The 56,174-nt window shown below is 72.9% G+C and carries 55 protein-coding genes and 1 pseudogene (2 of these 56 running past the window's edge); 35 read left to right on the top strand and 21 right to left on the bottom strand.

The genetic code is table 11. From position 1 onward, the window contains the following. The 6 genes in view from SMD20_RS14390 to SMD20_RS14365 are tightly spaced (at most 10 nt apart) and all read right to left on the bottom strand, a layout consistent with a single transcriptional unit that may run on beyond the window. On the bottom strand, nucleotides 1-1,389 hold the 5' portion of the coding sequence (locus SMD20_RS14390; protein WP_329580414.1) for a serine/threonine-protein kinase. It extends 90 nt beyond the left edge of the window; only the first 1,389 of its 1,479 coding nucleotides appear in the window; it begins with the start codon at nucleotides 1,387-1,389; its stop codon lies beyond the left edge, outside the window. A gap of 9 nt (nucleotides 1,390-1,398) precedes the next feature. After that, nucleotides 1,399-1,710 (bottom strand): AzlD domain-containing protein, encoded by a 312-nt coding sequence (locus SMD20_RS14385; protein WP_329580411.1) that lies wholly within the window; start codon nucleotides 1,708-1,710, stop codon nucleotides 1,399-1,401. Nucleotides 1,711-1,717: 7 nt separating this feature from the next. Then, nucleotides 1,718-2,383 carry an AzlC family ABC transporter permease gene (locus SMD20_RS14380; protein ID WP_329580408.1) on the bottom strand — a complete coding sequence of 222 codons (666 nt, stop codon included), beginning with the start codon at nucleotides 2,381-2,383 and terminating at the stop codon, nucleotides 1,718-1,720. 10 nt (nucleotides 2,384-2,393) lie between these two features. After that, nucleotides 2,394-3,236 carry an AraC family transcriptional regulator gene (locus SMD20_RS14375; RefSeq protein ID WP_329580405.1) on the bottom strand — a complete coding sequence of 281 codons (843 nt, stop codon included), beginning with the start codon at nucleotides 3,234-3,236 and terminating at the stop codon, nucleotides 2,394-2,396. Then, entirely contained in the window at nucleotides 3,233-5,155 is a 1,923-nt protein-coding gene (locus SMD20_RS14370; RefSeq protein ID WP_329580402.1) for a serine/threonine protein kinase, read from the bottom strand. The genes SMD20_RS14375 and SMD20_RS14370 overlap by 4 nt, the downstream gene beginning before the upstream one ends. A gap of 10 nt (nucleotides 5,156-5,165) precedes the next feature. Beyond that, a complete protein-coding gene (locus SMD20_RS14365; RefSeq protein WP_329580399.1) occupies nucleotides 5,166-6,980 on the bottom strand; it encodes a protein kinase domain-containing protein in 1,815 nt (604 codons plus the stop codon). Between the two features lie 303 nt (nucleotides 6,981-7,283). On the opposite strand from SMD20_RS14365, the pseudogene SMD20_RS14360 reads away from it, so the two are divergent. Together SMD20_RS14360 and SMD20_RS14355 are read left to right on the top strand one after the other, a co-directional pair. After that, nucleotides 7,284-7,715: pseudogene (locus SMD20_RS14360) on the top strand (chorismate mutase); the annotation flags it as partial. Between the two features lie 303 nt (nucleotides 7,716-8,018). After that, nucleotides 8,019-8,318, top strand: coding sequence for a chorismate mutase (locus SMD20_RS14355; protein ID WP_329592547.1), 300 nt, complete (start codon nucleotides 8,019-8,021; stop codon nucleotides 8,316-8,318). 6 nt (nucleotides 8,319-8,324) lie between these two features. Here SMD20_RS14355 and SMD20_RS14350 read toward each other — a convergent pair whose 3' ends face one another. Both SMD20_RS14350 and SMD20_RS14345 read right to left on the bottom strand, forming a co-directional pair. After that, nucleotides 8,325-9,350, bottom strand: coding sequence for an SGNH/GDSL hydrolase family protein (locus tag SMD20_RS14350; RefSeq protein WP_329580397.1), 1,026 nt, complete (start codon nucleotides 9,348-9,350; stop codon nucleotides 8,325-8,327). 231 nt (nucleotides 9,351-9,581) lie between these two features. Continuing rightward, the gene (locus SMD20_RS14345; RefSeq protein WP_329580394.1) at nucleotides 9,582-10,967 is read right to left on the bottom strand and encodes an amino acid permease; all 1,386 of its coding nucleotides are present in this window, start codon (nucleotides 10,965-10,967) and stop codon (nucleotides 9,582-9,584) included. A 208-nt stretch (nucleotides 10,968-11,175) separates the two neighbouring features. Between SMD20_RS14345 and dnaE the strand changes: the two genes are divergently transcribed. Then, complete coding sequence (dnaE, locus tag SMD20_RS14340) at nucleotides 11,176-14,703, top strand: DNA polymerase III subunit alpha (RefSeq protein WP_329580391.1); 3,528 nt, start codon at nucleotides 11,176-11,178, stop codon at nucleotides 14,701-14,703. Between the two features lie 117 nt (nucleotides 14,704-14,820). Then, entirely contained in the window at nucleotides 14,821-16,191 is a 1,371-nt protein-coding gene (locus SMD20_RS14335) for an amidase (protein ID WP_329580388.1), read from the top strand. 28 nt (nucleotides 16,192-16,219) lie between these two features. Here SMD20_RS14335 and SMD20_RS14330 read toward each other — a convergent pair whose 3' ends face one another. Continuing rightward, nucleotides 16,220-16,582 carry a hypothetical protein gene (locus tag SMD20_RS14330; protein ID WP_329580385.1) on the bottom strand — a complete coding sequence of 121 codons (363 nt, stop codon included), beginning with the start codon at nucleotides 16,580-16,582 and terminating at the stop codon, nucleotides 16,220-16,222. Between the two features lie 101 nt (nucleotides 16,583-16,683). On the opposite strand from SMD20_RS14330, the gene sigJ reads away from it, so the two are divergent. Continuing rightward, on the top strand, nucleotides 16,684-17,583 hold the full coding sequence (gene sigJ, locus SMD20_RS14325) for an RNA polymerase sigma factor SigJ (protein ID WP_329580382.1): 900 nt from the start codon (nucleotides 16,684-16,686) through the stop codon (nucleotides 17,581-17,583). Nucleotides 17,584-17,662: 79 nt separating this feature from the next. On the opposite strand, the gene SMD20_RS14320 is transcribed toward sigJ, so the two are convergent. Further along, nucleotides 17,663-18,253: a hypothetical protein gene (locus SMD20_RS14320; protein ID WP_329580379.1), complete on the bottom strand. Its 591-nt coding sequence runs from the start codon at nucleotides 18,251-18,253 to the stop codon at nucleotides 17,663-17,665. Nucleotides 18,254-18,315: 62 nt separating this feature from the next. On the opposite strand from SMD20_RS14320, the gene murA reads away from it, so the two are divergent. After that, on the top strand, nucleotides 18,316-19,626 hold the full coding sequence (gene murA / locus SMD20_RS14315) for a UDP-N-acetylglucosamine 1-carboxyvinyltransferase (RefSeq protein WP_329580376.1): 1,311 nt from the start codon (nucleotides 18,316-18,318) through the stop codon (nucleotides 19,624-19,626). A 52-nt stretch (nucleotides 19,627-19,678) separates the two neighbouring features. Then, a complete protein-coding gene (locus SMD20_RS14310) occupies nucleotides 19,679-21,937 on the top strand; it encodes a transglycosylase domain-containing protein (protein WP_329580373.1) in 2,259 nt (752 codons plus the stop codon). Here SMD20_RS14310 and ybaK read toward each other — a convergent pair whose 3' ends face one another. Then, complete coding sequence (ybaK, locus tag SMD20_RS14305) at nucleotides 21,938-22,393, bottom strand: Cys-tRNA(Pro) deacylase (protein ID WP_329592545.1); 456 nt, start codon at nucleotides 22,391-22,393, stop codon at nucleotides 21,938-21,940. A gap of 59 nt (nucleotides 22,394-22,452) precedes the next feature. Beyond that, a complete protein-coding gene (locus SMD20_RS14300) occupies nucleotides 22,453-23,193 on the bottom strand; it encodes an AraC family transcriptional regulator (RefSeq protein ID WP_329580369.1) in 741 nt (246 codons plus the stop codon). A 55-nt stretch (nucleotides 23,194-23,248) separates the two neighbouring features. Between SMD20_RS14300 and SMD20_RS14295 the strand changes: the two genes are divergently transcribed. Continuing rightward, nucleotides 23,249-24,373 carry an MFS transporter gene (locus tag SMD20_RS14295; protein ID WP_329580365.1) on the top strand — a complete coding sequence of 375 codons (1,125 nt, stop codon included), beginning with the start codon at nucleotides 23,249-23,251 and terminating at the stop codon, nucleotides 24,371-24,373. On the opposite strand, the gene SMD20_RS14290 is transcribed toward SMD20_RS14295, so the two are convergent. The 3 genes from SMD20_RS14290 to SMD20_RS14280 form a co-directional block, all read right to left on the bottom strand. Further along, the gene (locus SMD20_RS14290) at nucleotides 24,364-25,809 is read right to left on the bottom strand and encodes a trypsin-like serine peptidase (protein ID WP_329580362.1); all 1,446 of its coding nucleotides are present in this window, start codon (nucleotides 25,807-25,809) and stop codon (nucleotides 24,364-24,366) included. The two genes, SMD20_RS14295 and SMD20_RS14290, sit on opposite strands and share 10 nt — an antisense overlap. A gap of 104 nt (nucleotides 25,810-25,913) precedes the next feature. Then, entirely contained in the window at nucleotides 25,914-26,918 is a 1,005-nt protein-coding gene (ligD, locus tag SMD20_RS14285) for a non-homologous end-joining DNA ligase (RefSeq protein WP_329580358.1), read from the bottom strand. Between the two features lie 30 nt (nucleotides 26,919-26,948). Next, on the bottom strand, nucleotides 26,949-27,161 hold the full coding sequence (locus SMD20_RS14280) for a hypothetical protein (protein WP_329580355.1): 213 nt from the start codon (nucleotides 27,159-27,161) through the stop codon (nucleotides 26,949-26,951). Nucleotides 27,162-27,568: 407 nt separating this feature from the next. Here SMD20_RS14280 and hisD point away from each other — a divergent pair, with 407 nt between their 5' ends. From hisD to hisF, 9 genes are read left to right on the top strand one after another with little or no spacing between them, the layout of a single operon-like run. Next, nucleotides 27,569-28,927, top strand: a complete 1,359-nt coding sequence (hisD, locus tag SMD20_RS14275; protein ID WP_329580352.1) for a histidinol dehydrogenase — start codon at nucleotides 27,569-27,571, stop codon at nucleotides 28,925-28,927. Further along, nucleotides 28,924-30,021, top strand: a complete 1,098-nt coding sequence (locus tag SMD20_RS14270; RefSeq protein WP_329580350.1) for a histidinol-phosphate transaminase — start codon at nucleotides 28,924-28,926, stop codon at nucleotides 30,019-30,021. Before hisD ends, SMD20_RS14270 begins: the two co-directional genes overlap by 4 nt. Continuing rightward, nucleotides 30,018-30,611 (top strand): imidazoleglycerol-phosphate dehydratase HisB, encoded by a 594-nt coding sequence (hisB, locus tag SMD20_RS14265; protein ID WP_329580346.1) that lies wholly within the window; start codon nucleotides 30,018-30,020, stop codon nucleotides 30,609-30,611. Before SMD20_RS14270 ends, hisB begins: the two co-directional genes overlap by 4 nt. Further along, nucleotides 30,608-30,763, top strand: coding sequence for a hypothetical protein (locus SMD20_RS14260; RefSeq protein ID WP_177240453.1), 156 nt, complete (start codon nucleotides 30,608-30,610; stop codon nucleotides 30,761-30,763). The genes hisB and SMD20_RS14260 overlap by 4 nt, the downstream gene beginning before the upstream one ends. Beyond that, nucleotides 30,760-31,395, top strand: a complete 636-nt coding sequence (gene hisH, locus SMD20_RS14255) for an imidazole glycerol phosphate synthase subunit HisH (RefSeq protein WP_329580343.1) — start codon at nucleotides 30,760-30,762, stop codon at nucleotides 31,393-31,395. The genes SMD20_RS14260 and hisH overlap by 4 nt, the downstream gene beginning before the upstream one ends. A 27-nt stretch (nucleotides 31,396-31,422) precedes the next feature. After that, nucleotides 31,423-31,752: a hypothetical protein gene (locus SMD20_RS14250; RefSeq protein WP_329580340.1), complete on the top strand. Its 330-nt coding sequence runs from the start codon at nucleotides 31,423-31,425 to the stop codon at nucleotides 31,750-31,752. Between the two features lie 4 nt (nucleotides 31,753-31,756). Next, nucleotides 31,757-32,479, top strand: a complete 723-nt coding sequence (gene priA / locus SMD20_RS14245) for a bifunctional 1-(5-phosphoribosyl)-5-((5-phosphoribosylamino)methylideneamino)imidazole-4-carboxamide isomerase/phosphoribosylanthranilate isomerase PriA (RefSeq protein ID WP_329580337.1) — start codon at nucleotides 31,757-31,759, stop codon at nucleotides 32,477-32,479. Nucleotides 32,480-32,499: 20 nt separating this feature from the next. After that, nucleotides 32,500-32,910, top strand: coding sequence for a Rid family hydrolase (locus SMD20_RS14240; RefSeq protein ID WP_329580334.1), 411 nt, complete (start codon nucleotides 32,500-32,502; stop codon nucleotides 32,908-32,910). After that, entirely contained in the window at nucleotides 32,907-33,668 is a 762-nt protein-coding gene (gene hisF, locus SMD20_RS14235) for an imidazole glycerol phosphate synthase subunit HisF (protein ID WP_329580331.1), read from the top strand. The genes SMD20_RS14240 and hisF overlap by 4 nt, the downstream gene beginning before the upstream one ends. Nucleotides 33,669-33,693: 25 nt before the next feature. Here the strand turns inward: hisF and SMD20_RS14230 are convergent, their stop codons facing one another. From SMD20_RS14230 to SMD20_RS14220, 3 genes are all read right to left on the bottom strand, one after another. Next, nucleotides 33,694-35,055 carry a glutamine synthetase family protein gene (locus SMD20_RS14230; RefSeq protein WP_329580329.1) on the bottom strand — a complete coding sequence of 454 codons (1,362 nt, stop codon included), beginning with the start codon at nucleotides 35,053-35,055 and terminating at the stop codon, nucleotides 33,694-33,696. Between the two features lie 61 nt (nucleotides 35,056-35,116). After that, a complete protein-coding gene (locus SMD20_RS14225) occupies nucleotides 35,117-35,278 on the bottom strand; it encodes a hypothetical protein (RefSeq protein WP_020543816.1) in 162 nt (53 codons plus the stop codon). Nucleotides 35,279-35,452: 174 nt separating this feature from the next. Further along, complete coding sequence (locus tag SMD20_RS14220) at nucleotides 35,453-36,082, bottom strand: TIGR03085 family metal-binding protein (RefSeq protein WP_329580324.1); 630 nt, start codon at nucleotides 36,080-36,082, stop codon at nucleotides 35,453-35,455. Nucleotides 36,083-36,199: 117 nt separating this feature from the next. Between SMD20_RS14220 and SMD20_RS14215 the strand changes: the two genes are divergently transcribed. After that, a complete protein-coding gene (locus SMD20_RS14215; RefSeq protein WP_329592543.1) occupies nucleotides 36,200-38,038 on the top strand; it encodes an ABC transporter ATP-binding protein in 1,839 nt (612 codons plus the stop codon). Continuing rightward, complete coding sequence (locus SMD20_RS14210; protein ID WP_329580321.1) at nucleotides 38,035-39,816, top strand: ABC transporter ATP-binding protein; 1,782 nt, start codon at nucleotides 38,035-38,037, stop codon at nucleotides 39,814-39,816. The genes SMD20_RS14215 and SMD20_RS14210 overlap by 4 nt, the downstream gene beginning before the upstream one ends. On the opposite strand, the gene SMD20_RS14205 is transcribed toward SMD20_RS14210, so the two are convergent. After that, nucleotides 39,817-40,185, bottom strand: coding sequence for an ATP-binding protein (locus tag SMD20_RS14205; protein ID WP_329580318.1), 369 nt, complete (start codon nucleotides 40,183-40,185; stop codon nucleotides 39,817-39,819). 170 nt (nucleotides 40,186-40,355) lie between these two features. On the opposite strand from SMD20_RS14205, the gene SMD20_RS14200 reads away from it, so the two are divergent. The 9 genes from SMD20_RS14200 (at nucleotide 40,356) to trpA (ending at nucleotide 46,686) form a co-directional block, all read left to right on the top strand. Continuing rightward, entirely contained in the window at nucleotides 40,356-40,718 is a 363-nt protein-coding gene (locus SMD20_RS14200; RefSeq protein ID WP_329580315.1) for an STAS domain-containing protein, read from the top strand. Nucleotides 40,719-40,757: 39 nt separating this feature from the next. After that, complete coding sequence (gene hisI / locus SMD20_RS14195; RefSeq protein WP_329580313.1) at nucleotides 40,758-41,102, top strand: phosphoribosyl-AMP cyclohydrolase; 345 nt, start codon at nucleotides 40,758-40,760, stop codon at nucleotides 41,100-41,102. Between the two features lie 4 nt (nucleotides 41,103-41,106). Further along, nucleotides 41,107-41,694, top strand: a complete 588-nt coding sequence (locus tag SMD20_RS14190; RefSeq protein WP_329580310.1) for a Trp biosynthesis-associated membrane protein — start codon at nucleotides 41,107-41,109, stop codon at nucleotides 41,692-41,694. A 105-nt stretch (nucleotides 41,695-41,799) separates the two neighbouring features. Beyond that, nucleotides 41,800-42,444, top strand: a complete 645-nt coding sequence (locus SMD20_RS14185) for a DUF4190 domain-containing protein (protein WP_329580307.1) — start codon at nucleotides 41,800-41,802, stop codon at nucleotides 42,442-42,444. A 137-nt stretch (nucleotides 42,445-42,581) separates the two neighbouring features. After that, nucleotides 42,582-43,130 carry a CD225/dispanin family protein gene (locus SMD20_RS14180; protein WP_329580304.1) on the top strand — a complete coding sequence of 183 codons (549 nt, stop codon included), beginning with the start codon at nucleotides 42,582-42,584 and terminating at the stop codon, nucleotides 43,128-43,130. A 44-nt stretch (nucleotides 43,131-43,174) separates the two neighbouring features. Continuing rightward, nucleotides 43,175-43,606, top strand: coding sequence for a DUF2752 domain-containing protein (locus SMD20_RS14175; RefSeq protein ID WP_329580301.1), 432 nt, complete (start codon nucleotides 43,175-43,177; stop codon nucleotides 43,604-43,606). A gap of 130 nt (nucleotides 43,607-43,736) precedes the next feature. Continuing rightward, the gene (gene trpC, locus SMD20_RS14170; RefSeq protein WP_329580298.1) at nucleotides 43,737-44,576 is read left to right on the top strand and encodes an indole-3-glycerol phosphate synthase TrpC; all 840 of its coding nucleotides are present in this window, start codon (nucleotides 43,737-43,739) and stop codon (nucleotides 44,574-44,576) included. 20 nt (nucleotides 44,577-44,596) lie between these two features. Next, the gene (trpB, locus tag SMD20_RS14165; RefSeq protein ID WP_442942596.1) at nucleotides 44,597-45,820 is read left to right on the top strand and encodes a tryptophan synthase subunit beta; all 1,224 of its coding nucleotides are present in this window, start codon (nucleotides 44,597-44,599) and stop codon (nucleotides 45,818-45,820) included. 71 nt (nucleotides 45,821-45,891) lie between these two features. After that, nucleotides 45,892-46,686, top strand: coding sequence for a tryptophan synthase subunit alpha (gene trpA, locus SMD20_RS14160; protein WP_329580295.1), 795 nt, complete (start codon nucleotides 45,892-45,894; stop codon nucleotides 46,684-46,686). A gap of 61 nt (nucleotides 46,687-46,747) precedes the next feature. Here the strand turns inward: trpA and SMD20_RS14155 are convergent, their stop codons facing one another. After that, the gene (locus SMD20_RS14155; protein WP_329580292.1) at nucleotides 46,748-47,404 is read right to left on the bottom strand and encodes a VC0807 family protein; all 657 of its coding nucleotides are present in this window, start codon (nucleotides 47,402-47,404) and stop codon (nucleotides 46,748-46,750) included. Between the two features lie 196 nt (nucleotides 47,405-47,600). Here SMD20_RS14155 and SMD20_RS14150 point away from each other — a divergent pair, with 196 nt between their 5' ends. The 6 genes from SMD20_RS14150 (at nucleotide 47,601) to SMD20_RS14125 (ending at nucleotide 53,831) form a co-directional block, all read left to right on the top strand. Next, nucleotides 47,601-48,077, top strand: a complete 477-nt coding sequence (locus SMD20_RS14150) for a MauE/DoxX family redox-associated membrane protein (RefSeq protein WP_329580290.1) — start codon at nucleotides 47,601-47,603, stop codon at nucleotides 48,075-48,077. Between the two features lie 23 nt (nucleotides 48,078-48,100). Beyond that, entirely contained in the window at nucleotides 48,101-48,838 is a 738-nt protein-coding gene (locus SMD20_RS14145; RefSeq protein ID WP_329580287.1) for a DsbA family protein, read from the top strand. A 26-nt stretch (nucleotides 48,839-48,864) separates the two neighbouring features. Beyond that, a complete protein-coding gene (lgt, locus tag SMD20_RS14140) occupies nucleotides 48,865-50,199 on the top strand; it encodes a prolipoprotein diacylglyceryl transferase (RefSeq protein WP_329580284.1) in 1,335 nt (444 codons plus the stop codon). Beyond that, nucleotides 50,196-50,900 carry a VIT1/CCC1 transporter family protein gene (locus SMD20_RS14135; protein WP_329580282.1) on the top strand — a complete coding sequence of 235 codons (705 nt, stop codon included), beginning with the start codon at nucleotides 50,196-50,198 and terminating at the stop codon, nucleotides 50,898-50,900. Before lgt ends, SMD20_RS14135 begins: the two co-directional genes overlap by 4 nt. 1,226 nt (nucleotides 50,901-52,126) lie before the next feature. Next, nucleotides 52,127-53,194: a hypothetical protein gene (locus SMD20_RS14130; RefSeq protein ID WP_329580279.1), complete on the top strand. Its 1,068-nt coding sequence runs from the start codon at nucleotides 52,127-52,129 to the stop codon at nucleotides 53,192-53,194. Between the two features lie 49 nt (nucleotides 53,195-53,243). Continuing rightward, a complete protein-coding gene (locus SMD20_RS14125) occupies nucleotides 53,244-53,831 on the top strand; it encodes a hypothetical protein (protein ID WP_329580277.1) in 588 nt (195 codons plus the stop codon). A gap of 22 nt (nucleotides 53,832-53,853) precedes the next feature. On the opposite strand, the gene SMD20_RS14120 is transcribed toward SMD20_RS14125, so the two are convergent. Beyond that, nucleotides 53,854-55,524: a bis-aminopropyl spermidine synthase family protein gene (locus SMD20_RS14120; RefSeq protein ID WP_329580274.1), complete on the bottom strand. Its 1,671-nt coding sequence runs from the start codon at nucleotides 55,522-55,524 to the stop codon at nucleotides 53,854-53,856. Nucleotides 55,525-55,867: 343 nt separating this feature from the next. Between SMD20_RS14120 and gltB the strand changes: the two genes are divergently transcribed. Continuing rightward, nucleotides 55,868-56,174 carry the 5' end (the start) of a glutamate synthase large subunit gene (gene gltB, locus SMD20_RS14115; protein ID WP_329580272.1) on the top strand. Its footprint extends 4,199 nt past the window's final position, so 307 of the gene's 4,506 nt are visible here — the first part of the coding sequence; its start codon is at nucleotides 55,868-55,870; its stop codon lies off the right edge, out of view.

Raw genomic sequence — 56,174 nt, 5'->3', positions numbered from 1 at the left:
GTCGCCTTTGTCGTCGCCACCGTTCTCGCCCTTGTCGCGCTTGTCGTCCTTCTTGTCGTCCTTGTCGTCCGCGGGGGCCGAGGTCCTGTCGGTGGTCTTCTTCTGGGTCGGGCGATCGCCGGTGGGGGAGGGCGTGGCGTCCGGTGACCGCTGGGGCACCGGCGCCTCGCCGCTCGGCCGGGACTGCGGCTCGGTGTCCGCCGGGCGGGACTCCTCCTTCTCGGCGGAGGGCCGTGCGGAGGACTCGGTGACGACGGCCGGCTGGGTGGACGACGGGCGTTCCGCGTCGGACGCGCGGCTCGACCACCAGGCCGCCCCGCCGGTGACGGCGGCCACCAGGACCACGCCTCCGGCGAGCGCCGCCAGCGCGAACCCGCGCCGCCGCCCCGGGCCACCGGCCGCCCCGCCCGCTGCTTCGACGCCCCCGTGGGCGGCCTGGGCGTCGGCGCCCGCCGCTCGCGTCTCCCCGGCCGTGCCGGCGTCCGCCGCGCCGCCGGCCAGACCGGCCGGGACCGTCCCCGCCACGGGGGCGGGCATGACCCTGGTGGCCGGCGCCGGGTCGGGGGAGGCGCCCATGACGATCGCGGTGAGCCGCCGTTCGGCGTCGTCCAGCGTCATGCGTTCGCCCGGGTTCTTGCGCAGCAGCCCGTCCAGCACCGGGGCGAGCGCGCCCGCGTGGGTCGCCGGCTCCGGCTCGGCGTGCATGACCGCGCCCAGCGTGGTCAGGGGGTTGGTGCGCTGGAAGGGGGAGTGGCCCTCGACGGCCTGGTAGAGCGTGACGCCTAACGACCACAGGTCCGACGCGGGCGAGGCACGCCCGCCCGCCGCCCGCTCGGGCGCGATGAAGGCGGGCGTCCCGATGAGGACGCCCGTACGGGTGACGGTGCTGTCGTCCTCGGTGGTGGCGATGCCGAAGTCGGTCAGCACGGCACGGCCGTCCTCGGCGAGCAGCACGTTGTCCGGTTTGACGTCGCGGTGCAGCACCCCGGCGGCGTGGGCGGCGCGCAGCGCCTGGAGCAGCTGCACGCCGATCTGCGCGGCGTCGTACGGGGACAGCGGCCCGTCCTCCCTGATCGCCTCGCCGAGCGTGCGGGAGCGTACGAGCTGCATGACGATCCAGGGGTGCCCGTTCTCCTCCAGGACGTCGTACACGGTGGCCACGCCCGGATGCGCCACCCGGCCGGCCGCCCTGGCCTCGCGGAAGGTGCGCCGGGAGAACACCTCGCGCTCCGGGCCGGTCAGGTCGGGCGGGGGCAGGACCTCCTTGACCGCCACGTCCCGGCCCAGCACCTCGTCATGCGCCTGCCAGACCTTCCCCATGCCGCCCTTGCCGATCGCCTTGAGCAGCCGATATCTCCCGCCGACCGTCACCGCCGCTGAATCGGACATGCATCGCGACTACCCCAGAAGCAGCCGGGCAAGCGCGGTCACCGCCGCCGCCGCGAACAGCACGGCGAGGAACGGCGCCCGCAGCAGCAGCGCGACCACCGCCGCGGCGAGCCCCGCCGTACGGGCCGGGTCGACGTGCAGCTCGCCCGCCTCGGTGAACGTCTGCACCGCGACCAGCGCGGCCAGCAGCGCCACCGGCACCAGCTCGGCGAACCTGCGTACCACGGGATGGTCCAGCACCCACCGCGGCGCGGCCAGCCCCGAGAGCTTCAGCGCGTAGCAGCCCGCGCACAGGGCGGCGATCGCCCACCACAAGGTCATCGCCGCCTCACCTCCGGATCAGGGCCGGCAGGACGGCCGCGGCCGACAGCAGCACCGGGACGCCCGGCGGCAGGAACGGCGTGGCGCACAGCGCGAGCGCCGCCGCGCCCGCCGCGAGCGCGCGCAGCTCGCGGCTCGCGCTCAGCCGGGGCCAGAGGATGGCGAGGAACGCGGCCGGGCCCACCACGTCCAGCCCGAACGCGCCGGGGTCGCCTAGGAACGCGGTGCCGTACGCGCCGGCGAGCGTCGTCAGGTTCCAGGCGATGTAGAGGCTGGCGAAGGTGACCGTGAAGCCCGTCCGCGCCGACTCCCTGTCGGGCTGGGCGAGCGCCACGGCCGCGGTCTCGTCGATCACGCCGTGCGCGGCCAGCAGCCGCCGGGGGCCGCGTACCCGGAGCAGGTCGGCGAGGCGCAGGCCGTACAGGGTGTTGCGGCCGCCGAGCAGCAGCGCGCCGGCGACGGCGGCCAGGGGGTCGCCGCCCGCGCCGACGGCCCCGGTCAGCGCGAACTGGGAGGCGCCCGTGAACGTCAGCAGGCTCAGCACGCACGCCTGCGGCACGCTCAGCCCCGCGGTGACGGCCGCGGCCCCGAAGGCGAGCCCGGACAGCCCCACGGCCAGGCCCACGCCCAGACCGTCCCGCACGGCGGCGGGACGATGTGTCGTTCCATCCATGGCCAGGAGGTTAGGTGCTGGGCGTTTCGTCCGTCTTGTACGTTCCTGCGGCACGTTGATAGGCGGCCGGCGGAACCCCCACGATGCGGCGGAAGTGCCGGGTGAGATGCGCCTGATCGGTGAACCCCACCTCGGCGGCCACCTGCGCCGGCCGTACGCCGTCCTCCAGCAGGCGGCGCGCGGTGCGTACGCGGAGCGAGGTCAGGTACGCGTGCGGCGGCAGCCCCGTCGCCTCCTTGAACGCCCGCAGCAGCCCGAACGGCCGCGCCCCCACCGCCGCGGCCAGCTCCTCCAGCGCGGGCGGGTCCACCAGGCTCTCGTGCAGCAGCTCCAGGGCCTCCCGCACGGCCCGGCCGCCCGCGGGCGACAGCGGCCGCACCGGGCGGGGCGCGGCGTGACGGGTCAGCAGCCGGGCGAACATCGTCCGGCTCAGCGTGGAGGCGGCCAGCGCGTCGCCCCGCTCGGCCGCCTGGTGAGCCCGGGCCAGCAGCGCCGCCACCGCCTCGTCCCGTACCACCTGGCGCGGGAAGTGCGGCGTCGCGTAGGGGGCGCGCAGCTCGGCCGCGATCGTGGTCAGCGCCTCGATCGACGGGTACAACATCCGGTACGACCAGCCCTCCGGCGTGCCCGCCTGGCCGGTGTGCACCGACTCGGGGTTGACCAGCACCAGCTCGCCCGCGCCCGCCCGGTGGGTGGTGCCCCGGTAGTCGAACTCCTCAACGCCCCTGACGATCACGCCGATGGCGTAGCCGTCGTGGACGTGGCGGGAGAAGCGGTGGGTGACGTAGCGGGCCTTGAGCAGGTCTGTCCCCGGCACCGCGGGGTGCCGCCAGAAATGGGCTAGCTCTTTCACGCCTGGTCTCTGCTCACGGGGGTCCGGGCCTTCACCGGGGACGGAAGGTCCTCACGAAGGCGTCGAAGTAGTGACGGTCGCGGGCCCAGCGGGAGTCGAGGGTCTCCCAGTAGAGGGCGAACGGGCGGCCGTCGGCGGTGTGGAAGCCGCGGTTGACGACGTGGATGAGGCTCCCGGAGCGGGTCCGGGTGAACTCCCAGTCGGCGGCCTCCCGTCCAAGGTACCTGACACCGGTGATGCCGATGCGGGTGTAGTCGCGGAACTCGCCCTTGGCGCGGATCTCCCGTTCGAGGCCCAGCCAGTGGGCCTTCGGGTCCTGCCACGGGATGTCGGGGACGGTCCACTCGACGATCAGGGCGCCGGGGGTGTCGGGGCCGGTGAGGCGGACGCTGTCCCTGTCGGGGTTCTTCTCGGCCCGCCAGCCCTTGGGGAGGCCGATGGTGAAGCCGCCCGCCGTGTTGGTGAGCGTACGCCAGCCCGCGGGGAGAGGGCGGGCCGTCGGGCTGGGGGAGGAAGTGACGGACGGCGTCGGCTCCGGGGTCGCCGACGGATCGGTCCCTGCTGGGTCGGTCCCTGCTGGATCGGTCCCTGTTCGGATCGGTCCCTGTCGGGCCAGTCGTCGTCGGGCCGATGGCCGTCGGGTCGGTCGCCGGCGGGTGGGCCGCCGGGGAGGACGTCACGGGGGAGGCCGAGCGGTCGTACAGCATCCAGCCCCCCACGCCGAGTGCGCCGAGCGCCGCCAGCGCGGCCACGACGGCCGCCACGACGGCCAGCGGCCCCCGGCCGCGCCGGGGCTGCCCCTCCGGCATCGTGACGTGCGGCCGGCCCGGCTCTTGCGTCGCATGCGGCCCGCCCGAGGAGGCGGGCACCTGCCCGAAGGAGTGGGGCACCTGCCCGACCGGGCCGGGAGGCTGCCCTGGGGGGCCGGGAAGCCGCCCGGCCCGGTCGGAGAACTGACCGGCAGGACCGGAGAACTGCCCGGCAGGGCCGGGATGCGACCCGGCAGGGTCGGAGAATTGACCGGCGGGGCCGGGAAGCTGCCCGGCAGGGTCGGAGAACTGACCGGCGGGGCCGGGGAAGGGCGCCGAGGGGGCCGGGAAGGGCATCGCGGGTGTGGTGTGGGCGGTGGCGATCTCGTGCAGCAGTCGCGCCGCCTCCCCGGCCGGCAGCCGGCCGGCCGGGTCCCGGTGCAGCAGCCCCATGACGACCGGCGCCAGCGCCCCCGCCCGGCGCGGCGGCTCGGGCTGGTCGCGCAGCACCGCCGCCACGGTCGCCGCCCACGACTCGCGTTTGAACGGCGGCTCGCCCTCGACCGCCGCGTACAGCGTCGCGCCCAGCGACCACAGGTCGGACTCCGGCCGCGCGGGCTCGCCGTTCAGCCGCTCCGGCGGCATGTACGCGGGCGTGCCCACCAGCCCGCCGGTCGCCGTCAGCCCCGCCTCGGCCTCCAGCGAGGCGATGCCGAAGTCGGTCAGCACCACCCGGCCGTCGTCGGCCAGCAGCACGTTCTCCGGTTTGACGTCACGGTGCAGCACCCCGGTGGCGTGCGCGGCCCGCAGCGCGTCCAGCACCCGGCCGCCGATCATCGCCACCTGGCCGACCGGCAGCGGCCCCTGCTCGCGCACCACCTGCGCGAGCGAGCGCGAGCGTACGAGCTGCATCACGATCCACGGCCGGCCGTCCTCCTCGACCACGTCGTGGACGACCACCACCGACGGGTGGTCCAGGCGGCCCGCCGCCCTCGCCTCCCTGATCGTGCGCCGGTTGAGCTCGGCCCGCCGCTCGTCGCCGACGCCGGCGTAGCGGACCTCCTTGATCGCGACGGTCCGGTCGAGCAGCTCGTCGTAGGCCCGCCAGACCACGCCCATGCCGCCCTCGCCGAGGGGTTCGAGTAGACGGTAGCGGTTGCTGACGCGCACGGCGGGAAGCCTACTTGGCCGGTTTGAACGACGCGCAGAACCCCTCGAAGAAGCGGTAGTCGTCCTTCCAGTGGCTGTTGAGCGTGTGCCAGTAGATGGCGTACGCCCGCCCGTTGTCGGTGACGAAGCCCCGGTTGCGGACCCGCGTCTTGCCGGTGTTGGTGTTCCAGGTGAAGTCCCAGTCGGCGGCGGACTTCTGGTAGTCGACGCGCTTGATGTCGAGCTTCTTGTAGCCGCCGAAGTTGTGCTTCAGCACCGGCTCCTGCTTCTTCCAGTCCTTGTACGGGTCCTTGCCCGGCTTGGCGGCCTCCTCGACCATGACGTACGCGTTGGACGCCGCCCCCGGCCCCTTGAACTTGACCTGCAGCCCGCTGCGGTCCCACACCTCCCAGCCGGGAGGCAGGCCGATGGTGAAGCCCATCTTCTTGTCCTTGTACCACTTCCAGCCCTTGGGCAGCGCGGCCTCGGCGGCCTTCGTCTCGCTCGGTGACGCGCTCGGTGACGCGCTCGGTGACGCGCTCGGCGAGGCCGTGTCGCTCGGTGTGGCGGAGGTGCTCGGCGACGGGCCGTCGGACGGCGTGCCCTCGCTCGCCGCCGGGGAGGACGGCGGGGACGCCGCCGTGGTCACGCCCGCCGTGGAGGCGCCGGCGTCGCCGGGGTCGTCGCCGGGGCCGGAACGCAGCCCGAGGTAGCCGGCCACGCCCGCGACGAGCAGGACCGCGAGCGCCGCCGCGATCACCGGGCCGGGCCGCTTCTGCTGCGACGGCGAGGCGGCGTCCATGGTGGACTCCGCGGGCGGCTTCGGACCGGCGGTCACCGGGGTGAGCCTGGCGCCCGTCTCGGGCGGCGTGCCGGCGGCGGGCAGCAGGTCGGGATCGGTGGGGGTGTCGTCCTCGGCGGGCGGCTTGGGCTGGTAGGGCTGCCTGCGCGGCCGGGCCGGCTTCGCGGACGACCTGGGCTCGCGCGGCGCGGAGGCAGGGAACTGCGTGGTGGCTGCGGGGCTCGCCTGCGCGATCGCCTCGCGCAGCATGCGCTCGGCCTCCTCGTACGTCAGCCGCTGCACCGGCTCCTTGGCCAGCAGCCCGGCGATCACGTCGGCCAGCGGGCCCGCGTGCGTGGCGGGGTCGGGCTCGTCGGTCAGCACGGCGTGCATGGTCGCCAGCGCCATGCCGCGCTCGTGCGGCGAGCGGCCCTCCACGGCCGTGTAGAGGGTGGCGCCCAGCGACCACAGGTCGGACTCGCGCCGCGCGGGCAGCCCCTTCAGCCGCTCGGGGGCGATGAACGCCGGCGTGCCCGCCAGGCCCGTCACCGTGAGCTGCGTCTCGGTCTCCAGCGTGGCGATGCCGAAGTCGGTGAGCACCACGCGGCCGTCGTCGGCCAGCAGCACGTTCTCGGGCTTGACGTCGCGGTGCAGCACGCCCGCCTCGTGCGCCCGGTGCAGCGCGTCGAGCACGGCGATGCCGATCTCGGCCACCCGCTTGGGCGGCAGCGGCCCCTCCTGCTTGATGACCGTCCCCAGTGAGCGCGACTGCACGAGCTGCATGACGATCCAGGGACGGTCGTCCTCCTCGATCACGTCGTGCACGACGATCACGTTGGGATGCTCGAACCTGGCCGCCGCCCTCGCCTCGCGCATCGTGCGCCGGTTCAGGAGCTGCACTTCCTCGCCCAGGGCGGCCGCGTAGCGGACCTCCTTGACGGCGACGGTGCGGTCGAGCAGCTCGTCGTGGGCTCGCCAGACGATGCCCATACCGCCCCGGCCGATGATCTCCTGCAGCTGGTAGCGGCCGGCGATGCGACGTCCTGCCTGCTTACGATCCGACATCAACGGCCTCAAACCCTCCCTCTCGGCCAAGAAATACTCCCATAGCGGGGGATCATCGGCGACTCACGCGAAGGACAGTCCGCCATACGAGAAGGGCCGTCCAGCAGGTGAGAACAGGGTGTAGGCTGCTCGCATGACTTGTCGCCAGGTGTTTACCGGGCCGGCTCCGGGAGGGCCGGTCGGCAGCTAGCGACCACCTGGAGCCGGCACGAGGCAGAGACGCACCCGTCTCTGCCTTTTTGTATCCCCGCCAGCTCCTGTCCGCATGGCGTGTGGGCCGGCCTGTGCAGAGAGGGTTCGGTCATGTCGTCGACCTTGGAACGGCACGCGGTGGCCGTCGGTGAACTGCTGGTGGGCGAGGGGCCCGCCGTGGTGATCGGGGACCGGGTGAGCCTGCGGGCCCATCCGGCGGAGGCGGACGCGTACGAGGTGCTGCGGGAGGCCCGCGGGCTGCCGGGCGCGCTCGTCGAAGGCGTTCCTGAGGGCGCGACCGCCCATGAGGGGGCCGCGCCCGTGCTCGCCGAGCCGCGCACCGCCGCCGACCTGCCGGCCGTCGCCTCGCTCGCGGACGCGGTCATGGTGGGTGCGGCGTGGACGCGCGACATCCCGCTCGTGCGGGCGGCGGCGGAGCTCGGGCTGCCGGTCGTCGTCGAGCGGCGGGCGGGCGCGTCGCTGGGGGAATGGCTCGGGCTGGCGGACTACTGCGCCCTGGAGGGCGACGGGCGGGTGATCCTCTGCGAACGCGGCCCGCTCGACCTCGGGCTGCTGCGGGCGGCCCGTGCGGTGTCGGGACGGCCGGTGCTGGCCGACGTCTCGGCCGACCCCGGCCTGTCCCCGGCCGCCGTCGCCGCCGGCGCCGACGGCCTCATCGTCTACGCCCCCGCCCACCTCCGCCTCGCCCCGGCCCTCCCGTACGGGACGCCGCCCCTTCCGCGCGGTGGCGCCGTACGGCGGGGGACTGCTTCGCGCGGTGGCGCGCCGGACGCGAAGGCGGAGGCGCTGGCGGCGTGGCGGGCGGCCGAGGAGGCCGTGACCGTCGTGGGGGCGTTGCTGCGGCCCGAGTCGCCCGCGACGATCCCCGAGTGCCGGGCCGCCATCGACCGCGTGGACGCCGCCCTGGCCACCCTCCTCGAACGGCGTGCCGCCCTCGCGGGCACCGTCCAGCGCCTCAAGCCCGTCGGCGGGTTCGCCGGGCGCGACCTGGCCAGGGAACGCGCCCTGGTGGCCCGCATGGCCCTGCGCGCCCCGTCACTCGGCGAGGCCCGGCTGGCCCCCGTCATGAACGCCGTCATCGAGGCCGGACTCCACCTGGCCGAGGAACGCGGCCACCACCGCTGACCCCCGTCAGGGGCCGGCGGTGAGGCGGTAGTTGTTGAGCGGGCGGCCCGGGCCGGCGGCGATCTGTTCGGTGATCAGCTCGGCGAAGCGCCGGTAACCCTCGCCCGTCGGGTGGTAGCTGCGGGCGTTGACGTTGATCGGGTCCATGTCCAGCGCCAGCCCGTTCAGGTAAGGCTGCTGCCGCCCCACCTCGTGCCCCGTGAAGGCCTCGTAGGCGTCCACGTACTCGGCGCTGCCCGGCCCGCCGAACGCCGCGATGGCCCGGTCGAAGTCACGCACCACGGACCCGACCGTGTCGTTGAGCCGCCGGGCCACGCCGTTGATCCACCGCTGGTCGTCGGCGCTCAGGTTGTCGACGGAGGCCACCGGGTCCTGCGGGAACGGCCGGGGGTAGCCGAGGACGACGATCCGCGCCTCGGGCGCGCGGCCGCGCAGCTCGCGCAGGACCTTGAGCATGTCGGCGCGCAGTTGCTCGATGCGGCGGCCGACGGCGGCGTCCTGGTCGACGCAGGCCGACGACCAGGGCAGTTTGGCGATGCAGGCGGTCAGGACCTTGGAGAAGCCCGCGTCGTTGCCGCCGATGCTCAGCGTGATCAGGCTCGCCTCCGGGCCGACCCGGCTGATCTGCGGGGGGTGGCCCCACTGGCCGGTGAGGAGCTGGCCGGTCGTGGCGCCGCTGCAGGCGTAGAAGGCGGTGCCGCCGGCGAAACGGTAGGTCTCGGCGATCACGGGGACGTACGAGCCGCCGGCCCGGTGGCAGCGGTCGGCGCCGTCGTTGACCGGCTCGGTGTCCTGGTCGTAGACGCCTTCGCCGGAGGAGTAGGAGTCGCCGAGGCCGACGTACGCGCCGCTCTGCGCCGCCTGGAGCGGCGTGAGGCGGATCCGTTCGGGGAGCCGGCCGGCCGGCGCGGTCAGGTCCGGGCAGCCGAGGCCGAGGACGGCACAGGCCACTTTCGGCACCACGCCGAGCGGCAGGCAGGCGGCCGCGAGGACGACACCCAGGACGACCGCGGCGACGACCCGCCCCGGCACTCCCCGCCACCGCGACCGCCCCGCGCCCCGCTCCGATGACGGCGGGCGCGAGGACGGCGGCACGGGTGCGGGGACGGGCTCAGTGAGGGTGGGTTCTGTGAGGGTGGGTTCTGTGAGGATGGGCTCTGTGAGGGTGGGCGAGGCGGGCTCGGTCGCCCGGTGGGCGAGATCGGGCTCGGTCGTGTCCAGTGCGGCCTCCCCCCGGACGGCGGACTTCGTGCCGCATCGAGACTAACCCGTCTCCGGCCGCCCTTCGCGAGCCGCGAGGGCCCGCGCGGGCGCGTCACGCCGCCTGCGCACCAGCAGCCACCCCACGGCGATGGCCGCGACCAGCGCCGGGATGAGGAAGAACGCCACCCGCTGATCGCGGTCGGCGAACGGCATCAGCAGCACCACCAGCGCCAGGAACGCCAGCGTCAGCCAGTTGGTGACGGGCGAGCCCGGCATGGGGAACGCCGAGCGGTGCCCCGCCCGCCGCAGCCGCAGCTGGCAGTAGACGAGCACCCCCCAGGTGGTGACCACGCCGAGCGAGGCGCCCGCCGTGGCGATGTTGAACGCCCGCTCCGGCAGGAAGTAGAACAGCACGACCCCGCCGAGGAACGTGAGCGCCGTGAACACGATGCCCCCGACGGGCACGTGCCGCCTGCTCAGCGCGACGGCGAACCCCGGCGCCTCGCCCTTCCTGGCCATCGACCGCAGGATGCGCCCGGTCGCGTACAGGCCGGAGTTGCACGAGGACATGGCCGCCGTGATGACGACGAGGTTCATGGCGTCGGCCGCCCACGGCACGCCGAGCCCGGAGAAGACGGTCACGAACGGCGACACCCCCGCCCGGTAGGCCGTCCACGGCAGCACCATCGCCAGCAGCAGCACCGATCCCACGTAGAAGACCGCGATGCGCCACACCACGCCGTTGACGGCCTTCGGCATCACCTCGCGGGGCCGCGCCGTCTCGCCCGCCGCGATGCCGACCAGCTCGATCGAGGCGTACGCGAACACCACCGACTGCAGGCTCATCAGCACCATGGGCAGCCCGGTCGGCGTGAACCCGCCGTGCGCGACCAGGTTGGCCGGCCCGGCGCCGCCGACCGAGAAGACCACCAGCACCAGCCCCACGACGAGGAAGACGGTGATCGCCAGCACCTTCAGCAGCGCGAACCAGAACTCCAGCTCGCCGAACAGCCGCACCGACAGCAGGTTGACCACGAGGACGAAGCCGAGCGCGATCAGCGCCGTCAGCGCCTGGGGGAAGGCGGGCGCCCAGTAGTGGATGTACGCGGCGATGGCGGTCAGCTCGGCGATGCCGGTGAACGCCCAGTTGACCCAGTACATCCACCCGCTGGCGAAGGCCGCCCACGGGCCGATGAACTCGCCGGCGTACTCGACGAACGACCCCGACGTGGGCCGGTAGAGCACGAGCTCGCCGAGCGCCCGCATGACGAAGAAGGCGGCGAGGCCGGCCGCGGCGTACGACAGCACCAGCGCGGGCCCGGTGGCCTGCAGCCGGCCGCCCGCGCCGAGGAACAGCCCCACCCCGATCGCCCCGCCGATCGCGATCATCTGGACCTGCCGGTTGCCCAGCGCGTGCGAGTAACCCTCGTCGGTCTGCGTGCGCACTCCGCGTCCTTCCCGCTACGTTCCGTGGTCACGACGATATCGGCGCCGCTGACCGCGCGAGCCCCCGGCGCGCCGTCCGCGACCCCGTCCGGAACGGCGCCCGGCGATCGTCGCGGGGCGGCTCCAGGATGTCGGTGCGGGCCACTAGAGTCGGACCACCGCCATCGTCCGGCGGGCACCGTCAGGCAGACCCGGGAGGCGCCGCTCCATGTCGTCCAGCGACTCGTTCGTCCATCTGCACGTGCACACCGAATACTCGATGCTGGACGGCGCCGCCCGGCTGAAGCAGATGTTCAAACAGGTCGGCGACCTCGGCATGCCGGCGATCGCCATCACCGACCACGGCAACATGCACGGCGCCTACGACTTCTACAAGCAGGCCACCGGCGCCGGCATCAAGCCGATCATCGGCATCGAGGCGTACGTCGCGCCGGAGCTGCGCCACAACAAGCGCCCGGTGCTGTGGGGCGAGCCGCACCAGAAGAGGGACGACGTCTCGGCGGGCGGCTACTACACCCACATGACGATCTGGGCCCGCAACAAGACGGGCCTGCACAACCTGATGAAGCTCAGCTCGCGCGCCTTCACCGAGGGGTTCGTGCGCAAGTGGGCCCGCATGGACGCCGAGATCCTCGCCGAGCACTCCGAGGGCCTCATGGCCACCACCGGCTGCCCCTCCGGCGAGGTGCAGACCCGGCTGCGTCTCGGCCAGTACGACGAGGCGCTCAAGGCCGCCGCGAAATACCAGGACATCTTCGGCAAGGACAACTTCTTCCTGGAGATCATGGACCACGGCCTCGACATCGAGCGCCGCGTCCGCGACGGGCTGACCCGCATCAGCAAGGAGCTGGGCATCCCGCCCCTCGTCACCAACGACTCCCACTACACCTACGAGTCCGACGCCGCCTCCCACGACGCCCTCCTGTGCATCCAGACCGGCAAGCAGCTGTCCGACCCCGACCGCTTCCGCTTCGACGGCACCGGCTACTACATCAAGACCGCCGACGAGATGCGCGCCGTCGACTCCTCCGACCTGTGGGCCGAGGGCTGCCGCAACACCCTGCTGGTGGCGGAGAAGGTCGATCCCGAGGGGTTCTTCACTTACAAGAACCTCATGCCGACCTTCCCCATCCCCGAGGGGATGACCGAGGAGGGGTTCTTCCGGCAGGAGGTCTGGAAGGGCCTGGAGCGCCGCTTCCCCGAGGGCATCGACGACGAGCACCGCGAGTGGGCCGAGAACGAGCTGCGGGTCATCGTCCAGATGGGCTTCCCCAGCTACTTCCTCGTGGTCGCCGACTTCATCATGTGGGCCAAGAACAACGGCATCCGCGTCGGCCCGGGGCGTGGCTCGGCGGCCGGCTCGCTGGTGGCGTACGCGCTGGGCATCACCGACCTCGACCCGATCCCGCACGGCCTGATCTTCGAGCGCTTCCTCAACCCCGAGCGCGTGTCCATGCCCGACGTCGACATCGACTTCGACGAGCGCAGGCGCGGCGACGTGATCCGCTACGTCACCGAGAAGTGGGGCGCCGACAAGGTCGCCATGATCGCCACGTTCGGCACCATCAAGGCCAAGGCCGCCGTCAAGGACGCCGGCCGCGTCCTCGGCTACCCCTACGCGCTGGGCGACAAGGTCTCCAAGGCGTTCCCGCCCGCCGTCATGGGCAAGGACATCCCGCTGTCGGGCATCTTCGACAAGGACCACCCCCGCTTCGCCGAGGCCGGCGAGCTGCGCAAGCTCTACGAGGAGGACGTCGACGTCAAGTCGACGATCGACCTCGGGCGCGGCCTGGAGGGCCTGATCCGGCAGACCGGCGTGCACGCCGCCGGCGTGATCATGTCCGCCGAGGTGCTGACCGACCACATCCCGATCATGCGCCGCGACTCCGACGGCGCCATCATCACGCAGTTCGACTATCCGACCTGCGAGACGCTCGGCCTGCTGAAGATGGACTTCCTGGGCCTGCGCAACCTCACGATCATCGACGACTGCCTCAAGATGATCGAGGGCACCAGCGGCGAGAAGATCGACTTGCTCAAGCTGCCGCTCGACGACCGCAAGTCCTACGAGCTGCTGGCCCGGGGCGACACGCTCGGCATCTTCCAGCTCGACGGCGGCGGCATGCGCACCCTGCTGCGGCTGATGAAGCCCGACAACTTCGAGGACATCTCCGCCGCCCTCGCGCTCTACCGCCCCGGCCCGATGGGCGCCAACTCCCACACCAACTACGCGCTGCGCAAGAACGGCGCGCAGGAGATCACCCCGATCCATCCCGAGCTGGAGGAGCCGCTCGCGGAGATCCTGTCCACGACCTACGGCCTGATCGTCTATCAGGAGCAGGTCATGGCCATCGCCCAGAAGGTCGCCAACTACTCGCTGGGCGGCGCCGACCTGCTGCGCCGCGCGATGGGCAAGAAGAAGAAGTCCGAGCTGGACAAACAGTTCGTGACCTTCGAGGCCGGCATGAAGGACAACGGCTTCTCCGACGCCGCGGTCAAGGCCCTGTGGGACATCCTGCTGCCCTTCTCCGACTACGCCTTCAACAAGGCCCACACCGCCGGCTACGGCCTGGTCTCCTACTGGACCGCCTACCTCAAGGCCAACCACCCGGCCGCCTACATGGCCGCGCTGCTGTCGTCGGTCAAGGACGACAAGGACAAGTCGGCGCTCTACCTCAACGAGTGCCGCCGCATGGGCATCAAGGTGTTCCCGCCGGACGTCAACGACTCCGACTTCGACTTCACCCCGCGCGGCACCGACATCCGCTTCGGCCTGTCGGCCATCCGCAACGTCGGCGCCAACGTCGTCGACGGCATCATCGCCGCGCGCAAGGAGAAGGGCCGCTTCGCCGACTTCAAGGACTTCCTGCGCAAGGTGCCCGCGCTGGTGTGCAACAAGCGCGTCATCGAGTCGCTGATCAAGGCCGGCGCGTTCGACTCGCTCGGGCACGTCCGCAAGGGCCTGGTCATGGTGCACGAGCAGGCCGTCGACGCGATCATCGACATCAAGAAGAACGAGGCCATCGGCCAGGACTCCCTGTTCGGCGCGATCGACGGCGGCGAGGACCAGACGTTCGACGTGCAGATCCCGCCGGGCGAGTGGGACAAGACGACGCTGCTGCAGTTCGAGCGGGAGATGCTGGGCCTCTACGTCTCCGACCACCCGCTGTTCGGCGTCGAGCACATCCTGGCGGCCGGGGCCGACTGCTCGATCGCGGCCCTGCAGGACGACAGCCGGCCCGACGGGCAGATCGTGACGGTGGGCGGCATCCTCAGCGGGGTGCAGCGCAAGGTCACCAAGAAGGGCGACACCTGGGTGCTGACCCAGCTGGAGGACCTCGAAGGCGCCATCGAGGTGATGATCTTCCCGTCGGCCTACCAGCTCTGCTCGACGATCCTGGCCGAGGACGCGATCGTGTTCGTCAAGGGGCGCATCGACAAGCGGGAGGACATCGGCAAGATCATCGCGATGGAGGTGACCGCGCCCGACCTCACCCAGGAGGCCGGCGGGCCGCTGCTGGTGAGCCTGCCGCTGACCCGCTGCACGCCTCCCGTGGTGAGCCGGCTGAAGGAGATCCTCACCACGCATCCGGGCACGTCGGAGGTGCACCTCCAGGTCCACAACGGGCCGCGGACGACGGTGATGCGGGTCGACGACCGGCTGCGCGTCACCCCGTCGCCGGCCCTGATGGGCGACCTCAAACAACTCCTCGGCCCAGCCTGCCTCGGCGCCTGACCCCCGGTCCCGGCTGGGTACGCGCGGTCGCGGTGCCTGATCTTCACAGGGGGGCGGGGTGGCGATCGGCAACCCTCGCCGTCGCCCGCCCGCACCCCGTGGGGCAGGATCGTCAGGGTGAGCGAACTGCACTACCTCAGCGCGACCGAGCTGGCCGGACTGATCAGGACCAGGCAGGTGAGCGCCGTCGAGGCGGTCCGGGCCTGCCTCGACCGCATCGACCAGGTCAACCCGCACGTCAACGCCGTCGTCACGCTGGCCGCCGAGCAGGCGCTCGACGCGGCGAAGGCGGCCGACGCCCGCGAGCCGGACGGCCCGCTGCACGGAGTGCCCGTCGCGCACAAGGACCTCGTCGACACCGCCGGCATCCGCACCACGTACGGCTCGCCGGTCTACGCCGACCACGTCCCCGACCGGGACGAGCTGATCGTCGAGCGGCTGCGCGCGGCCGGCGCGATCAGCATCGGCAAGACCAACACGCCCGAGTTCGGCACCGGCTCCCACACGGTCAACGAGGTGTTCGGCGCGACCAGGAACCCCTACGACCTGTCGAGGTCGGCGGGCGGCAGCAGCGGCGGGGCGGCCGTGGCGCTCGCCACCGGCATGGTGCCGCTGGCCGACGGCTCCGACATGGGCGGCTCACTGCGCAACCCGGCCTCGTTCTGCAACGTGGTGGGGCTGCGGCCCACCCCCGGCCGCGTCCCGGTGGTCTCCGACGTCAACGCCTGGTACACGCTGTCGGTCCTCGGGCCGATGGCCCGCACGGTCGAGGACGTCACGCTGATGCTGGGCGCGATCGCCGGGTTCGACCGGCGCTCGCCGTACGCGATCAAGGAGTTCTTCGCGCCCGAGCCGGAGGAGGGCGTGCGGGGGATGCGCGTGGCGTGGAGCCCCGACCTCGGCGGGCTGCCCGTCGACCCGCGTACGGCGGCGGTCACCGCGACCGCGCCGGCCGTGTTCGAGCGGCTCGGGGCGCGGGTGGAGCAGGTCGAGCTCGACCTGTCGGACGCCGAGGACGCCTTCCGCACCTACCGGGCCTGGAACTACGCGCTGTCCTTCGGCGACCTCGACCGCCTCGGCCCCAACACGGCCTGGAACGTCGAGCAGGGCCGCCGGGTCACCGGCGCCGACCTGGCGCGGGCCGAGCGCGCGCGCAGCCGCCTCTACCAGCGCATGGCGGCTTTCTTCGACGTCTACGACGTGCTGATCGCGCCGGTCAGCCAGGTGCCGCCGTTCCCGGTCGAGCACCCGTACGTCGGCGAGATCAACGGGCAGGAGCTGCCGGACTACCTGGCGTGGATGCGCTCGGCGTACTGGATCAGTGTGCTGCACGCGCCGGCCGCGTCGGTGCCGGCCGGGTTCACGCCGGAGGGGCTGCCGGTGGGGGTGCAGATCGTGGGCGCGCCGTTCGCCGACGCGCGGGTGCTGCGCGTGGCGCGCGCCTTCGAGCAGGCGACCGGTCACGGCCTGCGCCGCCCGCTCCTCTGACCCCCGCCACCGATCCGCGTCACGGGCGTCAGCGCCGCGCCAGCGCCAGCACGCTCAGGCCGAACATCAGGACGCCCAGGGGCAGATGGACCGCCGTGATGTGCGCGATGCCGAGCGCCACCTGGGCCGAGGCGAGGATGAGGAAAACGGCCGCCTGCCCGATGGGCCGGGGGGAGCCGCCGCCGGGCTTCCACGCCAGCACCGCCGCGATCACGTACAGCAGCGCCGCGCCCCACATCACCCGGGCTCCGATGCTGTGCAGCGTCTCCCCGTAGGACGTGGTCAGCAGCAGTCCGGCGGAGATCGCCTGCAGGAAGATGGTCAAGGTCTGCAGGGCGATCGCGATCCGCAGAAACGAGAGACGGCCCTGTGCCGTCGCCTGGGTGGCCATGTCATGGTCCCCTTTCCGCCCCGGGGCGGTAGGTCGATAAGGTCTCACATGCCCGACGACGCGGGCCCGCGAAAGGTAAGGCGAGGAGGCTGCCGGAGACCATGGGGACGTCTGTGACGGGCGCCGGCGAGCTCGCCGGTGAGCGAGGCCCGCTGATCAACGTCGCCTACCGGCTGCTCGGCTCGCTGTCCGAGGCCGAGGACGCCGTGCAGGAGGCCTACGCGCGCTGGTACGCGCTGCCCCGCGACCGGCGGGACGAGGTCGTGTCCCCCGGCGCCTGGCTGACGACGGTGACCGGCCGCATCTGCCTGGACGTGCTCGGCTCGGCGCGGGCCCGGCGCGAACGGTACGTCGGCGCGTGGCTGCCCGAGCCCCTGCCGGACCGCGCAGAGGGTGGTGAGGGGCCCGGCGCCGACCCCGCCGACCTGCTGGTGATGGACGAGTCGGTGACCACGGCCTTCCTCGTCGTCCTGGAGTCGATGACGCCCGCGGAACGGGTGGCGTTCGTCCTGCACGACGTCTTCCGCTACCCGTTCGCCGAGATCGCCGGCGTACTCGGCCGCAGCCCCGCGGCCTGCAAGCAGCTCGCCTCCTCCGCGCGGCGGCGGGCGCGCCTGGCGCGGACGCCCGGGCCGGCGGCCGAGCAGGCCGAGACCGTACGGCGGGTCAAGGAGGCCTGGCAGGCCAAGGACATCGCGGCCCTCGTCGACCTCCTCGACCCGGCCGCCGTGCTGACCGCCGACGGCGGCGGCCTGGTCAGCAGCGTCCTGCATCCGGTCGAGGGCGGCGCGGAGATCGCCCGCTACATGGTCGCCATCGCCGACCTGGCCCCGGGGCTCGAACTCCTGGAGCGGACGGTCAACGGAACGCCCGGCCTGGTGGCGCGGCAGGCCGGCGCGGTCGGGACCGTGGCGTCGTTCGAGATCGACGGCGGCCGTGTCACCCGGATCTGGGCGGTGCGCAATCCGGAGAAGCTGCGGGCGTGGACGCGGGACGGCTGACCCCCGGCCGGGGGCCGGATGACCGGCCGGCCGGGGATCGGGTGACCGGCCGGGCGGCGGCGGGTCGTCCGCGACGGCTTCAGCCGCGGACGGGGCCGTCCCCGCGGTCGACAGGCCCGTCGAGGGGCCCGCCTGCGGGACCGTCGAGGGGGCCGCTGAGCGTGCCCTCGCCGTACGGCTGCCGCAGCGGCGACTCGCGGTAGCCGTGCATGCCCTCCAGCAGCCCGAACAACCCCACCGCGAGCAGCGGCCAGGCCACCGCGACGCCGTTCGCGGTCAGCGCCAGAGCCCCTGGAACGATCTTCACCCCGGGCACGGCCGCCGCCTCCACCGTGACGGCCCCGATCGTGAACGTCGAGCCTGCCCAGTACGTGAGCGCCGCCCCCGCGCTCCCGCCCACGCCGAGCCCGGCCAGCACGCCCAGCATCCACCGCCGCCCGGCGAACCAGCCGGCCGCGCCGCAGAGCAGCCCGAGCCCGCCGGTGATCACGGCGTACCAGCCGTCGGCGGCGATGAGCGCCTGCGTGGAGATATCGGCCAGCACGAGCCCGCGCTCGGTGACCTGGTAGGGGGCGCGCGGCGACACGGCGGACCAGAGCAGCCCGGCGCCGATCCCGAGTGTGGCGAGTGCGAGGACAGTTACCGCGAAGGCGCGTACTTCCCTCGTCACTCCACGCTCCCTGATATCTCCGTCCGAATCACTTGATGGTATCCCCCGGCTAGGCTCGCTTCGTGATTGCAGAAGAGGTCTGGCTGATTGAGCCCTCCGGCCCGCTCCGGGGGGACGTCGAGGTGCGCGGCTCCAAGAACGGCGTGTCCAAGCACATGGTCGCCGCCATGCTGGGAACCGGCGAGAGCAGCATCCACAACGCCCCCGAGGTGGGCGAGGTCGGCATCACGGCCGCCATGCTGGAGGCGCTCGGCATCCACGTGCGGATCGACGGGCCGGAGATCAGGATCGAGCCGGGGGCGCACATCGAGCCGCGGGTGCCCGACGCGTTCACCGGGCTCAACCGCATCCCGATCCTCATGCTCGGCCCGTTGCTGCACCTGGCGGGGGAGGCGTTCGTGCCGCTGGTCGGCGGCGACCCCATCGGGCGGCGGCCGGTGAACTTCCACGTGGAGGCGCTGCGCTCGATGGGCGCCGAGGTGGAGGTGGGCGACACCGGCATCTACGCCAAGGCGGGACGGCTGCACGGCACCCGGATCGAGCTGCCGTACCCGAGCGTGGGCGCGACCGAGACGGTGCTGATGTCGGCGGTGCTGGCCGAGGGCAAGACGGTGCTGAAGAACGCCGCCATGGAGCCCGAGGTGGTGGAGCTGGCGCTGTTCCTGCAGCGGATGGGGGCGCGGATCGAGCTGTCGCCCGACCGCAGGATCGTCATCGAGGGCGTCGAACGGCTGCGCGGCGCCTCGACCTGGCTGACCGGCGACCGCATCGAGGCGTTCTCGTACCTGGCGGCCGGCCTGGTGACCGGGGGAGAGGTACGGGTGCACGGCTGCCCGCAGGACCGCCTGGTCACCGCCATCACCACGCTGGCCAGGATGGGCGCCGACTTCGAGATCAACGACCAGTACCTGTGCGCCACCGCGCCGCCGGAGGGGCTGCGCGCGGCGGCCGTGCAGACCGACACCCATCCGGGGTTCATGACCGACTGGCAGACGCCGCTCATGGTGCTGTTCACGCAGAGCCAGGGCATGTCGGTGCTGCACGAGACGGTCTTCGAGAACCGCCTGGTGTACGTGCCCGCGCTGCAGAAGATGGGCTGCGAGATCGAGGTCTTCGACCAGTGCCTCGGCGGCCCGGCCTGCCGCTACCACGACACCAACGCCCGCCACTCGGCCGTCGTGCGCGGCGTGTCCAAGCTCAAGGGCGCCGACGTGACGCTGCCCGACATCCGGGCCGGGTTCTCGGCGGTGCTGGCGGCGGCGGTGGCCGACGGGCCGTCCACGCTGCGCGGGGTGCACCACATCGAGCGCGGGTACCACCAGCCGTTCGAGCAGTTCGCCTCGCTGGGTCTGAACATTCGCAGGCAACGGTAAAGAGGCAGGGTTCGGGCGTTTGCCGGTGATCGTCCGGTTGCACATCGTTTGAGTGACCGTACTCAGGACCGCCGGAACGCTCGCACTGACCGGTGCGCTGGGCGGCGTGCTGGCGGCGGCGCTGGCCGCGCCCGTGGTGAGCGGGGGCGGCCTGGCGGCCAAGAACGTCGCCGACACCTTCGTCCAGCTGCCGGCGGCGCCCCGCGAGGAGCCGCTGGCGCAGGTGACCAGGCTGCTGGACCGGGACGGCCGGCCGTTCGCCCAGTTCTACGAGGCCAACAGGACGGCTGTGCCGCTGGCGTCGGTCTCGCCCATCATGCGCAGGGCCATCGTGGCCATCGAGGACGCCCGCTTCTACGAGCACGGCGGCCTCGACGTGCGCGGCACCCTGCGGGCGCTGCTGACCAACACCCAGGCGGGCGGCATCCGCCAGGGCGGCTCGTCGCTGACGCAGCAGCTCGTCAAGAACATCCTGGTGGAGAGCGCGCGTACCGACGAGGAACGCGACCGGGCCCGCGCGCCCAACCTGGCCCGCAAGATCACCGAGCTGCGGCTGGCGATGGCGCTGGAGCGCAAGTACCGCAAGGACGAGATCCTGGAGCGCTACCTCAACATCGCCTACTTCGGCGCGGGGGCGTACGGCGTGGAGGCGGCGGCCCGCCGCTTCTTCTCCACCTCGGCCGCCCAGCTGACGCTGACCCAGGCGGCCACGCTGGCGGGGGCGGTGCGGATGCCGTACTCGACCGATCCCTCGCTCGGCTCGGCCCACCGCACCCGGCTGCGGGCCCGGCGCGACCTCGTGCTGGACCGCATGGCCGGGCTGAAGATCATCAGCCAGCAGGAGGCGGCGGCGGCCAAGAGCACGCCGCTCGGCATCATGCTGCGGCCCGAGCCCGGCGGCTGCGAGCAGAGCGACTACCCGTTCTACTGCCTGTACGTCCAGCGTGAGCTGCTGTCGAACCCCGCCTTCGGCAACACCCCGTCGATCCGGCGGGCCCGGATGGCGCGGGGCGGCCTGACGATCAGGACCAGCCTCGACCCGATCGCGCAGCGCGCCGCCGAGCGCGCCATCCGCCGCCACGTCCATCCCGCGGACACCGAGGTGGCCGCCGAGGCCATGGTCGAGCCGGGCACCGGCCGGATCCGGGCGATGGCGGCCAGCAAACGGTTCGGCCGCAACCCCGGCAACCGCAAGAACGGCTCCAGGACCACCTTCAACCTGGTCGCCGACGTCGCCCACGGCGGCGGCCAGGGCTTCCAGGCGGGCTCGACGTTCAAGGTGTTCACCCTGGCCACGGCGCTGCGGCAGGGGTGGAGGTTCGGCGACGGCTTCCAGACGCCAGGGGCGCTGGTGCCCGCCGCCGGCTACCGCAACTGCGAGGGCCGGCCGGTCAACGACCCCGGCACCCGCGTGCTCAACGCCAGCGGCGAGGGCGAGGGCGGCCCGCACAGCATCGAGACCGGCACCTGGAAGTCGGTGAACATCTTCTACATGATGCTGGAGCGCAAGGTCGGGCTGTGCAACGTGGTCAAGACCGCCAAGGCGCTCGGCATCGCCAGGGCCGACGGGACGCCGCTGCGCGAGGTGCCGACGTTCACGCTGGGCATCAACGAGATGGACCCGGTGACGGTGGCGGCGGCGTTCGCGGCGTTCGCGGCTCGCGGGACCTACTGCCGGCCGCTCGCCATCGTCGAGATCGTCGGCAGGGACGGGCGGCGCACCCACGTGCCGCCCTCCTGCGAGCAGGCCATCGAGCGGCCGGTCGCGGACGCGGTCAACCACGTCCTCGAAGGCGTCTTCGACAAGGGCACCATGAAGGGGCAGAGCATCGGCCGCCCGGCCGCCGGCAAGACCGGCACGAACAACGGCTACACCTCGGCCTGGTTCGCCGGGTACACCCCGCAGCTCGCGGCCGCGGTCAGCGTCGGCGACATCCGGGGCTCCTACCGCTACCCGCTGCGGGACGTGCAGATCGGCGACGACTACTACGGGGCGGTGCAGGGCGCGTCGCTGCCCGGGCCGATCTGGGTGGAGTCGATGGGGCCGGCGCTGCAGGCGGTCGAGCCCCGAGGCTTCCATCCGCCGGACATGAGCCGCTTCGGCGGCGGCAACACGCCCGGACTCAAGGAGGCGCTGGCCGAGGAGGAGAAGCGGAAGAAGCGGCACGGCGACCGGGCCTTCCGCCGGCACCGCAGGCTCTTCCAGTGGCTGCTGGGCCAGACGCCGGGCGTGCCGTCACTGGAGTGGCCGCCCCGCGAGCCGCTCGAGGGCTGGGAGCGGCGCCCCTGGCCACGCCGCCACCGTCACTGATCAGCTGGCCTTACCGATCGGAGCGGTGACGGCGCGGGTGAGCGTGATGAGGTTGTCGGGCGCGGTCTCGATCTGGAGGCCGCGCCTCCCGGCGGAGAAGTAGATCGTCGGGAAGTCGAGCGCGGAGGAGTCGACCACGGTCGGGAGCTGCTTGCGCTGGCCGAGCGGGCTGATGCCGCCGACGACGTAGCCGGTCACCCGCTCGACCCTGGCCGCGTCGGCCATGGCGGCCCGCTTGCCGCCCAGCGCGTGGGCGAGCGCCTTGAGGTCGAGCTTGCCGGCCACCGGCACCACGGCCACCGCGAGGCCGCTCTCGGTCTCGGCGACGAGGGTCTTGAAGATGCGCTCGTACGGGAGGCCGAGCGCGTCGGCGGCCTCCTCGCCGTAGGCCTGGGCCGAGGGGTCGTGGTCGTACGGGTGGAGCGTGAAGTCGGCCTTGGCCCTGGTCAGTGCCATCGTGGCCGGCGTGCCGCCTTTGCCTTTCGCTTTGCTCACAAAGAGGGATTGTAGCGAATCTACAATGTAAAGGCACGGCCGGGGGTGTACCCCAGGGCGCGCCGGAACACGTCGATGAACGCGCTCGCCGACGCCCACCCGCAGCGGTGCGCGACCGCGGTCACCGGCAGGCCGTCGGCCAGGAGCAGGAGCGCGTGGTGCAGGCGGAGCTGGGTGCGCCACTGAGGGAAGGTCATGCCGAGCTCGTTCCTGAACAGCCGGGCCAGGGTGCGCTCGCTCGCGCCCGCCCCGGTGGCCAGCTCGCCCAGCGTCCTGCGGTCGGCGGGGTCGCGCTCCAGCGCGGCGCAGACGGCGGCGAGACGGGGGTCGGTGGGCGCGGGCAGATGGAACGCCTGCTCGGGCGCCCGCCGCAACCGGTCCAGCAGCACTGCCAGCAACCGCCCGCGCTCGCCGTCCCCGAGGTCGCCTGGTTCGCCGGTGTAGGCGACGATCAGCTCGCGGAGCAGGGGGTCGACGGCGAGCACGGCGGGGCGGTCGAGGGCGAGCGGGTTGCCGGTGAGGCCGATCAGGCGCAGGTCGGTGTCGCCGTGCGCCCGGTGCTCGTGGACGGTGCCGGCGGGCACCCAGATCGCGCGGTTGGCGGGCGCCACCCAGACCCCGGCGCCGGTGGTGACGGACAGGACGCCGCGGCAGGCGTACACGATCTGGTGGGTGTCGTGGCGGTGGGCGTCGATGCCGCCGCCGGGCGCGAGCGGGCGCCGTCCGGTGGGCGCCTCGGCGAGGTGGCGGATCTCCGACACGAGTTGGCACTTTATCGGAAGCAGGCCATCGGCGGCGCGGGCCACGATCGGAGCTGTGAACAGGGTCCCCATGCTGGCCGCCGGGCACGCGGCCGTCGATCTCTACCAGGGCGCGGTGCCCGCCCTGGTGCCTTTCCTGGTGGCCGAGCGCGGGTACGGCTACGTCGCGGTCTCGGGGGTGGTGCTGGCGGCGACGTTGTTGTCGTCGGTCGTGCAGCCGGTGTTCGGGCTGCTGACGGACCGGTGGCGGATGCCGTGGCTGATCCCGGTGAGCATGGTGGCGGCCGGGGCGGGGGTGGCGGTGGGCGGGGTGGCCGGTTCGTACGCCCTGACCTGCGTCGCGGTGGCGCTGTCCGGGCTGGGGGTGGCGGCCTACCATCCGGAGTCGGCGCGGCTGGCGCGGATCGCCAGCGCGGGCAGTCATGTGCGGATGAGCTGGTTCTCGCTGGGCGGGACGCTGGGGTTCGCCGCGGCTCCGGTGCTGGTGACCCCGTTGCTGGCGGGGTGGGGGCTGGGGGCGTCGCCGCTGCTGGCGTTCCCGGCGGTGGCGGGTGCGCTGGTGACGTTGCCCGCGGTGCTGGCGCTGACGGGCGGCGGTGGCGGGACGCGGCGGGAAGGGACCCGGGCCGTGCGCGGGCGGGACGACTGGCGCTCGTTCGCGCGGCTGACGCTGGTGATCGTGTTCCGGTCGGTCGTGTACGTGGGCCTGAGCACGTTCGTCGCCCTGTACGTGGGCGGCGGCGCGGCGGGGGCCGTGGCGCTGTTCGTGCTGTTCGCGGGCGGGGCGGCCGGGACGGTGCTGGGCGGGAGGCTGGCGGCCCGGTGGGGTCGGGTGCGGACGATGCGGCTGGCGTACGCGGCGGCGGTCCCGGCGGTCGCGGGCGTGGTGCTCGCGCCGGGGCCGGCCGCGTACGTCTTCGTGGCCGCCTCCTCGATCGCCCTGTATGTACCGTTCTCCCTGCACGTCACGCTGGGCCAGGACCTCCTGCCGAACCGGGTGGGCACGGCGGGCGGCGTGACGCTGGGGCTCGCGGTGAGCGTGGGCGGGCTGACCAGCCCGCTGGTGGGCGCGGTCGCGGAGGCGTCGTCGCTGCGGGTGGCGCTGGCCTGCCTGGTGGTGTTCCCGGTCCTGGCGTGGCTGCTGGCGCGCACGCTGCGGGAGCCGGCGCCTCAGTCCTGAACCGGGATGCGGGCCACCGCGGTGTTGTCGCGCGGCGCCGGGTCGAGGCCGGTGGCGGCGACGTGCACGGTGAGCGGCACCTGCCGCGGCGCGTCGGCGGCGAGGCGTACGCGGGCGGTGAGCCGGACCGGGTGGCCGGGCCGTACGGTGTCGAGCGCGCAGGCGGCCTGCTGGGCGGTGCGGGCGCAGGTGGCGCCGGTGACGGCGGTGAGCGTGGCGCCGTCGGGGACGCGGAGGGTGACCGGCACCTGGGCGGAGGCCAGGAGGCCGCGCATGGCGACGGTGGCGGTGACGGCGGCGGTCCGGCCGCGGCGCACCGGGCCGGTGGGGCCGGTGGCGGTGGTGGAGAGGGCGTCGTACACGCCGCGCGGGTCGGCCTTCTTGACGATGGCGCCGTAGCTCCCGACGTTGAGCGCGTTGGCGACGGAGTAGCCGTCGGCCTCGCCGTCCTCGGTGCCGGCCGACAGCACGCCGACGAGGTCGCGGGTGCCCTTGACCACCCAGGGGCCGCCGCTGTGGCCTTTGGACAGGTGGCAGTTGTACGTCTCCAGCTTGCCCACCGGCTCGGTGGCGGTGACAGCGGCGCTGACCGCGGCGAGCGCGCGGGCCGGCTGGGTGCGGGCCAGGCACCAGAGCTGGTCCCTGCCGTCGTAGGGCTTCCTGCCGAAGACGCCGGGGTAGCCGGCGGCGACGACGGTGTGCCGCCCGCCCTGGCTGAGCAGGGGGGTGAGGGCGCCGACGGCGTCCTGGAGGGTGCGCTCGCGCCGGCCGACCTCGATGAGGGCGACGTCGTAGACGGAGTTCCAGTCGCCGCCGGCCTGGCCGGTGTAGGCGCCGGGTTTCCAGGCGCGGCGCCCGCCCCAGCGTCCGTACGGCTCGCGCTGCCGCTCGCTGGTGGCGCGCCCGTCGTAGGCGGGGACGAAGGCGAAGTTGCTGTGCCATTCGCCGCGCTCGGCCCCTTCGGGGACGCTGTAGACGCAGTGGGCGGCGGTCACGACGAGCAGCCCGGACGCCGAGCGGACGACGCTCGCGCTGCAGGAGTCGCCATGCCCGCCGGAGTTGACGAAGAACAGCCGGCCGGTGACGCGGCTGCGCGCGGCCCCGGTGTACGGCCGGCGGACGGGGGCGTAGCCGTTGACGTCGCCGCCGGGGGTGATGCGCTTGCCGTCGGGCACGCTGAGCAGGCGGCGGGCGGAGGCGGGGACCAGGGGCGCCCGGGTGGCGGGCAGGTCGGCGGCGCCGGCCCCGGCCTGCCTGGCGGGCGTCCAGTAGCGGATGGCCTGGCGGGGGCGCATGAGGGGGGATGACTCCGCCCCGACCCGCACCTGCGCGGCGGCACCGCTTGCGGCGGTGGTGGTGGCGGGTGACGGCTGGATCGCGAGGCCGCCGAGTGCGGCCAGTGCCGTGACCAGTGTGGTGACCAGCGTTCTCGCCACGGTGTCCCCCTGTGCGTGGTTACGGAGCAGATCCTCTCGGTCACTTTAAGTCACGAGAATGGGACGAACCGTAGTCATGAGGGTCGTGTCGTGATCGGTCCGGGTCAGCCGGTGGCGGCGTCGCCAGGGCGCGGAAGGAGTTCGGAGGTGACCGCGTCGGCGGGGGAGCGGTCGGGGCGCAGGCCGCGCCAGGACGGGTGGCGCAGCAGGCCGTCGCCGGTGAGCTCGGCGTACTGGACCTCGCCGACCAGGACGGGCTCGGTCCAGCGGGCGTCGCGGGCGTGCTCGCGCGGCACCGGCTCGGCGAACGGCGATTCCGGCCGCTCCAGGGGGGCGAGCCGCTGGTGCAGGTCGGCGAGCATGGCCTGGGTGAAGCCGGTGCCGACGTGGCCGACGTAGCGCAGCCGGCCGCGTTCGTCGTACGCGCCGAGCAGCAGCGAGCCGATGGTGCCGGAGCGCCGGCCGCCGCCGGGCCGCCAGCCGCCGATGACGACCTCGACGGCGCTGACGTTCTTGATCTTGGTCCATTCCGTGCTGCGCCGGCCCGGCCGGTACGGCGAGTTCAGCCGCTTGCACACCACCCCTTCGAGCCCGAGCCGGCGGGAGGAGTCGAGCGCGCGCTCGGCGTGGTCGGGGAACGAGACGGGCACCTGCCACCGGAACCCCGGCGTGAGCACGCTTTCGAGCAGCCGCCGCCGCTCGGTGTAGGGCAGGCCGATGGTGGGCGTCTCGTCCAGGTGCAGGATGTCGAAGGCCATGAACGTCACCGGCACGGCCCTGGCCAGTTCGGCGACGGCGACCGGGTTGCGCTGGTGCATGCGCGGCTGGAGCGCGCCGAAGCTGGGGCGGCCGGCCTCGTCGAAGGCGACGATCTCGCCGTCGATCACGGCGGCGCGGCGGTCCGTGGCGCCGGCCATGAGCTGGAGCTCGGGGTAGGCGGGGGTGATGTCCTTTCCGTTGCGTGACATCAGGCGGACGGCGCCGCCCTCCACGTAGGCGAGGGCGCGCACGCCGTCCCATTTCATCTCGACGGCCCAGTCCTCGCCCTGGACGGAGGTCAGGGCGCCGAGCTGGGCGAGCATCGGCGCGTAGGCCGGCAGCCGCACCATGGTGCGTGCATTACCCCGTCCGCTTGATCGTCAAGGGTGGTGAGGGGTCTCCGGATGGTCAAGCGGCCCGTCCTCGACGAGCTCGGCCAGGTCGACGCCGTGGCGGTGCAGCTCGGTGACGTTGTGGCAGTAGCCGCGCAGGTAGGTCCGGCCGCCGATGTTGTGGGTGACGCGGAGGAGGGGGCGGTCGTCGAGAATGATCGCCTCCACCAGGATGCCGTCCGGCCCGCGCCACTGTCCCATGTGGCAAGGGTATGCGACCGGACATAATGGACATGTAATAAAAAAGCGACCGTCATGTTTCCGGACTCGCCCGGAACGGGTGGCTCTAGCGGTAAAGATAACTTAGGGCCAGCTTTAGTAGCAGAAAGTAGTTCGATCTGGGACGTTAAACGCTCTTCGCCTCGGGAACGGCACAACCCGAACTTCCTCCGGAGTCGTGGCCGCGCCCCCGTGGCGGCCACGGCGGAACGCCCCGGCAGGCCCGGTCCGGGGCGGCGACGGCCGCGTGGCTGTATAGGCGAATGCCGCCACGCGGCCGTCGTACGCCCCGCACCGGAAGCCGGCGCCGCCGGATGCCCCGGTCCGTCCCCTTGTCCCGCAGTGTGGACAGAGCGAGATTCGGGGCCCGGACTCCGTAGACTGTGGGGGTGATTTCCCGTATTGACATGCGCGGTTCCCTCCCGGCGAACCTGCGTGACGTGCTGCCCCGCGCCGAGCTCGACGTCGAGGCCGCCCTGGAGAAGGTGCGGCCCATCTGCGACGACGTGCGCCATCGCGGCGTGGCAGCCGTACGGGAGCTGACCGCCAGGTTCGACGGCGTGGAGATCGCCACCACCCGCGTCCCCGCCGAGGCCATCGAGCGCGCTCTCGCCGAGCTCGACCCGCGGGTGCGCGCGGCGCTGGAGGAGTCGATCCGGCGGACCCGGCTGGTCCACCGCGACCAGCGGCGCGCCGACGTCACCACCCAGGTGGTGCCGGGCGGCACGGTCACCGAGCGGTGGGTCCCCGTCGACCGGGTGGGCCTCTACGTCCCCGGCGGACGCGCGGTCTACCCCTCCAGCGTGGTCATGAACGTCGTCCCCGCCCAGGAGGCGGGCGTCCCCTCGCTGGCCGTCACGAGCCCCGCCCAGAAGGAGTTCGGCGGGCTGCCGCACCCCACGATCCTCGCCGCCTGCGCCCTGCTCGGCGTCGAGGAGGTCTACAACGTGGGCGGCGCCCAGGCCGTGGCCATGTTCGCCTACGGCACCGAGGAATGCGCGCCGGCCACCCTGGTCACCGGGCCGGGCAACATCTACGTCGCCGCCGCCAAGCGCCTGCTGAAGGGCCGCATCGGCATCGACTCCGAGGCCGGCCCGACCGAGATCGCGATCCTCGCCGACGACACCGCCGACGCCGTGCACGTCGCCGCCGACCTGATCAGCCAGGCCGAGCACGACACGATCGCCGCCGCCGTGCTCGTCACCACGAGCCCCGAGCTGGCCGACGCCGTGGAGAAGGAGCTGCCCGGCCAGGTCTCGGCCACCCGCCACTCGGCGCGCATCGCCGAGGCGCTGAGCGGCCGGCAGTCCGGCATCGTGCTGGTGAGCGACCTCGACGACGGGCTGAAGGTCGTCGACGCCTACGCCGCCGAGCACCTGGAGATCCACACCGCCGACGCCGCCGCTGTCGCGGCGCGGGTGCGCAACGCGGGCGCGATCTTCGTGGGCACGTACGCGCCGGTCTCCCTCGGCGACTACCTCGCCGGCTCCAACCACGTGCTGCCCACGGGCGGCTGCGCCTGCCACTCCAGCGGCCTGTCGGTGCAGTCGTTCCTGCGCGGCATCCACGTCGTCGACTACACCCGCGACGCGCTGGCGCACTCCGCCGCGCACGTCACGGTCCTGGCCGACGCCGAGGACCTGCCCGCCCACGGCGCCGCCATCCGCGCCCGCTTCGACTGGCGCGTGCCCACCACCGCGCCCACCGCCGTGCCCAGCGCTGTGCCCACCACGGAGACGAGCGAGTGAACCCCGACCTGAAGCCCGGCGACGTGACGCTCGCCGACCTGCCCATCCGCGACGACCTCAGGGGCAAGTCGCCCTACGGCGCTCCCCAGATCGACGTCCCGGTCCGGCTCAACACCAACGAGAACCCCTACCCGCCCTCGCCCGAGCTGGTCGCCGACCTCGCCGAGGAGGTGCGCCGCCGGGCGGGCGAGCTCAACCGCTACCCCGACCGCGACGCCCTCGCCCTGCGCGCCGACCTCGCCGGCTACCTCGGCCACGGGCTCTCCGCCGAGCAGGTGTGGGCGGCCAACGGCTCCAACGAGGTGCTCCAGCAGATCCTGCAGGCGTTCGGCGGCCACGGCCGCACGGCGATCGGGTTCGAGCCCTCCTACTCGATGCACCCGATCATCACCGGCGGCACCAGCACCGAGTGGATCAGGGCCAGCCGCGAGGACGACTTCTCCATCGACCCCGGCAAGGCGATCGCGGCGATCGAGGAGCACCGCCCCGACGTCGTCTTCCTGACCTCGCCCAACAACCCGACCGGCACCGCGCAGCCGCTGCCCGTCATCGAGGCCGTGCTCAAGGCCGCGCCCGGCATGGTCGTGGTGGACGAGGCCTACGCCGAGTTCGCCCGCGAGGGCACGCCGTCGGCGCTGACGCTGCTGCCGGAGCACCCGCGGCTGATCGTCACCCGGACGATGTCCAAGGCGTTCGCCATGGCCGGCACCCGTCTCGGCTACCTCGCCGCGCACCCGGCGGTGATCGAGGCGCTGCTGCTGGTGCGGCTGCCGTACCATCTGTCGACGCTCACGCAGACGGCGGCGCGGGTGGCGCTGCGCCACCGCGCGGAGCTGCTCGGCACGGTCGACGCGCTGCGCCGCGAGCGGGACGACACGGTGGCCTGGCTGCGCGCCAAGGGGCTGCGGGTCGCCGACTCCGACGCGAACTTCGTGTTGTTCGGCCGCTTCCCCGACCGGCGCGCGGTCTGGGAGGGGCTGCTGGAGCGGGGCGTGCTCATCCGCGAGGTGGGCCCGCCCGAATGGCTGCGGGTGTCGATCGGCACCGGCGAGGAGATGGCGGCCTTCCGCGCCGCCCTGGAAGGAGTCCTGTGAGCCGCGTAGGCCGCGTCGAGCGCGTCACGAAGGAGACCTCGGTCCTGGTGGAGGTCGGCCTCGACGGCACCGGCCGGGTGGAGGTCGCCACCGGGGTCGGCTTCTTCGACCACATGCTGGCCCAGCTCGGCAAGCACGGGTTGTTCGACCTGACCGTCAAGACCGAGGGCGACCTGCACATCGACTCCCACCACACGATCGAGGACACCGCGCTCGCGCTGGGCGCCGCGTTCCGCGAGGCGCTGGGTGACAAGTCGGGCATCAGGCGGTTCGGCAGCGCGTCGTGCCCGCTGGACGAGTCCCTCGCCCAGGTCACCGTCGACCTGTCCGGCCGCCCCTACCTCGTGCACACCGAGCCCGAGGGCATGGCGCCGATGATCGGCCACGACTACGACACCACGATGACCCGCCACATCCTGGAGTCCCTGGTCGCCCAGGCCGCGATCTGCCTGCACGTGCACGTCCCCTACGGGCGCAACGCCCACCACATCGTCGAGGCCCAGTTCAAGGCGCTGGCGCGGGCGCTGCGCGAGGCGTCCGAGCTCGACCCCCGCGCGACGGGGGTGCCCAGCACCAAGGGCGTGCTGTGACGGGCAACGCCATCGCCGTCGTGCTGGTCTTCGTCGGACTGTTCCTCGCCGGCGGCGTGTTCTCCCTGTTCAAGCAAGGTCTCAAGATCGGAGCCGCCGTCTGCGCCGTGGGCGCGGTCATGGCGGTCACGGCGGGGGTGTTGTGGTGGTGAAGAAGAACGTCGTCGTCCTCGACTACGGCTCGGGCAACCTGCGCTCGGCCGAGCGGGCTCTCGCCAGGACCGGCGCGGAGGTGACCGTGACCGCCGACTTCGACGCGGCGGTCGAGGCCGACGGGCTGGTGGTGCCCGGCGTGGGCGCGTTCGCCGCGTGCATGGCCGGGCTGAGGGCGGTGCGCGGCGAGCAGATCGTCGGGCGGCGGCTGGCCGGCGGCCGGCCGGTGCTGGGCATCTGCGTCGGCATGCAGATCCTGTTCGCCCGCGGCGTCGAGCACGGCGTGGAGACCGAGGGCTGCGCCGAGTGGCCGGGCACGGTCGAGCGGCTGGACGCCCCCGTGCTGCCCCACATGGGCTGGAACACCGTCAAGGCGCCCGCGGGGAGCGTGCTGTTCGCCGGGCTCGACCCCGAGACCCGCTTCTACTTCGTGCACTCCTACGGCGTGCGCGAATGGGAGCTGCACGCCGGCGACGGGTTCACCGAGCCGCTCGTCACCTGGGCCGAGCACGGCGTGCCGTTCGTCGCCGCCGTGGAGAACGGCGCGCTCATGGCCACCCAGTTCCACCCGGAGAAGTCCGGCGACGCCGGCGCCGTGCTGCTGGACAACTGGCTCAAGACCCTCGACTGACCACGACACGACCAGGGCGGGAGAGCGGTGAGCAAGGAGCGGGCGCGGCGGCGGGCCGAGCGTGAGGCCGAGCGGGCCCGCGCCATGCGCGCCAACGAGGAACGCCAGGCCCGCGGCGCCCGGCGGCGGGCCTTCCTCGCCCGGCTCGTGCCGCGCCCGGTGCGCGTCCGCCGCCAGGGCGGCCTGATCGCCCGCCGCCACCGCGCCCAGAACGTCGTGGTGGGGGCGGCGTTCCTGCTGGTCCAGGCGCTGGCCTGGCTGCTGTGGGGCTCGCCGGGGGTCAGTTTCGCGGTGCTCGTCCTGTCCCTGCTGCTCGTACCCGTTGTCGTGACCCTCGCCTTCGACCGGAGGACCTGAAGAAATGTCGCTCGTACTGCTGCCCGCCGTGGACATCGTGGACGGCCAGGCCGTCCGCCTGAGCCAGGGCGAGGCCGGCACCGAGACCGGCTACGGCGCGCCGCTGGCCGCCGCGCTGGCCTGGCAGGAGGCCGGCGCCGAGTGGATCCACCTGGTGGACCTCGACGCGGCGTTCGGCCGGGGGGACAACCGCGAGCTGATCGCCGAGCTGATCGGCCGGCTGGACGTCAACGTGGAGCTGTCCGGCGGCATCCGCGACGACGCCACCCTGGCCGCGGCCCTGGGCACCGGCTGCCGCCGGGTCAACATCGGCACCGCCGCCCTGGAGAACCCCGAGTGGTGCCGCAAGATCATCGCCGAGCACGGCGACCGCATCGCGGTGGGCCTCGACGTGCGGGGCACGACGCTGGCCGCGCGCGGCTGGACCCAGGACGCCGGTGACCTGTGGGAGGTGCTCGACCGGCTGGAGTCCGACGGCTGCCCCCGCTACGTCGTCACCGACGTCACCAAGGACGGCATGCTCCAAGGCCCCAACCTCGACCTTTACCGTCAAATCTGCGCACGCACCGACAAACCGGTCATCGCCAGTGGTGGCGTCTCCAGCCTCGATGACCTGCTCGCACTGGCTTCTCTCGTTCCCGACGGAGTGGAGGGCGCCATAGTGGGAAAGGCCCTCTACGCTCACGCGTTCACCCTGCAGAACGCGCTGGCCGCGGTACGCGTGTAGCTCCGCCGGGAGGGGACGGAATGAGCGTCAGCAGCGACGGCATGCAGAACACCGGTCCGAGGATCTTCTCCGGAGGCATCTGGGAGGAGAGATACGGCTACGCCCGAGCCGTGGTCGTCGGGGAGCGGGTGATCGTGTCCGGGTGCACGGCCACGGTCGAGGGAGAGGTCCGGCACGTCGGCGACGCCCACGCGCAGGCGCTGACCGCGATCGACATCGCGCTGGAGGCCGTCCTGATGGGCGGGCTCACCCGCGAGGACGTCGTCATGGTCCGCTACTACGTGGTCGAGCAGCGTCACTTCGACGTCGTCGGCCAGGCCATCGGCGAGGCCTTCGGCAAGGTGCGGCCCGCCTGCACAGGAGTACGGGTGGCCGGACTGGTCGACCCGAGAATGCTGGTCGAGATCGAAATAGAGGCACTGCGAGCATGACCGTAGCCGTACGAGTGATCCCCTGTCTCGACGTCGACGCCGGGCGCGTGGTCAAGGGCGTCAACTTCGAGAACCTGCGCGACGCGGGCGATCCCGTCGAGCTGGCCCGGCGCTATGACGAGGAGGGCGCCGACGAGCTGACCTTCCTCGACATCACCGCCTCGTCCGGCGAGCGGGAGACCATGCTCGACGTGGTGCGCAGGACCGCCGAGCAGGTGTTCATCCCGCTCACCGTCGGCGGCGGGGTCCGCTCGGTCGACGACGTCGACCGGCTGCTGCGGGCCGGCGCCGACAAGGTGTCGCTCAACACCGCCGCCATCGCCCGGCCGGAGCTGCTGACCGAGACGTCGCGGCGGTTCGGCGCCCAGTGCATCGTGCTGTCGGTGGACGCCCGGCGGGCGCCCGGCACCCCGAGCGGGTTCGAGGTGACCACCCACGGCGGGCGGCGCGGCACCGGCATCGACGCCGTGGAGTGGGCGGCGCGCGGCGAGGAACTGGGCGTGGGCGAGATCCTGCTCAACTCGATGGACGGTGACGGCACGCTCGACGGCTACGACCTGGAGATGCTGCGGGCGGTGCGCGCGGCCGTCCGGGTGCCGGTGATCGCCAGCGGCGGGGCCGGCCGGCTGGAGGACTTCCCGCCGGCGGTGGCGGCGGGCGCCGACGCCGTCCTCGCGGCGTCGGTCTTCCACTTCGGCACGCTGAAGATCTCCGAGGTGAAGGACGCGCTGCGGATGGCGGGCCACCCGGTCCGCTGACCGGCCAGGGGGAGGGGCCGCCGCGTCAGAAGGCGCGCACGTGGTGGTACAGCTCGTAGGCGACGTCGTGGGCGGCGAACGCGGCCGCCTCCGACCGCTTGACCGCCACGTACGCGCTGCGCCGCAGCGGCCCGAGCGCCTCCATCAGCACCTCGTCGGCCTCCAGCGCGTCGAGCGCCTCGCCGAGCGAGGACGGCAGGCGCGGGTAGCGGCCCGGCAGCGTGTCGGGATCGACGCCGACCGGCTCGCCGGGGTCGAGCCCGCGCCGGATGCCGTCGAGGCCGGCGTGGATGACCGCGCCCAGCGACAGGTAGGGGTTGGCCGAGGAGTCCGACGGCTTCAGCTCCAGGTTGGGCTCGCCGCTCTCGCCGAGGGCGGAGCACACGCGGACCGCGGCCTCGCGGTTGTCCGGCCCGTAGACGGCGTACGCGCTGGCCCACGTGCGCGGCGCCAGCCGGCGGAAGCTGTTGACGCTGCCGCAGGTGAGCGCGGTGAGGGCGGGCAGGTGGGCGATGAGCCCGCCGATGAAGGCGCGGCGCACGTCGTTGTCCTGGCCGAAGACGTTGACCTTGTCGTCCCACAGGGACAGGTGCAGGTGGGCGCCGTTGCCCGCCTGGTCGGCCAGCGGCTTGGGCGCCAGCGTGGCCCACATCTGCATCCGCATGGCCACGCCGCGCGCGGTCTCGCGGAACAGCACGTGGTTGTCGGCGGCCCGCAGCGCGGGCGCGTGCCGGACGGACAGCTCCTGCTGGCCGGGCCCGAGCTCGGGGTGGTAGTGCTCGACGCGCAGGCCCTGCGTCTCCAGTGCCCGGACGAGCTTGACGGCGTAGTCGTGGGCCGTGTCGAACCCGGTGTTGGCGTAGCACAGCGAGTCGTCGAGCGGGACCATCCGGTCGGGGCCGCCCGCGGGGTCGGGCAGCCGGCGTCCGAGCGTGAACTCCGGCTCGAACGCCGCGACCAGCGTGTAACCCTCCGTGGCGAGCTCGGCGATCGCGTCCTTGAGGAACGTCCGCGCGCACGCCTCCCAGGGTGAGCCGTCGGGCCGGCGCAGGTCCGACAGCATGGCCGCCGCGCCGGGGGCATGGGGCAGCGGGACGTAGGTGGCCGGGTCGGGGACGATGCGGACCTCGCCCACCGGGCCCAGCTGCTCGACGTCCTGGAGCTGGTCGAGCATGTTCATCGCCATCATGGCCACCGTGTGCCCGATGCCCGTGCCGAGGCGTTCGGCCAGCCGCGACCTGGACGCCGCCTTGCCACGGATCACGCCACCGTGGTCGGCGTACAAGAAGCGGATCAGCTCGATGCCCTCCAGCTCGGCCCGTTCGAGAATGCGCCGTGCGTGGGGGTCGAGCTGGCTGGTCCTGTTGCCGCTGGGGCGATCTCTCATCCTGCCTGCGTAACACGATCGGGCACTGCGGGGAAGCACCCGGCGCAGACAGAAGGGCGGGTTACGTCAGAACCTGTGAGAAGAACACGGCCAACTGATCGGCTCCTTGGAAGATTCCGTTGATCACACCGTTCACGGCGTCGGCGGCCTGGGCCGGCCGGGTGAACAGGTAGAAGACCACGAACGCGATAGCCACGTAGGTGATCACCTTCTTGACCTGCATGGGGGGCCTCCTGCAGTCCATTCCCAGCCGTATATACCCGGATCTGGGCGATCACTGGCATCCACGGCGAAGATGTTCATGATCATAACCGGGGGGCTTCTTTCCTCTGCCATGGTACGGGCTCGAATGCTCTTGCGAGCCCCTACCGGGCCGGGACTTCTGCTTGACCGGCGGCTAGATCCCCAGGGTCGCCGAGCGCACCCTGGCGACCGCCTCGGGGTCGCCCGTGAGCTCGACCCGGGCGTGCTCCTGGCGGCCGAAGCAGAACAGCAGCAGCTCGGAGGCGGTGCCGGTGACCTCGACCCGCGGGCCCTGGCGCGGGCCGCCGAGCGCCACGCCGCCGCCGAGGCGGTGCAGCACGACGCCGACCGGCGAGCGGCGCAGCATGAGCCGGGCGCCGGCCGAGACCCGCTGCCACAGGAGGCGGTCGAGGCCGGCGGGCAGGTCGCGGGGCTCCCACGCGGGCTGGGCGCGGCGCACGTCCTCGTGGTGGACGAACAGCTCGATCGTGTTGACGGTCTCGTCGAGGAAGCGGGCCAGGCCGTAGACGCCGCCGGGCCGCCGGACGATGCCGACCAGCTCGGGATAGGGATGTCTGGCCTTCATGGCGTCCATGACGGAGGCGGTGTAGCCGGACAGCGCCTTGACCGCGATGCCGGGCATCGCGTCCGGGCGGCGCTCGCGCACCGCCAGGTGGGCGGCCAGGTCGTAGCTGGTCCAGCCCGTGCACAGGGTCGGCGCGTCGGGGCCGACCCGGTCGAGCAGGTCACACAGCGCGTTGCGCTCGTCGCGGGCATACGTCACGTGCCCACCCTACCCACGGGAATAACAGCAGGATTGAGGGTGATGTAGTGACTTGCGTGTAAATACCGTTGAATAGAGGGAGGCCAACCGGTGGCGAGCAAGGTCACCTCGGCCGTCATGCGTCAGGGACTGCGCGTCCTTGGGGTGGCCGTCCGTACCGAGAAGGCCGTCTTCGCCCTCGCCGTGCTGGCCAGCGCGGTCTACGGGGGCATGACCGTCGCCTCCGCGTGGGCGCTCGGCTGGGCCACCGAGAACGTGGTGCTGCCCGCCTTCGCCGAGGGCCGCGTCGGCGCGGGCGCGCTGTGGGCCGGCGTGGGCTTCATCCTGGGCACCGCGCTGCTCAAGGCGCTGGGCGTGGCCGGGCGGCGCATCCTGGCCGGCGTCATGCAGTACCGCATGCAGGCCAGGTCCCGCAGGGACGTCACCAAGCAGTACCTCCGGCTGCCGCTGTCCTGGCACCACCGGCACCCCACCGGCCAGCTCCTGTCGAACGCCAGCGCCGACGCCGAGGCCGCCTGGGCCCCGCTCGCGCCGCTGCCCATGGCCGTCGGCGTCATCGTCATGCTGGTCACCGCGGCCGTGGCGATGGTGTTCACCGATCTCGTGCTGGCCCTGGTGGGCTTCCTGATCTTCCCGGCCATCGCCGTGCTCAACCTCGTCTACCAGCGCCGGCTCAGCCCGCTGGCCACCCGCGCCCAGCAGCTGCGCGCCGAGGTCAGCGAGATCGCGCACGAGAGCTTCGACGGCGCGCTCGTCGTCAAGACCCTCGGCAGGGAGGACCTGGAGACCGAGCGCTTCCAGCGCCGCGCCCACGAGCTGCGCGACGCCAACATCGCCGTCGGGCGGGTGCGCGGCCTGTTCGACCCGATGCTGGAGGCGCTGCCCACGCTGGGCGTGCTCGCGGTCCTGGCCGTCGGCGCGCTGCGGCTGTCCGGCGGCGCCATCGGCTCCGGCGACCTGGTGCAGGTCGCCTACCTGTTCACGCTGCTGGCCTTCCCGATCAGGGCGCTCGGCTGGGTGCTGGCCGAGCTGCCGCGCAGCGTCGTCGGCTGGCAGCGGGTGCAGGCCGTGCTGGACGCCACCGGCTCCATGGACTACGGCACGCGCGAGGCCGCCGCGCCGGAGACCGGGCCTGCCGCCCTGGAGGTGCGCGGCGTCTCCTACGGCTACGGCGAGGCCGAGGTGCTGCACGACGTCGCCTTCGAGGTGCCCGCCGGGCGTACCGTCGCGATCGTCGGGCCGACCGGCGCGGGCAAGTCCACGCTGGTGCAACTGCTCGTCAGGCTCGTCGACCCCGACCGGGGCGCGGTCCTGCTCGACGGCGCCGACCTGCGCGAGCTGGCCTACGGCGCGGTCGCCTCCTCGGCGGCCCTGGTGCCCCAGCAGACGTTCCTGTTCGACGACACCGTACGCGGCAACGTCGCGCTCAACCTGGACACCCCCGACGAGGACGTGTGGGCCGCGCTCCGGCTGGCCCAGGCCGACGGCTTCGTGGCCAGGCTGCCCGAAGGGCTGGACACGCGGGTCGGCGAGCGGGGCGCGTCCCTGTCCGGCGGCCAGCGCCAGCGCGTCGCGCTGGCCCGCGCGATCGTGCGCCGCCCCCGCCTGCTCGTGCTCGACGACGCCACCAGCAGCGTCGACCCCCAGGTCGAGGCCAAGATCCTGTACGGCCTGCGGGACGCCGCCGAGGCCTCCACCGTCGTGGTGGTCGCCTACCGCATGGCCACGATCGCGCTCGCCGACGAGGTCGTCTACCTCGACCACGGCCGGGTCGTGGACCGCGGCCCGCACGAGGAGCTCATCGAGCGCTGCGCGGGCTACCGCAACCTGGTCACGGCCTACGAGCGCGAGGAGGCCGAGCGCGCCGCGATCGAGGTCGCGGGCGTCACCGGGGAGGAGCTTGAGGAAGAGATCGAGAAAGAGATCGCCGGCGAGGAAGAAGAGGTCAGCGCATGACGGTCCAGGGCATCCACGGCAACGCCGAACGCTCCGCGCTGGCCACCGTCCGGCAGGGGCTGTCGCTCACGCCCGAGTTCCGCAAGGGGCTCGGGGTCACGCTGGCGCTCGCCGTCGTCGCCACGGTCGGCAAGATCATCGTGCCGATCGCCGTCCAGCAGACGATCGACCAGGGGCTCAAGTCCGGCCGGCCGGACGTCGCGTACATCACCTGGGCCGTGGTGGTGTGCGCCGCCGCCGTGGTGCTGACGGCGCTGGCCGCGTACGTCATGAACGTCCGTCTCTACAAGGCCACCGAGTCGTCGCTGGCCACCCTGCGCGTCCGCGGCTTCCGGCACGTGCACGACCTGTCGGTGCTCACCCAGAACTCCGAGCGCCGCGGCGCGCTGGTCTCGCGCGTCACCAACGACATCGACCAGATCAGCTCGTTCATGCAGTGGGGCGGGCTGATGATCATCGTGTCGCTGGGGCAGCTCTTCGTGGCCACGGTGCTCATGCTCGTCTACTCCTGGCAGCTCACGCTGCTGGTGTGGGTCTGCTTCATCCCGCTGATGATCGCCCTGCCGCGCTTCCAGCGGCTGCTGTCGCGGGCGTACACGGTGGTGCGTGAGCGCACCGGCGACATGCTGGCGGCGGTCAGCGAGTCCGTCGTCGGAGCCGCCGTCATCCGCGCCTACGCCGCCGAGCGCCGCACCGCCGAGCGCGTCGACACGGCCGTCAACGCCAACCGGGCCGCCCAGACCAGGGCGCAGACCATCGTCGGCTTCGTCTTCCCGCTGACCGAGATCGTGGCCGCCGTCGCGATCGCCGGGATCGTCCTGCTCGGCGTGCGGCTCGGCCTGTCCGGCGACATCTCGCAGGGCCGGCTCGTGGCCTTCCTGTTCCTCGTCACGCTCTTCGTCTCGCCGCTCCAGACCGCCACCGAGGTGCTCAACGAGGCCCAGAACGCGGTCGCCGGCTGGCGGCGCATCCTCGGCGTCCTCGACACCCCGCCCGACGTGGCCGACCCCGGCCCCAAGGGCGTCGAGCTGCCCCGCGGCCCCATCTCCGTCGCCTTCGAGGACGTGGACTTCGCCTACCCCGGCGGCGCGCCCGTGCTGCGGGAGGTCTCGGTGCGGATCCCGCCCCGCTCGCGGGTCGCGATCGTGGGGGAGACCGGCTCGGGCAAGACCACGTTCGCCAAGCTGCTGACCCGGCTCATGGACCCGGTCGCGGGCCGCGTCACCGTGGACGGCCAGGACCTGCGCGACGTACGTTTCTCCTCGCTGCGCGAGCGCATCGTCATGGTCCCGCAGGACGGCTTCCTGTTCGACGGCACGCTGGAGCAGAACATCCGGTACGGCAAGCCGTCGGCCACCCGCGAGGAGATCGCGCTGGCGCTGACCGAGCTGGGCCTCGCCGACTGGCTGGAGGGCCTGCCCGCGGGCCTCGACACGCCCGTCGGCCAGCGCGGCGAGTCGCTGTCGGCCGGCGAGCGCCAGCTCGTCGCCCTGGCCCGCGCCTACCTCGCCGACCCCGACCTGCTGCTGCTGGACGAGGCCACCTCGGCCGTGGACCCGGCCACCGAGGTGCGCCTGGCCCGCGCCCTGGAGGGCGTCACCCGCGGGCGCACCGCCGTCTCGATCGCCCACCGCCTGTCGACCGCGGAGAACGCCGACGAGGTGCTGGTCTTCGACGCCGGGCGGCTGGTGCAGCGCGGCCCGCACGCCGAACTCGTGGAGCAGCCCGGGGTGTACGCCGACCTGCACGCCTCCTGGGTCTCGGCCGCCCGCTCCTGATCAGCCGGGCCCCGCGGCGAACGTCACGGTCGTGCCGCGGGGCCCGGACACGATCATGACCTGGTCGCACAGCGTCCGCATCAGCCACAGCCCCCGCCCGCCGCTCTCCAGGCCGGTGGGCGGGGGCCGGGCGGCCGTCCAGCCCGGCGGCATCCCCGGGCCCTCGTCGGAGACCTCGCACCACAGCCGCCCCGCGTGCGACCAGAGCCGCAGCGTGCCGCGCCCGCCGCCGTGCACGACGGCGTTCGTGGTGATCTCGTTGACCGCCAGCACGAAGTCCTCCAGCCGCGGCCCGGCCAGCCCCTCGCGGGCGGCGTGCTCGGCGACCGTCCTGCGCAGGGACGTGATGTGCCCGCGCGCGAAGACCACGCGAAGCGCCTGCCTACACATCACCCACCCGGAACGTCCCTCCCTAGCACGAGCCGGCCACGAAAATACCCGGCGGCTCGCCATCACGTAGCGCATTCTCTGCAAAACCCACGGTGACGCCGCCCTGGGCGGTGTACCTTTTCGGCGGGGGACCGCCCAGGGGAGGGGTCATGAACGACGTGAGCGCCGGCGTGCTGGAGATGACGCGGCGCCGCTACGGCGAGCTCGTGGTGGTGAGCCTGGCCGGAGAGGTCGACGTGGACAACGCCACGCGGGTGCGCGCCTGCCTGGGCGAGGCGGCGGCCGAGGCCGCGAAGGTCCCCGGTCCGCGCCTGGTGGTCGATCTGAGCGGGCTGACGTTCATCGACACGACGGGGCTCGGCGTCCTCGTACGCCAGCTCGCCGCGCTGCGCGAGCGCGACGGCTCGATGGCGCTCGTCGCGCCCGACGGCCAGGTGCTGCGGCGGCTGCGCCGGACCAACCTCGCGCCGCTGTTCCCCATCTACGACACGCTCTCCCAGGCCCTCGCCTGAGCGACGGCGATGGCGGGGGCGGGCTCCCGGGCTGGTTGAATGGAACACATGTCCCTGGATCCGGAGATCGCCGCCCGGCTGAAGCGCAACCCCGAGGGCCTCGTCCCCGCCATCGCGCAGCAGTACGACACCGGCGAAGTGCTGATGCTGGCCTGGATGAACGACGAGGCGCTGCACCGCACGCTGACCACCGGCCGGGCCACCTACTGGTCGCGCAGCCGCCAGGAGTTCTGGGTGAAGGGTGATACCTCCGGCCACGTCCAGCACGTCAAGTCGGTGGCGCTCGACTGCGACGGCGACACCCTGCTCGTCCGGGTCGACCAGGTGGGCGCGGCCTGTCACACCGGCGAGCGCACCTGCTTCGACGCCGACGTGCTCGGCTAGGCCGATGTCGACGGAGCACGACGTCCGGCCGCGGGAGGCCACGCGCAGGCGGGAGCTGTGGGCCTGGCTGGCGGTCACCGTTCTCGGCTGCCTGCTGGTGCTGCTGGCCGCCGGCCGCACCTGGGTGAGCGTCGCCCAGACCGGGGCGGAGACGCCGACCGGCGGCGACCTCAGCCCGGTGCTGACGCCCGTCGCGCTCGCCGGGCTGGCCGGCGTGGTGGCCGTGCTGGCCACCAAGGGCGCCGGCCGCCGCGTCGTCGGCGCCCTGCTCGCCCTGTGCGGCGCCGGAGCGGGCGCCGGGACGTGGACGGCGCTCGACGGCTCCGGCGTGACCGACTGGCTCGCCGCCCACAACACTCTGCACGGCGCGACCGGCCTCACCTGGCACTTCGTGGTGCTGTGGCCGGTGGTGGCCGGCGCCGGCGCGCTGCTGCTGGCCGCGGGAGGCGTGCTGGCGATCGTACGCGGCGGCAGGTGGGCCGGCATGTCGGCCCGCTACGAGCGGAGCGGCCCGGGCCCGGCCCCCGCCGACGGCGACAAGGCCCTGTGGGACGCCCTCGACCAGGGGGACGACCCGACCGATCCCCGCTGACGCCGGGGATGACGAAATCAGCACTGTTCTGAACCTCTGTCCGCCCGTCCGCCGTTTCCTCAATAAGCTGCCGGTGCAACGGGCCACGACACGAGGAGTCAGGGGATGAGCTACGGGGACCAGGGCGGCGGCTACGGCGCCCAGCCGCCCGGCGGGGGTTACGGCCAGCCGGGTCAGGGCCAGCCGGGTTACGGCCAGCCGGGCTACGGCGGTTACGGCCAGCAGCCGCAGAGCGGAGGCGGCTACGGTCAGCAGCCGCAGAGCGGGGGCGGTTATGGCCAGCAGCCGCAGAGCGGGGGCGGTTATGGCCAGCAGCCGCAGAGCGGCGGTGGCTACGGCCAGCAGCCGCAGGGCGGCTACGGCGAGCAGCCCCAGAGCGGCGCGGGATACGGCCAGCAGCAGTACGCCTACGGTCAGATGCCTCCGAGCGGCGCCTACGGCTACAACCCGTACGGCGCGCCCCCGCCCCCGCCGCGCCCCACCAACGGCATGGCCGTCGCCTCGCTCGTCCTCGGCATCGTGGGCATGATCAGCTGCGGGCTGACCAGCATCGTCGGGGTGATCCTGGGCCACATCGCGCTCGCCCGCATCAAGCGCTCCGGCGAGGAGGGCCAGGGCATGGCGGTGGCCGGCCTGGTGACGTCGTACATCATGGTCGTGATCAACGTCCTGCTGCTGATCTGGTTCGGCGGCATGATCCTTTCGATCATCGGGCTGGGCGCCGCCGCGTCGACCTCCTACGGCTACTAGCCAATGGTCAGTAGCCGCACGATGACCATGCGCTTGCGGTCGGATCACGAATTGTCCGCAAAGCGGATATAAGTCCACGTAGGACGGGGTTTCTCGCTAGGCTGCCGCGCACTCGCACCACTTGAGAGGTAAAACCCATGACGTACGGAAACCAGGGCGACGGCGGCTACGGCTCGCAGCCGCCCGGCGGGGGTTACGGCCAGCAGCCCCCGAGCGGTGGCGGCGGCTACGGCCAGCAGCCCCCCAGTGGCGGCGGCTACGGCGGCTACGGTCAGCAGCCCCCGAGCGGCGGCGGCTACGGCGAGCAGCCGCCCAGCGGCGGCGGCTACGGCGGTTACGGCCAGCAGCCCCCGAGCGGCGGCGGCTACGGCGGCTACGGTCAGCAGCCCCCCGGCGGCGGTGGCTACGGCGGCCAGCAGCCGCCGGACAACCACCTCGTCCCCGCCATCCTCACCACGCTGTTCTGCTGCCTGCCCCTCGGCATCGTGTCCATCGTGAAGTCGTCGCAGGTCAACCAGAAGTGGCAGGTCGGCGACTACCAGGGCGCGGTGCAGGCGAGCGAGGAGGCCAAGACCTGGTGGAAGCGCTCGATCATCTTCGGCGCCATCGGCTGGGGAATCATCGTCCTGTTCTACGTCGTGGTGTTCGTCCTGCTCGCGGCGAGCAGCAGCGTGACGTCGTACTGACGGCCGGACGCGACGACGGATACCGGAAGACGGATACTGGAAGCATGAATCTCGCGACGACCGGGCGGCGCGGCACGGACCGGATCAAGGGTCTGCTCGCGCCGCTCGGGGTCGCGGCCGGGACGGGGGCGGTGTTCGCGCTCGTCGGCGCGGTCGACCCCAACGAGCCCGGCCACTACCCGACCTGCCCCTTCCTGTCGCTGACCGGCCTCTACTGCCCGGGCTGCGGCACGCTGAGGTCCATCCACGCGCTGGCGCACCTCGATCCGGTCGCGGCGCTCGGGCTCAACCCGCTCATGGTGGCGATGATCCCGTTCCTGCTGTTCTGGTGGGGCAGGTGGGTGGTTCGGGCCCTGCAGGGCCGCCCGCGCAGAACGACGCTCGCTCACCCGGCGTGGCTATGGGCCTTCCTGGCGGTTGTCGTGGTCTACTGGGTCGTCCGGAACCTGCCTTTCGGTGCGTTCCTCGCCCCATAGGGCACGTGGAGACGCGAGCCCTGTGGTGAGGTACCCCGCAGGGGCCGATACCATCGCAGGACAGGCGGAGAGCGGACGCGAAGCGAACTCTCAGCCACCCCCACAGTCGATCCGGAGGGACCCCAAGCGCGTGAGTGAGCGGACGGAAGGGCCGAGCGTCCTCGACGACATCCTCGACGGGGTGCGCGCCGACCTCGCGGCACGACAGCAGGCCGTGTCCATGGAGGAGCTCAAGCGGCGGGCCGAGCGGGCCCAGCCGTCCAGGGACGCGATGGCCGCCCTCGGAGGCGACAAGGTCTCGGTGATCGCCGAGGTCAAGCGCTCCAGCCCGTCCAAGGGCGCGCTGGCCGCCATCGCCGACCCCGCCGCCCTGGCGGCCGACTACGAAGCGGGTGGCGCCCACGTCATCAGCGTGCTGACCGAGCAGCGCAAGTTCGGCGGCAGCCTCGACGACCTGGCCGCGGTGCGCGCCCGGGTCGACATCCCGATCCTGCGCAAGGACTTCATCCTCACCTCCTACCAGCTCTGGGAGGCGCGGGCGCACGGCGCCGACCTGGCGCTGCTCATGGTCGTCTGCCTGGAGCAGGAGGCGCTGGTGTCGCTCATCGAGCGGGCCGAGTCGATCGGGCTGACCCCGCTGGTCGAGGTGCACACCGAGGAGGAGCTCGACCGGGCGGTCGCCGCCGGGGCCCGCGTCATCGGGATCAACGCGCGCAACCTCAAGACACTTGAGGTCGATCGCGAGGTCTTCACGAAGCTGGCGCCGAAGATCCCGGATAATGTCCTCAAGATCGCCGAGTCGGGCGTGCGCGGACCGCACGACCTGCTCGCCTACGCCCGTAACGGCGCCGACGCCGTCCTGGTGGGGGAGAGCCTGGTCACGGGCAAGGACCCGCGCAAGGCCGTGGAGGCGCTGGTCACCGCCGGCGCGCACCCGTCGACGCGCCCCGACCACTCAGCAGAGGGATAGCAGTGGCAAACGAAGGCACCATCCTGACCGCCGCGGATCTGGCGGGCAACGGCGCGCAGGGCAACGACCCCGACGTGCACGGCAAGTTCGGCATCTTCGGCGGCAGGTTCGTGCCCGAGGCGCTGATCCCGGCGCTCGACGAGGTCGCCTCGGTCTACGAGAAGGCCAAGAACGACCAGGAGTTCATCCGGGAGTTCGACCACCTGCTGCGCACCTACGCCGGGCGGCCCACCACGCTGACCGACGTGCCGCGCTTCAGCGAGCAGGCCGGCGGCGCCAGGATCGTGCTCAAGCGCGAGGACCTCACCCACACCGGCGCCCACAAGATCAACAACGTGCTGGGCCAGGCGCTGCTCACCAAGCGGCTGGGCAAGAAGCGGGTCATCGCCGAGACCGGCGCGGGGCAGCACGGCGTGGCCACCGCCACCGCCGCGGCCCTGCTCGGCCTGGAGTGCGTCATCTACATGGGCGCCGTCGACTGCGAGCGCCAGGCGCTCAACGTGGCCAGGATGAAGCTGCTCGGCGCCCAGGTGGTGCCGGTCACCAACGGCTCCCAGACGCTCAAGGACGCCATCAACGAGGCCTTCCGCGACTGGGTCACCAACGTCGACAGCACCCACTACCTGTTCGGCACCATCGCGGGGCCGCACCCGTTCCCCGAGATGGTCCGCGACTTCGCGCGCATCATCGGCGTCGAGGCCCGCCGCCAGATCCAGGAGCTCACCGGCCGGCTGCCCGACGCCGTGTGCGCGGCCGTCGGCGGCGGCAGCAACGCCATCGGCATCTTCCACGCCTTCCTCGGCGACCAGGACGTCGCCCTGCACGGCTACGAAGCCGCCGGGCACGGCCTCGACAGCGGCGAGCACGCGCTCACGCTCACCGCCGGAACGGTCGGCGTGCTGCACGGCTCGCGCACCTACGTGCTGCAGGACGACGAGGGCCAGACGATCGAGTCCCACTCGATCTCGGCCGGCCTCGACTACCCGGGCGTCGGCCCGGAGCACGCCTGGCTCAAGGACATCGGCCGGGCCACCTACCACGGGGTGACCGACGACCAGGCGATGCAGGCGTTCTCCCTGCTGGCCAGGACCGAGGGCATCATCCCCGCCATCGAGTCCTCCCACGCCCTCGCCGGCGCGCTGGAGCTGGGCCGCGAGCTCGGCCCCGAGGCGACCATCCTGGTCAACCTCTCCGGCCGCGGAGACAAGGACATGGGCACGGCGATGAAATACTTCAACCTCTGACGAGTCGCCACCCCGGCAGCGGGCCTGCCGCGGGGCATCATGGTGGGACTCGACCTTCGAAACGGACAGACATGACGACTCTACAGACGGTGTTCGCCAAGGCGAAGGCGGACAACAGGGCCGCGCTCGTCGGCTACCTGCCCGCGGGCTTCCCGTCCAAGGACGGCGCCATCGCCGCCGCCGCGGCCCTGGTGGAGGCCGGCTGCGACGTCATCGAGATCGGCCTGCCCTATTCCGACCCGCTCATGGACGGGCCGACCATCCAGGACGCGGTGCACCGGTCGCTGACCAACGGCACCCGCATCGCCGACGTCCTGCGCACCGTCGAGGGCGTGGCCGCGACCGGCGCGGCCACGCTCGTCATGACCTACTGGAACCCGATCGACCGCTACGGCGCCGACCGCTTCGCCCGTGACCTCGCCGCCGCGGGCGGGGTGGGCACGATCACGCCCGACCTGACGCCCGAGGAGTCCGAGCCGTGGCGGGCCGCCTCTGCCGCCGCCGGCATCGACACCGTGTTCCTGGTCGCGCCCAGCTCGACCGAGGAGCGCATCAAGGCGGTCGTCGACTGCTGCACCGGCTTCGTCTACGCCGCCTCGCTCATGGGCGTCACCGGCGCCCGCGAGACCGTCAACGTCGCCGCCGAGGGCCTGGTCAAGCGGACCCGGGAGCACACCACGCTGCCGGTGTGCGTCGGGCTCGGCGTCGGCACCGGCGCGCAGGCGGCCGAGGTCGCCTCCTACGCCGACGGGGTGATCGTGGGCTCGGCGTTCATCCGGCGGCTGCTCGACGCGCCCGACGAGGCCGCGGGGCGCGAGTCCTGCGCCGCCCTGGCCCGCGACATGGCGAGCGGCGTGCGCCGCTGACGATGTGCGCGAGCAGCGCGGTCCCCTCGTACGGGGGCCGCGCTGTCGTGTTGTCCCGGCCTCACCCGTTCGCGGCGGCCGGCTCCCGCAGGGGCGCGTACAGCGGCGAATACCGGTTGTAGAGCCCTGAGGGCACCAGATAGACGTTGATGGCGACCTGCATGAGCAGGAGCCACACGACGTACTGCGCGGTGCCGAGCGCGGGCACCACGTCCATGGGCAGGGTGTAGGCCATCACCACCCGCACCGCGGCGTCCGCCAGCAGGCCCACCCCGTACATCACGGTCACCACCCGCCAGATCCGGCGGAAGGCGGGCAGCCGCTCCCACAGCACGTCCCAGGACTCGCGTGCCGGTCCGACCCGCCTCTCCAGCAGGAACCGGGTGAACGTGAACGCGAGCGGCCGGTCCCAGCGCGTGCTCGACAGGAACCACAGCGCCGCCACGCCCATGAACCAGCCGTCCTTGGCCAGCAGGAAGCGCGGGTCGTGGACGAGCGCCGAGACCGCGGCGCCGGCCAGGATCATCGCGGTCATGAAGAGCGCCAGCCGGTCGGGCCTGCGCCCCCGCGCCAGGCTGACGGCGACGCTCAGAGCAGGGACGAGCGAGCTGAGCACCAGTGCCACGTGCTCGTCGAGGCCGGCGTACCGCAGGCCGTAGTAGACCCCCATGGGCAACGCGATGTCGACCACCAGGGCGGCCAGCGCTTTTACTCGCATGAGTAATTCTTACTCCGTCTTGGTAAAACGGCAAACGTCGCAGGTCGGAGCAGGGGACACGCCGCTTAGCTGATGCTTATCCCGGGCGTGGTCCGATGGAGTCCCGGTACTGTGCGCAGTCCCGGCACGGAGAAGAAGGAGATGGCCTGTGGACGCGTCACTATCGTCACGTTCGGCCAGATTGCCGATACCCTGGGTGACGACCGTCGCCCGGCTGGTGCTGGGCGGAGTGCTGATCGCGGCGGGTGCGCTCAAGATCGGCAACCCGTCCGACTCGGTCCTGGCGGTCAAGGCTTACCAGTTGCTGCCCGAGTCGGTCGCCGTCGGGGCGGGCTACGCCCTGCCGATCGTGGAGATCGTCGTCGGCGTGCTGCTGGTCGTCGGTCTGCTGACCAGGGTGGCCGCCGTGATCGCGGCGCTGCTCATGCTCGCGTTCGTGTTCGGCATCGGCTGGGCGTGGGCGAACGGCCTGCGGATCGACTGCGGCTGCTTCGGCGGTGGCGGTCAGCTCGGGGCGGGCCAGGAGCCGGCCTACCTGATCGACATCCTGCGTGATTTCGGGCTGGCGCTGCTCGGCGCCTGGACGGTCCGCTTCCCGCCGGGCCGCTTCGCGCTCGACGGCGCCCTCGGGCTCGGGGGCGACAGTGCTGACGACGACTTGGAGGACCTGTGATGGGCAAGGGCGAGAGGACGACCATGACACGCGGCGCACGCGAGAAGATCAAGGAGCAGCAGGCCGCCGCGCGCGCCCAGGAGCGGCGCAGGCGGGTGATCACCTACACCGCGGCCGGCGTGATCGCCGTGGCCGCGCTCGGGGCCGGCATCTGGTACGGCGCCAGCAAGTCCGCGCCCGAGGAGGCCGTCGCCGGCCTCGCGCCGATCACCGTGCAGCCCGACGGCTCCGTGGTCATGGCGAAGAGCGGCGTCGAGAAGCCCGTGCTCGACGTCTACGAGGACTTCCAGTGCCCGGCCTGCAGGGAGGCCGAGCGGGTCAGCGGCCAGACGATCAAGAACCTCGCCGCCGAGGGCAAGGTCAAGGTCGTCTACCACCCCATCACGATCTTCTCCCAGGAGCCCACCCGCTCCAACTCCCTGCGCGCGGGCAACGCCGCAAGGTGCGTCGCCGACGGCAAGCAGTGGCTGTCCTTCCACAACGTTCTCTTCAAGAACCAGCCGTCCGAGACCGCGGAGGGCTTCACCAACAGCCAGCTCGTGGAGTGGGGCAAGGAGGCCGGGGTGACCGCGCCCGACTTCGAGCAGTGCGTCAACTCGGGCAAGCACGCGCAGGCGCAGCTGTCGTACAGCGAGAAGATCATGAACGAGCAGAAGCTCACCCACACGCCGACGCTGAAACTTAACGGCACAGAAGTGGACAACGCGGTCGTCTTCAGCCCTTCGGAACTGCGTGACGCGGTCACGAAGGCCGCCAAGTAGCCTCACGTCCGCTACCCTCACCTGACATGCCCCTTGCCTCGATTCCCAGCCCTTCCCAAGGGGTCTGGTATCTCGGAATCATCCCGATCCGGGCCTATGCGCTGTGCATCGTGCTCGGCGTCATCGTCGCCGTCTGGCTGAGCGAGCGGCGCTGGCGCGCCCGCGGTGGCCAGAAGGGGACCATCATCGACATCGCGGTCCCCGCGGTCATCTTCGGGCTGATCGGCGGCCGGCTCTACCACGTCATCACCGACTGGCAGACCTACTTCGGCAGCCGCGCGATCAAGCCCGCCTACAAGGCGCTGTTCATCTGGGAGGGCGGCCTCGGCATCTGGGGGGCGATCGCGCTCGGCGGCGTCGGCGTCTGGCTGGCGGCGCGCCGGCGCGGCCTGTCCATGACCGCCCTGGCCGACACGATCGCCCCCGGCATCGCGTTCGCCCAGGGCATCGGCCGCTGGGGCAACTGGTTCAACCAGGAGCTGTACGGCTCGCCGACGACGCTGCCGTGGGGCCTGGAGATCGACGTCGACCACGGCGGCGAGCCCGGCGTCCTCTACCACCCGACCTTCCTGTACGAGTCGATCTGGGACATCCTGCTCGGCTTCGCCCTCCTCTTCGTGGGCCGTCGCCTCAACCTGCGTTACGGGCGGCTGTTCGCCCTCTACGTGGCCGGCTACACCTTCGCCCGCTTCTGGATCGAGGGTCTGCGCATCGACCCGGTCGGCGGGGTCGACCACGCGGTGACGTTCCTCGGGCTGCGCATCAACCAGTGGACGTCGATCGTGCTGTTCATCGGGGCGCTCGTGTACTTCTGGGTGACGCGCAACAAGGAGGGGGTGGAGGTCGTCGTCCCGCCGGACGCCGACGGCGAGGCCGACCCGGCGCACGGCGCCGGGCAGAGCGACCCCGGCTCCACCGACGACACTCTCGCCTCCGGCGCGTCCGCCTCCGGCGCGTCCACTTCTGACACGTCCACTTCTGAGGTGCCCGCTTCCGAGGTGCCAGCTTCCGGCGCGTCCGCTTCCGGGGTGCCTGCCTCCGACACCCTCGCCTCCGACGTGCCCGATGCGGACGGCGGGGCGGGGTCGTCCGCGGAGGACCGGTCCGCGAGGGACGGCGACGGTGTTGCACCGGACGCCGACCCGGCCCACTCCGCCGCCGGCCTCGCCGACGCGCCGGAGGCCGCCGGCGACGACCGGGACACCGGTCCCGAGACCGGTTCCCGGACCGGCTCCGGCACCGAGGACGCGGCCGTCACCGCCGTCACCGCCGATGCCGTCACCGTCGACTCGCGCGAGGGCGCCGAGGAGGCGGAGAAGGAGCCCGGCCGCCGCGCCGGGAAGGAAACGAACACGCGATGACCGAGGGCGCGGAGATCCACCACCGGCATCGCGACGTCACGGGCGGCTGGCTGCGGCCCTCGGTGTTCGGCACGATGGACGGGCTGGTGTCCAACTTCGCGCTCATCGCGGGCGTCGCGGGCGGCACCGCCGACACCCGCGTCATCGCCCTCAGCGGCGTCGCCGGCCTGGCAGCCGGGGCGCTGTCGATGGCCGGCGGCGAGTACGTCTCGGTGGCCAGCCAGCGGGAGCTGGCCCAGGCCGAGATCGCCGTCGAACGCCGCGAGCTGCGCCACCACCCGGAGGACGAGCAGGCCGAGCTCGCCCAGACCTTCGTCGACAAGGGCGTGGATCCCGCGCTCGCCTCCGAGGTGGCCAGGCAGATCTCCCGCAACCCCGAGCGCGCCCTGGAGGTGCACGCGGTCAACGAGCTTGGGGTCGCGCCGGGGAAACTGCCGTCTCCGCTGGTCGCCGCGATCTCGTCGTTCCTGTCCTTCGGGGTCGGGGCGTTGTTGCCGCTGTTGCCGTACGTGCTGGGAGCCGAGGACTTGGTGATCTCGGCGGTGCTCTCGTGTGCGGCGCTGTTCGTGGCGGGCGCTATCGTGTCGGCCGTGACGGCGCGAAGCTGGTGGTACTCAGGACTGAGGCAGCTCGTGGTGGGCGCGGTGGCGGCCGCGGTCACCTTCGGGGTGGGCAACCTGGTCGGGGCGGCGGGGCTGTGATGGCCCGCAGAAGAGCGGGCTCCCGTGGGAAGAACGACCGGCCCGGCCACGACCAGGACACCGCCTACACCGGCCCCTCATGGCCGGATTCAGGCCCGGCGACCGGCGGTTACCCTGGCCCGGGTCCGTACGCGGAAGGCCCGGCGAGCGGCGCCCAACCCGCCACCCCCGGATACGGCCCGCCCCCGGGCGGATACGGCGGTCCGCCCGCCTCGGCCTCGTACGACGACGGTCGGCGAGAAGATCCAGGCGGCCGGAGCGGCCGCTCCCGGCACGGCCGTCCGTCCGAGGGCCGCCGCGCCGCCGGCGGCACCGGCGCCGCGTCCCACTCGTCCACTGGACCGGACGCCGGCGGCCACCGACCATCGCCAGGCGGCACGGACAACTGGCCGTCCTCCCCACCGACTGGCGAGAACGCCTGGACGACCACCACCTCCCCGGAGAGCAGAAGCGCCTGGACACCGGCCTCCGCGGATGGCGGGAGCGCCTGGACCTCGGCTTCTGGGACGGGTGGGGGCAGCCGCGCGCCGGGCCCCGCTGACGGCGGGAGCCCCTGGGCGTCCACCCCGGTGGAGGGTGTGAGCAACTGGACGCCGGCTCCCGCGGACGGTGCCGGCCCCGGCGGTGGCGGGCACCGGGGACTGGCAGGCGCCTCCGACGGCGGCTGGGCGGTGGTCACGGGCCCAGGTGCGGCGGAGGCCGATGCCTCCGGCAGCGCGCGCGGCGGCCACGCCGCAGGAGGCCGAGGCACGGACCCCGGAGCGGGCACTGCGGCGGCGGACGCCGGCCGTGGCAAGCGCCGTAAGGGTCTGTTCGGCAAGGACAAGCCCGAAGAGGACGCCTTCGGCGGAGGAGGCGACGGGGACGGACGCGACTTCTTCGCGAAGGACCGAGTCGCGTCGGAGGGCTACAGCTCGGACGTCATGGCAGCCGAGGGCTTCGCCCTGGACGACGGCCCGCCGCGCGGCTCCGGCCCCGCCCAGGGACCGTCACGCCGTTCCAGACGTGCCCAGGGGGCCCGCGATACGGATGCGGGCCAGGGCCCGGCGCGTGGTCGCGACGCAGGTCAGGGCGCGGCGCATGGTCCGGATGCGGGGCAGGGCCCGGCGCGTGGCTTCGACGCCGCCCAGGGTCCGGCGCGTGGTCGCGACACGGGTCAGGGTGTGGCGCGTGGTTTCGACGCCGCCCAGGGGCCGGTGCGTGGTCGCGACACGGGCCAGGGTCCGGTGCGTGGTTCGGATGCGGGGCAGGGGGCCGCGCGCGGTTTCGGTACGGGCCAGGGCCCCGCGGGTGGTTTCAATGCGGGCCAGGAGCGAGACGCGGCAGCCGGCGGCTTCGCGCGGGGCGCGGGGCGCGGCGGCTTCGCCGCGGATGCCGGAGCCGAGGGGCGCGGAGGCTTCGGCGCGGACGCGGACGCGGACGCGGAAACCGGTGGCCGCGCGGCCGACGCGATGGCCGGGCAGGACGACGAGGGCCGGGAGGCGGCGGGCGGCGGGTCGCGGAAGCGGCGGCGTACCCCGCCGTCCGACTGGCAGTTCCCCGTGCTCACCGCCATGGGCCTGCGCCCCGGCCAGCAGAAGACGATCGTCATCGTCGCATCGGTCATCGGCGCGGTGGCCGCCCTGGCGGGGGTGGCGATCTTCGCCACCTCGCTCGGCGCGTACCGGCCCGACCGTGAGCCCAGCGCGGCCCTGCTGGGGCCCAACACCACGTTGCCGCAGGTGTTCCGGGGCTGGAAGTCGCCCAAGCTGTTCGACCCGCTGGCCGACCGGGCCAAGGACGCCAAGGCGCTGACGGAGAAGGAGGTGTTCGGGCAGAGCGAGCTCGCGGTCGACAAGAAACTGCGGCTGAAGCTCGTGGCCAAGCGGCTCGACTCCGACTGCTCGGCGGCGGTGCAGGGCGAGGGCCTCACCGAACGGGTCTCCGACGCCGGCTGCACCCAGGCCGCCCGCGGCCTCTACGTCAGCTCCGACGGGCGCTACGTCGGCCAGTACACCCTGCTCAACCTCAAGGACGGCCAGGCCGCCACCGAGCTGGTGGACGCGCTGGAGACCCTCTACCGGGGCGGCTGGGCGCGCCCGCTGCCCTCGTCCAAGGGCTCCTTCCCCGCTGGTGGTTACTCCGAGGCCGGTGGCTATGCTCTCGGTCATTACGTCGGCCTGGTGTGGCTGGGCCGGGTCGACGGCGCCGAGCCCGGCGTCAAGGACGACTACGTCTCGCTCACGCTGGGCCTGCGCGGGGCGGAGAAGGCCGTCTACCGCCGGGTGGTCGCGATCACGGGGCCGAAGTCGTGACGCGCGTGCGGCACGCCGCCGTCGTCGTGAACGGGGGAGCGGGAGGCTGATGTCAGGTCGTGTGGTGATCTCCGTCGTGGCCGTCAACGTGCTGGTCATCGCCGCCGTCGCGTGGTGGTGGCTGCGTGGCGACGACCCTCGGCCGGCCGCGTTCCACGGCGAGTCCACGTCCGCCTTCTACGCCGCCATCGACACCCGCGGCAAGGACGCCGCCCCGCTCACCGCGCAGGAGGTCTTCACCGCCGGCACCGAGACGGTCGGCGCTATGCGGCGCGAGACCACGGCGGAGTTCACCGACTGCGACGAGGTCCTGTGGGGCGCCTCCGCCGCCGGGTGCACGCAGGCGCTGCGGGCCACCTACAGAGGCGGCACGATGGCCGGGCAGTTCGTCATCTTCAACATGAGCGACAGCGGGGCGGCCGACGCGCTGGTGGCGGCGCTGGGCAAGGACGGGTTCGTACGGCAGGGCGTGCCGTTCGACCCGGCGACCAGCCGGGCGCAGGCCCGTGCGATGGGCCACTACGTGACGGTGAGCTGGGCGGGCGGAGGCGCGTACGAGCAGGAGCTGGTGGCGGCGCTGGTCGCGCTGGACGGGCTCGGGCGGGTGGTGCAGGGCAGGATCGTCGCCGCCACCTGAGCCGCCGGAGCGCGTCAGGGCGTCAGGGCGTCGTCGTGGTGAGTGCCGTGACCGTGGTGGCGATCGCGGCGGGCAGGGACTCCAGGCGGTGGAGCGGGGCGTCCAGCGGGGTGAGGTCGTCCGACCAGGGGGCGGCCTCGCGGATCAGGGCGCGGGCCTCGTTCTTGGTGAGGGCCGAGCCCTGGGCGCGGGCGAGCGCGATGAGCGCCTCGCGCCAGGTGTTGGCCAGCTTGGCGTGGCCGTTGTCCAGGATGCGGCGCAGCATCGCGGGGACGTCGCCGTCCGGCTGCGGCAGGCGTGCGGCGTCGAGGCCGCCGGAGCCGGGCTCGACCTCGTAGACGGTGGCCAGCACGGCGGGGAGTGGCGGCAGGCCGGCGCCGGTGACGCGGACGCGCGGGGCGCGGGTGGCCAGCAGCAGCCGGGGGAGGGCGGCCTCCAGGCCGGGCGGTACGGCGATCGCGACCCGCTCGGCCGCCGCCGCGTACGGCTTGGCGAGCCACGTGGACAGCTTGACGCGGGGCTGCGGCAGGCCCTTGGGCCAGTCGCCGACGAGGAGGTCGGGCTCGAAATCCGTGGCGACGGCGGCCGGAACCCCCTCGCCGGGCGCGGACTCGACGGACTGCGGGCCCTGGGTGTAGATGGCGGTGGTCAGGCGGCTCAGCCGGGAGGCCACGGCCGGGCGGGTCTTGGTGGTGGGGCGCAGGAGGTAGAGATCGGCGGCCGAGCCGATGGCCTCCGCACCGAAATAGCGGTTGAAGTCGGGATAGATCGCCTCGTAGGCGAGGTTGAGCTCCGCCAGCGCCTGCTGCACCTTGTACGCCAGCATCGGCGTGCGCTCGCTCGCTCCGTACGCCAGCAGCACCCGGCCGTCGTCCTTCAGCCCCTCCACGGCGCGGGCCGCGAACAGGCCGATGCCCTCCGGTGTGTACGGCGGATCGGTGAACGCCAGGTCGTGCCCGTGCGCGGAGGCGGGCAGGCCGAGCCGCAGGTCCGCCCAGCGGGTGCGGACACCGAGGTCCTGGGCGTCGATGTAGGCCAGGATGCGCTCGTCCACGTCCACGACCGTGACGTCGGTCTCGGGATGGACCAGCTTGACCGCCAGCGAGGTGAGGTCGTGGTCGCCGACGCACAGCAGGCGGGCGCCCGGCAGCCAGAACCGGGCCCCGAGCAGGAGCGCGCGCCGCAGCGCCGTCTCCGGCGTGGCCGAGACGTGGTCCAGCGTGTGGCGGGCGCGCGGGGCGTCCGCGACGAGGCGGGTCAGCCGGTCGAGGACGTCGGCGTAGTGGGGGACGAGGTGACCCACAGGGTCCTCGGGAGGTGGCGCGACGGCGAGAAGGCCCTGGTAGGCGGGGGTGTGGGTGAGCGGGACGCGGAAGGCGTCGGCGCCCGGCCGCCGTTCGAGGGGGAGCTCGCGGAGCAGGGTCTCGACCGTGCGGCGCGACGTGGCGGTGGCCCTGACCAGGTCGGCGAGGGTCCACCACTGGCCGTCGCAGAGCAGCGCCAGAGCGTGCCGGAGGCGCCGGCTGTCGGCGCTCGCCGCGTCGAGCAACCGCTCGACCCCGCGTCGCTCGTCCACGCCGCCGTCGGCCGCGACCCCGCCGCCGGCCGCGACCCCGCCGCCGTGCGCGACCCCGCCTCCGGGCGCTGCCGCTCCGTCCCGTGCCCCGCCGTTGCGCACCCCGTTCTCCCGCATGGACCAACCCTATCGGGGGCCCGCCCCCGTCCGGTCTGGTGCAGGAACGGGACCAAAGTCACAGGAGGGGCCACTGGGGCGAGCCCCGGCGAGGGGGCTCAAGTGGGCAGATATCGCTTCTTGTTCCGCAAAAACCAACCATGATCGGGAATTTTGCGCCGCATGTCCGAACTTTGGGATGATGAGTTCGGATGTCAGGAATGCCCGAATGTTCGCAATGCGGACGCGGCGGGCACCATTCCGACATGGTGCGGTAATCTCTACGCACGATATGCAGCAGGGCCAACGTCGTCCCCGCCTGTGAAGGAAGTTCCAGACAGACGAAGACGACGGGAGGGACTACATGCCTGCTGCCCACCTCGGGTTCCCCGAGCCCCAGGGCCTCTACCACCCCGCCAACGAGCACGACGCCTGCGGTGTCGCCATGGTTGCCGACGTCGCGGGACGCCGGGGACACGGGATCGTGGTCAAGGCGCTGACGGCACTGTGCAATCTTGACCATCGGGGGGCCAAGGGTAGCGAGCCCGACACCGGCGACGGCGCCGGCATCCTCACGCAGATCCCCGATGCGTTCTTCCGGGCCGTGGTGCCGTTCACCCTGCCCGCCGCCGGCGCGTACGCCGTCGGCATGGCCTTCCTGCCGGCCGACG

This window comes from Nonomuraea sp. LP-02, assembly GCF_036289125.1.
GTDB lineage: Bacteria > Actinomycetota > Actinomycetes > Streptosporangiales > Streptosporangiaceae > Nonomuraea > Nonomuraea bangladeshensis.
Note: the sequence above shows the minus strand (reverse complement) of the source record. Positions and strands in the feature narration are given on the sequence as shown.

Excerpts from the sequence above, each read along its gene's own strand:
- SMD20_RS14385 (WP_329580411.1), bottom strand. The coding sequence starts at position 1,710 with ATGACCTTGTGGTGGGCGATCGCCGCCCTGTGCGCGGGCTGCTACGCG.
- SMD20_RS14380 (WP_329580408.1), bottom strand. The coding sequence starts at position 2,383 with ATGGATGGAACGACACATCGTCCCGCCGCCGTGCGGGACGGTCTGGGC.
- SMD20_RS14365 (WP_329580399.1), bottom strand. The coding sequence starts at position 6,980 with ATGTCGGATCGTAAGCAGGCAGGACGTCGCATCGCCGGCCGCTACCAG.
- dnaE (WP_329580391.1), top strand. The coding sequence starts at position 11,176 with ATGTCGTCCAGCGACTCGTTCGTCCATCTGCACGTGCACACCGAATAC.
- SMD20_RS14330 (WP_329580385.1), bottom strand. The coding sequence starts at position 16,582 with ATGGCCACCCAGGCGACGGCACAGGGCCGTCTCTCGTTTCTGCGGATC.
- sigJ (WP_329580382.1), top strand. The coding sequence starts at position 16,684 with ATGGGGACGTCTGTGACGGGCGCCGGCGAGCTCGCCGGTGAGCGAGGC.
- ybaK (WP_329592545.1), bottom strand. The coding sequence starts at position 22,393 with ATGGCACTGACCAGGGCCAAGGCCGACTTCACGCTCCACCCGTACGAC.
- ligD (WP_329580358.1), bottom strand. The coding sequence starts at position 26,918 with ATGGTGCGGCTGCCGGCCTACGCGCCGATGCTCGCCCAGCTCGGCGCC.
- SMD20_RS14280 (WP_329580355.1), bottom strand. The coding sequence starts at position 27,161 with ATGGGACAGTGGCGCGGGCCGGACGGCATCCTGGTGGAGGCGATCATT.
- priA (WP_329580337.1), top strand. The coding sequence starts at position 31,757 with ATGTCGCTCGTACTGCTGCCCGCCGTGGACATCGTGGACGGCCAGGCC.
- SMD20_RS14240 (WP_329580334.1), top strand. The coding sequence starts at position 32,500 with ATGAGCGTCAGCAGCGACGGCATGCAGAACACCGGTCCGAGGATCTTC.
- hisF (WP_329580331.1), top strand. The coding sequence starts at position 32,907 with ATGACCGTAGCCGTACGAGTGATCCCCTGTCTCGACGTCGACGCCGGG.
- SMD20_RS14230 (WP_329580329.1), bottom strand. The coding sequence starts at position 35,055 with ATGAGAGATCGCCCCAGCGGCAACAGGACCAGCCAGCTCGACCCCCAC.
- SMD20_RS14225 (WP_020543816.1), bottom strand. The coding sequence starts at position 35,278 with ATGCAGGTCAAGAAGGTGATCACCTACGTGGCTATCGCGTTCGTGGTC.
- SMD20_RS14215 (WP_329592543.1), top strand. The coding sequence starts at position 36,200 with ATGCGTCAGGGACTGCGCGTCCTTGGGGTGGCCGTCCGTACCGAGAAG.
- SMD20_RS14210 (WP_329580321.1), top strand. The coding sequence starts at position 38,035 with ATGACGGTCCAGGGCATCCACGGCAACGCCGAACGCTCCGCGCTGGCC.
- SMD20_RS14200 (WP_329580315.1), top strand. The coding sequence starts at position 40,356 with ATGAACGACGTGAGCGCCGGCGTGCTGGAGATGACGCGGCGCCGCTAC.
- hisI (WP_329580313.1), top strand. The coding sequence starts at position 40,758 with ATGGAACACATGTCCCTGGATCCGGAGATCGCCGCCCGGCTGAAGCGC.
- SMD20_RS14190 (WP_329580310.1), top strand. The coding sequence starts at position 41,107 with ATGTCGACGGAGCACGACGTCCGGCCGCGGGAGGCCACGCGCAGGCGG.
- SMD20_RS14185 (WP_329580307.1), top strand. The coding sequence starts at position 41,800 with ATGAGCTACGGGGACCAGGGCGGCGGCTACGGCGCCCAGCCGCCCGGC.
- SMD20_RS14180 (WP_329580304.1), top strand. The coding sequence starts at position 42,582 with ATGACGTACGGAAACCAGGGCGACGGCGGCTACGGCTCGCAGCCGCCC.
- SMD20_RS14175 (WP_329580301.1), top strand. The coding sequence starts at position 43,175 with ATGAATCTCGCGACGACCGGGCGGCGCGGCACGGACCGGATCAAGGGT.
- trpA (WP_329580295.1), top strand. The coding sequence starts at position 45,892 with ATGACGACTCTACAGACGGTGTTCGCCAAGGCGAAGGCGGACAACAGG.
- SMD20_RS14155 (WP_329580292.1), bottom strand. The coding sequence starts at position 47,404 with ATGCGAGTAAAAGCGCTGGCCGCCCTGGTGGTCGACATCGCGTTGCCC.
- SMD20_RS14145 (WP_329580287.1), top strand. The coding sequence starts at position 48,101 with ATGACACGCGGCGCACGCGAGAAGATCAAGGAGCAGCAGGCCGCCGCG.
- lgt (WP_329580284.1), top strand. The coding sequence starts at position 48,865 with ATGCCCCTTGCCTCGATTCCCAGCCCTTCCCAAGGGGTCTGGTATCTC.
- SMD20_RS14135 (WP_329580282.1), top strand. The coding sequence starts at position 50,196 with ATGACCGAGGGCGCGGAGATCCACCACCGGCATCGCGACGTCACGGGC.
- SMD20_RS14125 (WP_329580277.1), top strand. The coding sequence starts at position 53,244 with ATGTCAGGTCGTGTGGTGATCTCCGTCGTGGCCGTCAACGTGCTGGTC.
- SMD20_RS14120 (WP_329580274.1), bottom strand. The coding sequence starts at position 55,524 with ATGCGGGAGAACGGGGTGCGCAACGGCGGGGCACGGGACGGAGCGGCA.